The sequence below is a fragment of the Luteolibacter sp. genome, assembly GCF_039920825.1.
GTDB lineage: Bacteria > Verrucomicrobiota > Verrucomicrobiia > Verrucomicrobiales > Akkermansiaceae > Luteolibacter.
The window spans coordinates 1-57,671 of the sequence record NZ_JBDSCX010000035.1 but is presented as its reverse complement, the minus strand read 5'-3'; the positions used below and the strand labels follow the sequence as shown (position 1 = coordinate 57,671).

Genomic DNA, 57,671 nt, shown 5'->3' with positions numbered 1-57,671 from the left:
ACAATTTCCAAGATCATGTCGGCAGCGACGGCTCCACGATCAGCAGCCGGGTGGCGGATGCCGATTATGCGGCGAGTTCGGCGAGCGAGAACATTTATTCGAACCTGGTCTCCACCACATTGTTCGCCCACGCCGGATTCAATATCGATTGGGGAAACGACACCGACGGCGTGCAGGCGGATCTCGGGCACCGAATGTCTATCATGGGTTTCGGTCCGACAGACTACCGCGAGATCGGCATCAGCATCGTTTCCCGACGGGGGGCTGATGCGGAGGAATTCGGCAAGCTTTCCGTCACCCAGGATTTTGGAAACCGTTCTCCGTCTCCTGATTTTCTCCTCGGCGTGGCTTACTACGATGTGAACGAAAATGGCATCTGCGAACCGGGCGAGGGGCTTTCCGGCATCAAAGTGAAACCGGCCACCGGCTCCTGGCACGCGGTCACCTCCACTTCGGGCGGTTACTCCATTCCGTTTTCTACAGATCCCGGCGCGAGCGACGTCACCTTCAGCGGAGGTGGGTTGAAAACTCCGTTAACCAAGGATTTCACCATCGACGGCGAGAACAAGAAGGTCGATCTGCGCATCACTTCCGGAACTCCCTTTGTGTCGCTGGTTCCCTTGGACAAAATCGCCGGCGAAACCACCGATGGAGACGCGAGTTTCCGGATCGTCCGCGTCGGCCCGGACGACGGAGCGCTTACGATCATTGTCGGAGGCCCAACCAAGGGCGGTTCGGGGATCGCTTCCCCGGGAGACTACAAGCTGTCGGCCGTCGCTCCCGCGCGTGTCAAAAAGAGCCCTGTTGCTCCGGGGCAATTCTTCGTCACCATTCCCGCCAACAAGTCGTTTGCCGAAATCAAACTCACGGCGGCGAAGGATAAAAAAACCGAGCCGGTCGAAAATGCCGTCTTCAGCATGATCGGATCGAGCGCCTACCGAACCGGTGATCCGAACTCGGTTAGGATTCTGATCAAACCGTGACGTTGGGCTCAAAGGTCCGCGTCCCGGTGGCTGCCGCCTGCCGGATTTTCGGAGAAAACGATGCAGCGATCCAACACCGCGCTACTCGTGACCCGTCCCCCGGGCCACACCACCGAGTCGCGAACCACCGCGCCAGTTTCGATCACCGCGCCGGGGCCTATGGCAGTTCGCTCGACGCATGCGCCGGGTTCGACCGTCGCTTCCGGATGGATGGCTGGGGCGAGATCGAGTTCGCGATGGGCTTGCAGATAGGAATCGCGGTCGCCGAGATCGAGCCATACGCCTTCGTCGAGCACGACGGCAGCGAGTTGTCCAGCTTTCGCCAATTCGAGGAATGCGGGGATGACTGAGATTTTCTCACCCGGTGGAATGAGATCGAGGAATTCGGGATTCACGCAGTAAATCCCGCTGAAAACGTGGGTGCCGTCCGCAATGCCAAGGTTGTTGCGGATGTCGGTGATGCGGCTGCCGGAGGGATCGATCGCGATGTGTCTGGCAGTTCCCTCCGAGCGCAGGGCCAGCGTCACCGGCAGGCCGGACGCTTTGTGGGCGGCGATGAGTTTTTCCAAGGGCAGCGTCGAGAAGATGTCGCCGTTGTGGACTAACAGCGGGTCGCCGCCCATCCATGAGCCGATGTTTTTCAGTCCGCCGCCGGTTTCCAGCAGGACCGGTTCGTGAAACAACGTCACGTCGGTTCCCACGCCGAAACCGTTCCATGCTTCCGGCAGGTGGTGCGTGTTGATGGCGAATCGCGTGATCCCCGCCCGGCGGCAAGCCTCCATCGCCCACTCCGCCAGCGGACGGTGGAACAACGGCACCAGCGGCTTGGGCAACCGGCCTGTTAGCGGGCGCAGGCGGTTTCCGAGTCCGGCACCGAGGATGAAAGCTTGATTCACGCCGCGTGCTTTGACCGCAGCGGGGCGGGATTTCAAGTCGCGCGTTAGTCTTTCGCTTCCCGCTCTTCCTTCGACCATGCGAAAACCGGCAGTTTTTCCCGGTCCAGATTCGTGAGATGAGGCTCGTCCTTGCGGGCCGGATCGTCGGCACGGCGGTATTGCCAGGTGTTTTTCCCAAAGACTTCCTCACAGAGTTTCGCCACGCCGGGATCGTAGTCGATGAGTTCCTGGCGCGTGTTCACGTGGTTGTGCAGCGCGTCGTTCTCGCGGTTGGTGCCGAACCACGATTGCACGGCTTCGCCCCAATATTCCGCGTGATTTTCCGCGGCATAGAGACCCTTCCATTTTCCGGAAGCCATCGCCGCATCGTAACATTCCTTCAAGCGGTGATCGAAGGTCGGATCGGTTTGCTCAAGGCCGATGAGATGAATCGCGTGGGCGAACTCATGGACGAGGATGTTTTCCGTCGAATACGGATCGCCCTTGCAGCACAGCACGTTTTCCTCGGCACAGCTCACGGCCGGACGCTCATGGCTGGCCCCGAGCCCGCGCGCGCGGCGGTTCCAGTAGGCCTTGGGTGTTAGGTCGGAATGCTCCGGGATGTCGCAGGTCCGTTCGGAGCAGGACATCACGGCGAGGCGGACGTGGGCCTTGGCCATCGCTTTGAAAATGTCGTCCCGTCCATCCAGCATGCCCCGGACAATCACCGCGGACTCGATCACCGCCGCGTCGTTGACCTTGTCCGAAGCAACGACCGGAAAACCCTCGATCAGGATTTGCTTCTGATAGAACGGCGACAGTTTGAACTCCTGCCGCACGCTGTCGGAAACGGGCGAGACCTTGTCTCCCGCGCGGAGCGGGCCAACCAGCAGGGCGGCGAGAATCATCAAACGCATGGCAGGAATCTGACTCCCCTTAGAAAATCCGCAAGCCATCCGCAAAAGCCGCCACTCGAACAAATCCAGCGCTTCCGGGCGGGCTGGCTGGACAAAAGTCGATACCTGCGCCAATGAGAGGCGCGCAGGATGCAATTGGAACTTCGTCACCGCTCGCCGTTGTGCGATTCCCACCGTGAGGAGGTGGCGAGTCTGCTAACCCATGCGGCGGGCGTCATCTTCAGCGTGGTGGCCCTGGTCATGATGATTTTGTTGTCGGGCGGAGAGACTTTGAAAATTGTTTCCTCGGTCGTGTTCGGTACCTCGCTGATCCTGCTTTATTCGTCATCCACGCTTTACCATTTCTTCACCTCGCCGCGGTGGAAGGCGCATTTCCAATCGCTCGACCACGCCTGCATCTATCTGCTCATCGCCGGATCCTACACGCCGGTGACCCTGATCACATTGAAAGGGGCGTCAGGCTGGTGGTTGTTCGGAACAGTCTGGAGCCTCGCCATCGCCGGAGTTCTGATCAAAACTTTCCGCAAGGGGAAAAAGGACCATTGGATTTCCACCTCTCTCTATCTGGCGATGGGGTGGCTGATTCTTTTCGCGTTCGGTCCACTCGTCCGCGAGCTGCCCATTGCCGGGGTGTGGTGGCTCGTAGCCGGCGGCTTTACCTACTCCTTCGGCATTGTTTTCTACGCTTGGAAAAAACTCCCGTTCAATCACGCGATCTGGCATCTGTTCGTGTTAGGAGGAAGCGCCTGCCACGTTCTGGCCGTGATGTTCTACGTGCTCGCATGATACATGTCGGTGAGCTCGCGTGACGGAAAGTTCTTGAAATTTCTTTTGCAATCTAGCAAAAGCGTAGGATAAGTCGCCTTGAATCCGTTTGTCTATCCGGACGCTTCAATCAGCCTCTTCCTGTTGGGCGGGTCCGCTGGAATCCGACGAATCCAGCGCCACGGTGAGTCTGACAGTCGCACCCTTTTGGACTTTTTTACATCTTGCCATCCTTCATGAAAATAAAACTCCTATCAATCGTCGCAGTGGCCAATGCTGCCTTTCTGCCCATCGTCTTGAATGCGGCTGTCATTCCGAACGCCACCTCCGGAGAGGATTTTTCCGGTAGTGGCGCAGTAGCCATGCTCAAGGCCCGCGGTCATCTCAATTCGCTTCAGTCGGCATATTCCACAGCCCGCTATCAGGTCCATCAGTCCCCCAATGGAACACGGGTTGCGGAAAATCCCGCGCAGGGGTTGAAAATGGATTTTACCACTGCGGGTCCGTCCGTTTCATCCGGCGGACAGGACGTCCGTTGGCAGTCGGCTCTCACCCTGACCGGCTGCGGGTATGGCGACAACGTCACCGGGTTTCCGCTTGCGGAAGTCAGCACGAGCGGCAACCGCTTGGAATACCGGCGGGGAATTCTCACCGAATGGTATGTCAACGAACGTGCCGGTCTGGAGCAGGGTTTCACCCTGCAGACTCCGCCGGCGGGTCATGTGGAGAACGCGCCGCTGGTCATCTCCATGGCGATTGGCGGTAATCTGACTGCCTCCGTTGACGACGGCGAAGTTGTTTTCTCCGACGCCGCGGGAAAGCGGATGTTGCGCTACAGCGGCTTGGTGAGTTGGGATGCGAACGGGCGGAAGCTTGAGTCTCACATGCGGGTTAGGGGAAGCCAGCTGTTGCTCGAAGTTGACGACCGTTCGGCGGTTTACCCGGTGACGGTCGATCCGGTTTTTTCCAACGGTGCGACGCTTGTCGCGAGCGACGCTACGGAAGGCGACCAGTTCGGTTACTCACTTTCGATCAGCGGCGATGTCGCGGTGATCGGGGCTCCTTATGATGACGGTGCGGGAGTCGATTCCGGCTCTGCTTATGTATTTGTGCGTGACGGCGACACCTGGACCCAGCAACAAAAGCTGATCGCCGGCGATTCCGCTGCAGGAGACCAGTTCGCGTCGTCGGTCGCCATCAGCGGAGATACGCTGGTTGTGGGAGCTTGGGGAACCGATGATGCGGGCGGTAATTCCGGATCTGCATATGTGTTCGTGCACGAGGGCAACTCTTGGATACAGAAGCAAAAGCTGACTGCCAGTGATGGTTCTGCCGACGATTTTTTCGGAGAATCAGTGGCCATCAGCGACAACACAATCGTCGTCGGGGCCGTTTATGATAGCGCGGTTGCGGCGCAATCGGGGTCGGCCTACGTCTTTGTCCGCAACGGAGCGAGTTGGACCCAGCAGCAGAAGCTTACTGCGTTTGACGGCGCGGAGGGCGACTGGTTCGGGTATTCGGTGGCCATCGACGGTGAAACCATCGTGGTCGGTGTGTATTCGGACGATGATGCCGGCGCGGAATCCGGTGCCGCCTACGTGTTCGTGCGTGCTGGCACGGTTTGGAGCACCCAACAAAAACTCTCGGCCAGCGATGCGGAGGCGGATGACTGGTTCGGCTACTCGGTCGCCATCAGTGGCGAAACCGTGGTGATCGGAGCGCCATTCGATCAGGACACGGCGGTTGTCGATTCCGGCTCGGCCTATGTCTTTACGCGTGATGGCGGCATTTGGAGCGAACAACAGAAGCTAACAGCTGAATATCCCTCGGCGGATGATCACTTCGGCTTTTCCGTCGCCGTGGATGGCGATACGGCGGTGATCGGAGCCCCACTCAAGGATCTGATTTTCGCGGGCTATCGTTCCGGTATCGCCTACGTCTTTGCCCGCAACGGAAGCGGTTGGAGCCAACAGCAGCAGAACGTCGCAGGCCCCGGCGCATTGGGTGGAATGTTCGGATATGCGGTCGCGATCAGCGGCGACACGGCCTTGGCCGGCGCACCTTATAAATACATCGCAGACGTCGGGTATTCCGTCGGTTCGGTATCTGCATTCAACACCCAGTTGGACACCGTGGCTCCGGTCATCAGCAGCGCGACCGCCAGTCCCGGCAACCTTGGAGCGCCGAACCACAAGATGGTGCCGGTGACGGTGGATGTTACAGCGACCGATAACTTTGGAGGGCAGGTCGGATACTGGATCGTCTCGGTCTCCAGCAACGAGCCCGTCGGCAATGGCGCTCCTGATTGGGAAATCGTAGATGCTTCCACAGTCAATCTGCGTGCGGAACGCAATGCCCAAGGGAACGGAAGGGTTTATACGATCACCGTGGAATGTCAGGATGAGACTGGCAATGCCTCCTTCGTCAACATCGAGGTCAAGGTTTCGAAGGGGCACAAATAAGTCTCGAATCGCGGAGCTCGCATGCCTGTAAGGCATTGATCGGACTTTCTATATCGAGCGAGTTCAGGCATGGTTGGAGCAGTTCCCACGCGGATTTGACCATGCCCGAACTCCCCGAAGTAGAAACCACCCGCCGCGGCATCGAACCGCATGTCGCGGGGGTGCGGATTTCTGAGATCATCGTCAGGCGGCACGACTTGCGGCAGCCGGTTTCCGGAACGATCCAAGTCATCGAAGGACGGTTGATTTCAAACGTCAGCCGCCGCTCCAAGTATCTGTTGTTAGCGATTGATGACGGCTCGACGCTTCTCATCCACTTGGGCATGTCCGGCAGCCTGCGCGTCATCGATCCGACGGATGTTTGGAAAACGCACGACCACGTCGGCATCACTCTGGGAAACGGCAAACAACTCCGCTATCACGATCCGCGGCGTTTCGGGCTGGTACTGCGGCTGACGGAAACCGATCCGATGTCCCATGCTTTGTTGAAAAGCCTTGGCCCGGAGCCGTTGGAAAGCGCCTTCACGGTCGAACATCTCAAAGCCGCCTGCGCGAAACGTTCCGCCGCGATCAAGCTCGTCATCATGGATGCCAAGGTCGTCGTCGGTGTCGGAAATATCTATGCCTCCGAGGCGTTGTTTCGCGCCGGGATCCGGCCCGGAACTCCCGCTAACAAAATCTCGAAACCGCGACTGGAAAAGCTGGTCGCCTCCATCCGTGAGGTTCTATCAGCCGCGATTCTCGAAGGCGGCACCACCTTGCGGGATTTCCTCAACTCCGACGGCCAGCCCGGTTATTTCAAACAGCGCCTTTTCGTTTACGAGCGGAAAGGGGAGCCCTGCCGGGTGTGCGGAACGCCGATCCTCCACGCGGTGACCGGCCAGCGTTCGACGTATTGGTGTCCGAGCTGCCAGAAGTGATAGGGGGAAGGGACGTCTCGTCCCTTCGCATGGACGAGACGTCCATGCCCCTTACTTTGCGGCCTTGATCAGATCCTCGAGATGCCCGCCATGCGCAGTCACCCACTTGCCCTTCTTGATCACTTTGGTGAATCCAAGCCCGCTGGCGGCGGCGGCTTTGAAAACCTCCCAAGCCTGGCTTGCGAGGATGCCGGAGACGATCAGATCGCCACCGGATCCCAAGGACTTCGCAATCACCGGCCACGCTTCGATCAGCACGGTGGAAAACAGATTGGCCATGACGACGTCGTAGCCTTTTTTGCGTGGTTTCCATTTCAGGACGTCCTGTTCCTTCATCTGGATTTCAGGCGTGCCGTTGCGCTCGATGTTCCGAACTCCAACAGCGACCGCAAACGGATCAAAGTCACACGCGTAAGTTTCACCCGAGCCCATTTTCCGCGCGGCGATGGCCAGCACGCCAGTGCCGGTGCCAAGATCGGCGACGGTCCAGTTCGTCCCTTTGCGCGCGCGGGCGACGTCGACTAACAATCTCAAACAGGTCGAAGTCGTCGCATGATCGCCGGTGCCGAACGCCATTTCCGGTGGGATCACGATGATCTCGCGTTTCGGATTCGCCTTCTTCAGCGCGGCGAGTTCCTTGGGCCGATTTTCAGGAGTGAGCAGGAAAACATCCCGCACCTTGAGCGGACGGGGTGGGGCGACAGGCTTGTTCCATTCCGCGTTGGCCATTTCACGGACGCTGCCGCCGAATTGCCTGACAACGGCGTCGGCCGCCTTCTTCGTCTCACAGAAAAGTTGGATGCGGATGGATTTGCCGCCCTTGATGATCTCAAGGACGAGATTCGGATTTCCGGCGAACCGTTCCTCCCATGCGTCCATCCATCTTACCGCGGAGAGTTTCGACCAGACGAACATGAAGAATTGCGTTGGGAAAAATCGCGCTCCGGAAAAATGGAGCGGGCGATGAGATTCGAACTCACGACATCCACCTTGGCAAGGTGGCGCTCTACCACTGAGCTACGCCCGCGTCGGGAAACGCGTCGGGGGCTTTCTACATGCGCCCCGATGACGGGCAAGCCAAATTTTGCAAATTTTCCATGTTCATTTTCCCAGCTCCGGGTTTCTTTTCCCGCGCCCATGTCCGACAAGCTCGCTGAAATCATCGCCACCAAACACCTTGAGGTCGAAGCCCTGCTGCCCCGCGCCGCTCTCTTGCGGGCCGCAGCCATCCAGCGCAACGATTTCGGCGGCTTCCGTGCCGCCATCGATCGCGGTCCCGGCCGGCTCGGGGTCATCGCCGAGGTGAAGAAGGCGTCGCCGTCCGTGGGCTTGATCGATCCGAACTTCGATCCCGTCCGCCAGGCGAGACGCTATCTCGATGGCGGCGCGTCCTGCCTTTCGATCCTCACCGATGAGAAATATTTCCAAGGATCTCTCAGCTATCTGACGCAGATCTCGAAATTTTCCGACGCCCCGCTGCTGCGCAAGGACTTCATGGTCCACGAGGTGCAGATCCACGAAGCGGTCGTGACCGGAGCGGATGCCATCCTGCTCATCGTCGCCGCGCTGGATGACGAAACGATGCGCCGCCTCTACGACGAGGCGAAATCTTTCTCACTCGATGTCCTCGTCGAAGTCCACGACCTGCGGGAAATGGAACGCGCCCTCGAACTCGGCGCCGATCTCATCGGCATCAACAACCGCAACCTCAAAACGTTCGCCGTCGATCTCGCCACCACCGAGCTGCTCGCCGAGGAAGTCCCCGATGACGTCCTGCTCGTTTCCGAAAGCGGCATCAAGTCCCTCGAAGACGCCCGCCGTGTCTTGGAAGCCGGCGCGAATGCCGTTCTCATTGGCGAGGCGCTCATGCGCGCCCACGATCCTTCGCGCGAGATCGAGGCTTATCTGGCGCTGGAGATGATCTAACCGCTCAGACCGTCAGATCTTTCACCGTTGGCGTCGGGCAATTGTTGATGACGGAACGGATTCCATCGTCGCGGGACGCCTCAGAGCCATACATCTCGCTGGCGCCGATCAGTTGGCCGTTTTGCGCCTTGAGCGAGAAATACGGTTCTCCCTTGGCCGAGAGCTTGCGCTCGTAACGGGCATCGTGCGTGCCGTTGGTGCGGATCGAATCGATGCCGTTCTCTGCATTACTTTTTTCCGCATAGAGCTGGCTGCTGAGGATCACCTCGTGGTTGCCGGCTTTGAGGGTGACATGGAATTTTCCACCGTCGGTTTTCTTGAGTTCGTAGTATCCTTTCATGGTTCCGGGGTTTTGGGGACAGTTCGTGGCTTCATTGGAAAACACGAGCACACAGTTGCGAGGAAATCCCTTTCCCCTGTGGATTGTCGATGAAAAATGCGGGTACCCGTCTGCTCCGGATTCGCCCTTCGCAGCCCACAAGAATCTTCCTTTCAAGTTCCTTGAAATTATGGAAGGTTGCGCCGTCACGCATCCGCGGGAAACTTTTCCTCGGATCGTGGGTTTGTCTTTAAATTGTCTCTCCAGCCCGGGAGCGGATATACATGAAACCTTACTTCCGTCACCTCCTTGCGGCATTGATTGTCGTGATCTGCGGCCTCTTTGGCTGGTGGATCGTGCGGGATTTGAGGGAATCCGTCAGCAGGCGCGTGGTCGTCAGGCCGTCCGCCGAGCCTCAAGCCCGCATCGCGCCGCACACTGTGGCTCGTTCAAAACCGTCCGTAAGAGATGAATTCCATGACGGAACGACCGTAGAAATCTTCGGCAGCCGCCAGCCTGACGAGGTGATTCTGCGGTTTCCTTCGGATGAATCATTCAGCGCGTTCCTGTTTGCGGCCGGCCAGAGCAACATTGAGGTGGTCGATCAACTCGACCGCCTGCGCGCCGTCCGCCTCCGCTATGACGATCGCGAGGATCTAACTCTTTTGTTGATGGGTGAAAACATCACCACCTACGATTCCGTTCCATCCGCGCCGTCGCCAGGGCCTGTCAACGGTTCCGCGCAGGACGGTCTCGTCGGTTTCGGCAACGGTCTCCTTCCATGGCTCGGCATCACCTCCGATCATTCGAAATGGGGAGCCGGAGTGAAGATCGCGGTGCTCGATTCGGGGATCGTCCCGCATCCGGATTTGCCAGGCTTGGTCAAATCCATCGAAATCGTTCCTTTCCCGCAGGACATCAACAAAACCCACGGCCACGGCACGGCCGTCGCATCGCTCATCGCCGGGGTGGATGCCTCCGCACCCGGAGTCGCCCCGGCAGCGCAGTTGATTTCCATCCGCATCAGCGACGAGTCGGGCCAGGCGGATTCCTTTGCCATGGCGGCCGGAATTCTTGCTGCTGTCGATTCCGGAGCGGACCTGATCAACATTTCCATGGGCACCAGTGTGGACAATCCGCTGATCGCGGAAGCCGTAATCTACGCGCAGAATCACCACGCGCTGATCGTCGCTTCCTCCGGAAATTCGGAACAGTCCGACTCCACTTATCCGGCTGCCTATCCCAGCGTCATCAGTGTCGGTTCCGTCGATGCGCGCGGCGAGCATCTGGATTTCTCCAACTACGGCACTTTTCTATCAGTCACGGCTCCCGGTTACGCCGTGAATGCCGCCTGGCCTGGAAACCGTTACACTCGGATCAGCGGAACCTCGGCCAGCGCTCCCATCGTCACCGGCGCGATCGCCGCCACCATGTCGAACGGCACCGGAGTGAAAATGAGTGCCAGCCAAGCGGCGGAGATCGTCATGAAATACTCGGATGAAGCCGGTATCTCCGGTCCGGATTCGGAATACGGCGCGGGCATCCTCAACGTCGGCCGCATCATGACTAGGGCGATTTCCGGGATCGTCGATGCCGCCATCACCGACCAGCGCATCGTCGCGACTGGCGCTGGCGACCAAATTCAAATCACCATCCAGAACCGGGGAACCGCGATTCTGGTCAACACCTTGTTGGAAATTTCGACCCCGTTCGGCAACCGTCAGTTCAACGCGACGACCCTCGCACCCGGAGCCGTGCAAACATTCACGATGCCGGTTCTCCTGAACGGCATCCCGAAAGACAGTCCGATCGAGGTCAATTCCAAGCTCACGCTCGGCACCATCGGCCGCGACATCACGCCTTATAACAACCAGCGGAGCGACTCGCTTTACCTGCGTTGAACCGGGAGCGCGGAATTCATTCCGCGAGTTTGCCTCTATCTAGCAATTCGGGACGAAAGGAAATCATTCCCCTTTCATTTTTTCCAACTGCTCTGGCGATATGGGTGTCCCGGATAAAGCAACTCGATTGATCGGCTGGTCGCCTGTAGCATGCGGAGGGACTATTCCAGTTGTCCGATCCGCCGTTGTGTTCTGACAAGCCGCCGCTGACAAGGCAACCGCGACCGCCGCCACCCGGATCGATCCGCAGATCGAACCATGTTTTCGCTGAAGCGCGATCACCTCATCGATCAAGCAATTCGTTAGGTCGAAAACTTCCTTCCGGCACTTGCCACAAAAGCGTCCGTTGGCTGAGACATCCATTTCATCCCAATTCATCGGGCATTTGAACGAGAAGTGATTTTGCGTAAGCTTGTCCATGATTCGGAGCAAATAACCCGGCTGGTATTGAAAGTCGATGGAACAATTCCCAGCGGGCTGTTTCGGTAAGGTTGATCGGCCGGAACAACCTATGGAATTTCCTAGCAAGTTGAGGTCAGCTCGACCCAATATCTTCCATCTTCCTCAAAGCCCGGCGACGAAATACTCTACCCGAATGAAACTACCCGCGATCACAGGAATCATCCGCCGGCGGATTTTGCTGAACTATCGGGTCGCCCCGGAAGTGGTCGAAGCCATTCTCCCGGCCAATTTTCGACCCAAGTTTGTCAATGGATATGCCATCGCGGGGATTTGTTTGATCCGATTGGAACAACTTCGGCCGAAGGGATTCCCTGGCGTCGTCGGTTTTTCCAGTGAGAACTCCGCACATCGGATCGCGGTGGAGTGGGAGGACGCCGCCGGTAACTTGCGCGAAGGTGTTTTCGTTCCACGGCGGGATACGGATTCCTACCTGACAGCATTGGGCGGCGGGCGGATTTTTCCCGGAGTGCACCATCACTCGGACTTCACGGTGTCGGATTCGGCGGGGCGGATTTCCATCCACATCACCGAGGGAAAGGATCATATTTCGTTGGTTGGCATCCAGGCATCCGAAACACATCAGTTTCCCGAATCGTCCGTATTCGGATCCTTTGAGAATTCCTCACGCTTTTTTGAAGCGGGCTGCGTGGGATACTCATCCCGGCCGGAATCCTGCGTGTTGGATGGCCTTTTGCTCAAGGTCGGCAAGTGGGTGGTCACTCCGCTGGAGGTGGATGAGGTGAGTTCCGCCTACTTCGACGATCATTCGATATTTCCTCCCGACAGCATCGATTTCGACCATGCGTTGCTCATGAGGGATATTCCGCATGAATGGCATTCCGAACCCGAAATGACCGCGGAAAGGTCGCTCTAACCGTAATACGGCTTCAGCATCCAGTAGCAGATCGGCCCGGTGATGGCGACGTAGAGCCATAGCGGGAACACCCAGCGGGCGAGCTTGCGGTGGGCGGCGAAGCGGTTGGTCCAGCCGGCGATGAAAGTGAAGAGGATGAACGGCAGGCTGACAGCGGCGAAGAGGATGTGCGTCCCTAGCAGAATGAAATAAACCGTTCTCATGGCACCGACTCCGCCATACCTGGTGGGCTCGTTGGTCATGTGATAGGCCACGTAGGAAAGCAGGAACAGCACGGACAGGATCATCGCCAGCACCATCGTGGCGCGGTGCATTTTCACGTTTCCGAGTTTGATGAAGATCAGCGAAATCAACAACACCACGGCGGCCACCGCATTGAGACCGGCATGGATCGGCGGCAGGAACGAGGTGGTCCAGCCCTCCGGCAGCGGTAGGTGGATCTTCTGCATCGCCACGACCAGCAGGAGCACCACGGTGGAGAGGATCCACGCGGCGACGCCGAGTTTTTTCGAGAGAGCTTCCTGCGGCTCGCGGATGAGCCATTGCCTGCGTTCGGAGTCCATCAGATGCCGGGTGTTTCGTTCTTCTCAAGCTCCGCGCGGATGCGCGCATAGAGCTCGTCCTTGAGTTTTTGATAGAGTTCCGGGTCGCGTTTCTTCGCATCCTCGGAGCGTGCGTCGGCAAGCGGCCACTTTCCGATGACCTTGAAATCGCGGTCCACCACGATGAATCCGAGGTCGTGGGCATATTTGCCGTTCGCCTCGATATCCAACGGATCGGTGCGCTGGCGGATGCCGAAGAACTTCAGTTCGTGTTCGAGATAATCATGCGTGGACGCCGCGTCACCGGCGTTGAGGAACCACCAGTTTTTGGAATCCGCGCCGAGGGCTGACGAATATTCAGCGAGTCGCTCGGGGTTGTCGTTCTCGGGATCGACGGAGATGCAGGTGATGTGGAAATCCGGATGGCTCTTGAACTCGTCGTAAATTTTCCGCAGTTCCTCGCCGTTTCTAACCGCGCAGTGCGGACAGATGGCGAAGAACTCGGCGACGACCCAGACCTTGCCGCGCAGATCGGAGAGTTTCACCGGCTTGTTGTCCTGATTGGTGGCGGAAAGATCCTTCGCGATGGGGAACCACTGCGGCGCGGTTTCCTTGCCCATATCGACGGCGGGTGCCTGATAGGGAGCGTTCAGGCCCTTGCTCAGGTACATGGAAATACTGATGACGCCGATGCAGATGGCGGCGACTCCGGTGTAGAAAAGGGCGATGGTGGTGTTGCGTTTCATCAGTTCTTGAATTCCTCGGCGAGGAGCTTGTCGATGGTGTGGTTCAGCAGGATTTCGAGCTGCTCCACGTTGGTGTTAATGTCGGCGGGGCTGGTCTTGACGCCCTTGGCATCCCAGCCGGCGGCTTGTTCGAAATCAAACGTGGCGATGTAGGGCGAGCCACCTTGTTTTTGTGGAACGACGGCGCGGCGAATGTGGCCGTTCTTGTCGATGAGGACAATGGACGCGTCATACTGCCATTTTCCGTCTTTCTCGAAGGGAGAAACGCTCGCCTTGAGTTGATTGTAGATGAACTTTTGCAAGGTGTTCGGCTCGTTGGCACCGACCCACCATTGGGGCAATGTCGCGCCAAGCGAGTTGGCGGTGGTGGCGAGGGTGGCAAGCAGCTTCTCGGCCGGCTCGGGATCCAAAACCAGGGAAACGAGATTGAAGTTCTTTTCCCCGGCGCGGGATTGGGCGAGGCGTTGCATGACTTCCAGCCCCAGTTTGGCAGTTTGCGGGTCCCGGTTGCTCATCACTTGGACGGCGATGACGTGGCCCCGGAGATTAACGAGATCAACCGTTTTTCCATCCTGCCGGAGCATCCGCAAATCGCGCTCCGGAGTGATGCGGTAAATGACAGCGGGCCGATCGTCCAAAGCCTGGGTTTTCGACCACTGCTTGTAGGAAAGCATGATCAGCCAGCCACCAAGCAACATCATGGCCACGAGAACGAACGCGGTGTTGCGGAGTTTCTTCGGATCGCGGATCGCGGGTTCGAGACTGGGGTCGGGCAGGGGCATCGGCGGCGGAAGTTAAACGGCTGGGCCCGGCAGGCAAGCCGGGCGGCTACTTTTTGCTGATTTTGATTTCGAACATCTGCGGCCAATATTTGCCGGTGACGAGGAGATTGCCGGTGGATTTGTCGTAAGCGATTCCGTTGAGAACTTCGGCGTGGCCTGGTGGGTTGAGTTGGTGCTTCAATCCCTTGAGGTCGAGCCAGCCGGTGACTTGGCCGGTTTCCGGAGAAATCCGGGCGATCCGGTCGGTCATGTAAATGTTGGCGAAGACCTGGCCATCGATCATTTCCAATTCATTCAAATTTTTCACCGAGGAATTGCCGTCCTTGACGGCCAGTGTTTTGATCACGGAGAAATCCTTGGGATTGATGAACTTCAGATCGCTGCTGCCATCGCTCATGATGAGCTGCTTGCCATCGTTGGTGAGGCCCCAGCCTTCGCCCTGATAGGTGTGGGAGCGGATGGGCTTGAAGGTTTCCGGATCGAAGACATAGACGGTGTTTTCCTTCCAGGTCAGGACAAACATTTCCTTGTCGAGGATGGTCAAGCCCTCGCCGAAAACGGTTTTCGCGAGCGCTCGTTTGCGCAGGACTTCACCAGTGGTGGGGTTGGTCTCGCGCAACGCGGACTCGCCGTATTGGCCGGCACTTTCATACAGGCGGCCGTCCAGCAGTTGGAAGCCCTGGGTGTAGGCGGAGCCGTCGTGGGGACGGGTGGAAACGATCTGATAGGTGAGCGTGTCGGGCAGCGATTTCTGGCAGGATGCCAAGCTTACGATGGCGACGACGAGTGAAGCCAGGGATTTCAATTTCATGAGATCAGTTCGGGTTTGAATTTTTCCAGCACTCTAGGAATCCCGGAGCAAAATCGGAAGGGTTGGCCGCGATCCACGCAGCGATTTCCGTGAGCGGGAACCACATCGCCGCCTCGACCTCGGCGGCAGGGTAGCGCAGGTTTCCGTCGTGGCGGGCGCGGTAGAGACGGACATGTTCCCAGCCGGTTTGCTCGCGCGGAGTGATACGGGCGATCTCCTCCGGCGGGGATTCCACGGTGATGCCCATTTCCTCTTCAAGTTCTCTAACGGCGGCGGCTTCGTAGTCTTCGCCGGAGTCGAGATGGCCGGAAACGCTGGAATCCCAGAGGCCGGGGCAGAGGTCCTTGAGCGGCGAGCGCTTTTGCAACAGCAGGTCGCCGCGTTTGTTGAAAACGAAAACGTGGACGGCGCGATGGATGAGTTTTTGCGCATGGACCTCGGCGCGTGTGGCCGTGCCGGTGACCTGATCGTCCGCATCCACCACGTCGAAAATTTCCCCCGCCTTCTGTGGCAGATCCTTGAGCGGATGTGGGTCGAACGCGCGGGTGAGATCGACCCACTGGGAAAGCGTCAGCTCCTCGCCTCTAACTGTTGATGAAACTCCGAGCTGGGTGGTGATGTCTTCCCAAGCAGGACCGTCGTCAGGAAGCTGCTTCTTGAGCTGCTTGCGGCGTTGGGCGAATCCGCGGCGGATGAGTTCGTCGAAAAGACGATAATCGAAAACCGGCAGCCCGCTCGTTCGCGGGCGCAGGACCGCCACGCTGGAGTCGATTTTCGGCTGCGGATAGAATGCTTCGGGCGGAACGGTACGCAGCGGTTGCACTTCCCAATTCGCCTGCGTTCTGAGCGAGAGAATGCCGTAGTCCTTGGTGCCCGGTTTCGCGGCGAGCCGGTCGATGACTTCCTTCTGCAACATGATCACCGCGCGCTCGAAAGGATGCGGGCGGCTGAGCAGGTTTTTCATGATGGCCCCACCGCAGGAGTAGGGGAGATTTCCGAGAAACTTCACCGGGCGGTGTTTGAACAAGGTGCGGCCGTCGAATTTCACCCCGTCGGCGTGATGGACTTCCACGCTGGGATCATCGCGAAATTTCTCTTTCAAAGCGGCGGCAAGGCGTGCGTCGAACTCGATGAGAATCAAACGTCTAACCTTGCCGACCAAATGCGTGCTCAGTGACGCGGTTCCCGGCCCGACTTCCACCACCGCGTCGTTCTCCGTGATTTCCAACTGCGACACGATCCAACGGGCCATGTTCGGATCGATCAGAAAATTCTGCCCGAGTTGCTTGCTTGGCAGCACCCCGGCGTGATCCAGCACTTCTCGAATTTCCCGACCCGTCATGGCCGCCGTTCATGAGGCATTCCCGGCCGACGCGCAACCTCAAGGATTCACGGAAAAGACCTCCAACAACTCTCCGGGATTTTCGACGGTCCGACCGGGTTTGGCGTCGAGGAGGCGTTCCCGGTCGTGGAATCCCCACATCACGGCGATGGATTTCATTCCAGCGTTGTGAGCGGTTTCGATGTCAAGGGTCGAATCGCCGATCACGGTGCAGTCGCTTGCTGCGAATCCGAACTCCGCGGAAATTTCAAGCGCCCCGGCCGGGTCCGGCTTGTGATGAATCCCTGGGCGTTGGCCGAGAACCGCAGTGAAATGGATTCCCGGAAAGAGCTGCGAAACCATCGCCACGGTGAACGGGTGGGGTTTGTTGGACAACACGGCAAGCGGGTAGCCTTGGTTTTGCAAGGACTCAAGCAGCGTCGAGATCCCATCGTAGAGGATGGTTCCATCGGGCCAAGTGACGTCGTAGTCCTCCTTGAACGCTTGCTCCAACGAGTGAATGAGGCCGTCATCCGAGCCCGCCGGGGCCGCACGCTGGACGAGAACCCGCGCGCCATTTCCGATGAATCCGCGCACGGCGGTCAGCGGGTGGGTTGGCAGTCCGGCTGCGGCGAGTGCCCGATTGAGCGATGCTCCAATTCCTTCGAGAGAATCCACCAATGTGCCGTCAAGATCGAAAATCAAACCATGTTTCACGCCGGGAAACTGGGCGGTCGCCCCTCGATGGGAAAGCGCTTAAAATCCAATCAGACTGACCAACTCGTTGTCGCTGAATTGATCCAGCTGATCGGCCGCCGCGATGAGCGTTTCCGTTTCCGCAATATCCTGGATCGCAACGGCTTGCTGGGAGTCCACCGTGACCGTGGTGCGCGTCGATTCTTGTGAAGGACCGACGAATGTGAGCACCAAGGCCGCAGTGGCTCCAGCCATTCCTGCGAGGGGTACAGGGGAAAGCAAGCGGCTCCACCACGGTTTCACGTCCGCAGCCAGCTTGGCCGCGCGGAGCGTGTCATCGACAAATCTCGCACTCGCTTTTGGCGCGGGTGCTTGGTCCAGAAGCTTCCAAACAGCATCGGATTCCCAAGAGTCGTCGGTAGTGAGCGGATCGCGATTCATAATTCAAGAACGTTTTACGCCCTACAAACCCAATGCCGATCGGAAAGTTGCGTTTCTTCATCAAAAATTAAGGTTGGCCCGATTTGGGATGCTACGGGTGGGAAAATTTCAGGGATTCACTTGGGTAACCGCGGGCGGCATGATGGGTGGCGGAGTCACCAGATAAAGCGGTGGAAGGTCGAGTGGATTTGCGGATACCTGCCCGCGCGCGATTTGCTCCACGGCCCCGGTCATGCTCTTGGCGCTTTTGGAACTGGATTTTGACGATGATGTTTCGCCGCTGTTCGGATCGAGTTTCGCCAACAGCGCCTGAACTCCGGCTAGCGAGTCGGGAGAGGTCGCGATGGCACATTGTGAAATGAGCCGCATGTTTTCAGGCGATGAATGAATCGCCGTTTCCACGATGGCGACAACGAGGTCGGGCTCCGCAAACGAGGCTTCAATCGCGGATTTCACGATCTCACAGGAATACGCGGGATTTGCGGCGACTTCGCTTTCCACGGTTTCCAAAACCAGCGAGGAGTCTTTCATGATCCGCTGTCTAACAGTCAATGCGACGGCATGGCAATCGGACGTGCCGGTGACCTTGGCAGGTTCCCGGTAGGTGGCGGAAATCATTTCCAGATCATTCCTGAGGGTTGTTTCCGCGGAATCGAAGCTGGTGTTGGCATCTCCTTTAGAAATATTCTGATAGATCGACGCCTGCTTGAGGACATCAAGATCCACGACCGACCCGACACGCCGGGTTTCGGTCTCTCTGGAATCCAATGACCTTGAATCCTGGATGATGATTTCCGGACGGGTTTCGGGAAGACGTCCCTCGGCTTTGAAGGAAACCAGATGCAAGGACGGATCTGACGGGATTGCTTGTCGGCTGAACTCTTCGGGCGGTGATACGCTGGAAAAGCTTTGCGCGGACAGGCACGTGATCGAGCACGCTGACAGGGCAAAAATGGCCCTTATGGAGGATGGCGGTTTCATGGCATTTTGAAATGGTTGGGGGCTGTTTCATGGGTGATTCCGTTTGCGACGCAGTGTGATCAGGCCGATGCAGATTCCGGACAACGCGAGGCTGCTCGGTTCGGGGATCGCGTTGACTTGGAAACCCGAAAACGTAAGGACGTTCTGATTTGCCGCTGTCCCGCCCAACAGGCTCACGCCAGCCACCGTCGATGCGTCGAAAGTGAAATCCAGCGCGCTGAGGCTCTGGCTGGATTTGAAAGTAAAGCTGAAGTTCCCCGTGGATGAGTTGTTTCCAAGGGTGACGACATCGAGCAGATTGAGGAGCGAAGCGCTCTCGTTGGAGGCCCCGGTCACGCCTGCGGTAGTGATTCCGAATGTTGCGGACTGGAGCAAATTCACGGGAAGGCCATTTCCGGAAGTCACCGTGAAATCCACCTGATAGAGCTGGTTGGGTGCGATGGCCAGGCCGGAAACGGAGGCCTCCGACTGCCAGTTATAGATGACGCTGGCTCCGGCCACCTGATTGACCAGGCCTTGCAGCGCGGGGCCCACGTTCACCACGCCGAGAATTTCGGCGTCCGTGGTGATTTCCCTTCCGAAGATCAACGAGTCGTTGACCGTCTGGGTGAATGCCGCGAGTTGCGCGTCGAGATTCGCCAGCGGAACCACCACGACGATCTGGGAACGAACCTGGGCGTGGCCTCCCGCCGTGTGATTCCACGTGACGGTGCCGTTGGACTGCGAGTCATTTACCAGGGTGTTGTCCACGCTGAGCGTGAGGGTTCCGGAAGTAGCTCCTTCCTGCCGGACTTTGAATTCCGGATCGTAGAACGTTCCGGAATCAATGAGGGTTTGTGCGACCATTGTTCCCGGGATGAGGACAGTGAGGGCAAACAGGATGAGGGTTTTCTTAAACTGACGGTGTGGGTGTTCGATTTTCATGCGGTCCCGGTTATAGGAGAATCCTTCGGAGACATCGATATTCGGTGGGGACAGAATGCTAATGGTTTCAAAAGTCCGGTTGCTTGGCGACCGTACTCGATTTCGGGGGAATTCGGGTCCGAATCGATCAAAAATGGCCTTTTGGCAGGTCCCAAAATCAGCCACATGGTCCCAAAATCGGACAAGTAGTCCCAAAAACGGACATAGCGCGCATTTGGCACCCTCCGGAGAAGCTTTTGGAGTGCGCGGGCGTTTATGGGCTGATAAGACCGTTAGGACTTCAAAAATCTCGAATGCAGGAAAAACCGACAGAAAGATCCGCACGCCACGGGCGCCTTCCGTGGCATTCTTCCCCCCTGAACCCAATTCTTTCCGTAGCGGATTTCAGCGGGAAACCATGAACGATTCGGCAAAGCAAATCGGACCGTTGGCGGGGGATCCCAAATTGGATTCCATCGATTTTCGCCACCTGACGGCGTTCCAGGAAGTTTACCAGGAGAAAAACTACGCGAGTGCGGGACACGGGATTTTCGGCAACCGCAAAAGCATTGTCAGGATGATGCAGAATCTCGAACGGAGTTTCGATTGCATCCTGTTTACCGAGGGACTGCGCGGTGAGCTGGTTCCCAGTGCTTTCGCCGAGCGGCTCTTCAATGATCTCCGTTTCCTGAACGCCGCGAGGCACCGCATGAAGGATCATATCGGAGGGATCCATGAAAACGGGCGCGTGTTGCACGTCGGGAGTTCCGCCGCGGTGTTCAGGACTTTGGAATTCCGGACCTTGTTCCGGCAGCTTCAGTCTTTGGACGGCATCCGCGCCTGCTATACCCCCATCGATTCCGCAGATGCTGGGAAGGCGCTGGTGTCCGGGCATTGCGACCTCTTCGTGGGTTGTTGGAGCGGCAAGGGAAGCCGGTTTGTAACCCGGGAGGCGGGCGAGGTATCCTACCGGCTCTATCAGCGCGGAGCGAAAATAACCGCGAACGAGACCGGAGAGAATATCACTGTAAAAGCTTGCGTGGTATCACTTTACAACAAATTGCCGGTGCTTCCTCCCGTTCCGGGCGGTCATCGTTCTTGGGAGACTCTCGGTGAATCTCAGTGGCTGTATTGGCTCAATCATCCTGAAGAGTGCCTTGAAGGAACTCTGATCCTGGGACCCGAGGTGCAGATCGATCCAGAATGGTGGCATGCCGTGGAGAGTCAGCCGGTCACGCCGGTGTCGCAGACACTGCATGTTAGTTTCCTGCGCCAGCACGCCTACGAGTTTCTGCCGGCCTTGGTGGAAAAAATCCGGAACAAGACGCTGCTCTGATGATCACACCGGAAATTCGCGAGCTTCAGGTTTTCCTCTCTCTGGTTAGGGCGGGGAGTTTTTCCGCGGCGGCCCAGCAGCTCGGGGTGACCCAGCCGGCGGTCAGTGCCCAGATCGTGAAGCTGGAGCAGGTCGTCGGTTTTCCGCTTTTTTATCGTTGTCCGGACGGCACGATGATCACCGATCAGGGCAGGGATCTGGTTCCGTTAGTCGAGGAGATCGTGAAGGAGCACACGGACTTGTTGCGGCGGGCCGCCTATTGGAAGCGATCTCAAACCAAGCAGGTGAAAATCCGGACCGACGGCAGCAAGGCGGGGCAGGAAGCCCGCATGCTGGACTACGAGGCGGGCCAGACGGCGGTGGCCGAGCTGTGGCAGGATCTCGAACCGGACAACGATTGGTCAGGCGGGTTGCGGAATCTGGAGGTCGATATCGTGTTGGCGGGTTCGTTCCTCAAGGTGGGTGATGTTTCCGGGATCAAAACGCTGGTGGTCAGGCAGCAACGGGGAATTACCATTGCCTGGAGCCCAACTTATTATGTGTTCAACCGGGATTCGTTCAGTCTTGCGGACGCCATTTCCTCCACGCCGATCCTGCCAGCGCGCTCGTTGGCGATTGGCTTCCGCGAATTCCTGACCCACTGGTGCAAATCACTGTATGGGCTCGGTCTCGACGAGGCGATCGAATGCCAGAGCGAGATGGAAGCGGTGAATGCCTGCAAACACGGACTTGGCGTGATGATTTTCCCAGGGGATGCCGAGGAGCGGATGAAGCTTAAAGAGGCGGGATTGGAAGCCCTGCATGCCTTCGAATTTGTCCTGCCGAAAGCGTTCACCTTCGGAATCCGCTATCGGGCGGAAGAGCAGAATCCACAGATCCTCGCCACCGTCGCGAGGTTGTCGGCGATACTGAAACCGCCGGCCTAACGAAAATTCAAACTCCGCGCTTGTCTCCCCAGATGCGGATGTGGAGCCGGTCGCAAAAGCGGTATCCATGCTCGCGGCAGATGTCCGCCAGCCACGCCGCGCTTTTGTCCAGCTCCGCGGACGTCCGGCCTTCGGGCATCAGCAGGATGCGGGAAACGGGAATGTCATGAGTTTCGCGGAGCTGTTGGATTTCCGATAGATCCTGAGGTTCCGCCACAACGAATTTGAACCACGCTTTCGGTGAACGGGCGAAAAATCCCAGCGCCTCAGCGTTCCATCTCAGTGATTCCGGCATGCCCGCATTCGAGAGCTTCGGCGAAACGTTGAACTGGTTCACCGCATCATGAAATGCGGGCGAGGGGATGCGGGTTCCGTTCGTTTCGACTTCGAATAAATGGCCCGGCTCGCGCCCCCGGATGAAATCGATCATTTCCTGAAAATCCTTTTCCTGAAGCAAAGGCTCTCCGCCGGTAATCACCGTCCGTCCGCAACCGAACGCCATCACCCGTTCCGCCGCTTCCACGGGATCGATCTCAAAAGTCACCGCCGCCTTGCGATGCTTCACGTATCCCGGAACGGAGTCCTTCTCATGCGGCCACGGCGTCCCTTCGAAATTCCACGTGTGGTCCGTGTCGCACCAGACGCAGTGGAGATTGCAGCGCGAAGCACGGATGAAAACGGCAGGCGCGCCGACACTCACCCCTTCGCCTTGGATGGTGTGGAAAATTTCCGGGCCGTCGCCGAGTTTCGCCAGTTTCATGGACGCCCCTAGGAATCACGGATGAACGCGGATGGACATCGATTTTTCTCCGCCCTAGAACTTTCCCATGAGCATCATCACCGGCCGCGGAGATTCAGGCGACACCGACCTCTTGTTCGGCAAGCGCATCGCAAAAACCTCCCTGCGCATCGAGGCTCTCGGAAATGTCGATGAACTCAACGCCGCCCTCGGCCTCGCCCGCGCTGCCGCCCATGACGCGGCGTGGATCGCCCTGATCGACGGCCTTCAGGAACGCCTCATCGGTCTGATGGGGCAGCTCGCCTACCTCCCGGAAGACGAGGCCCGCTACGTTGAGAAAAAATACGCCGCACTCACCCAGTCCGATCTCGATTGGGTCACCGGCGAAGCACACCAATACGAAGCCAAGGGCATTAAATTCACAGGTTGGGCCCGACCCGGTGCTGAAGGTTCTCTTGCCCGCGCCGGCCTGGATTATTCAAGGGCCGTCGCCCGCCGTGCCGAGCGCAGCGTGCTCGCCCTTCACGAATCCGGCGAGCCTGTTCCCGAAGTCGTCCGGCTCTTCTTCAACCGTCTTTCCGACCTCCTCTGGATCCTCGCCCGCGTCGCAACCGATTGAACCCCGGAAACATTTTTAAAAAGGGGTTGCCAAGCCGCGGGCGACTTCCTAGCGTCCCGCCCTCCAAGGGCAGGTGTCAGAGTGGTCGAATGAGCACGCTTGGAAAGCGTGTGTAGCAGCAATGTTACCGAGGGTTCGAATCCCTCCCTGTCCGCCATTCTTCGCTTCCTGGGAGGAAGCTACGAATGGCAAGCCATCGTCCGGAAAAAGGAATGGTCGGCTGCCCCTCCAGTTGAATGGAGCCGAAAGATTTGCACGGGTTTTTCCGCTTGTTGCGCAGCACTGAGCACCGCGTCTTCTTCCGACTCAATAAACGAGAATTGCCAAATGAGCAGTTTCCTTTGATTCGAATTTGGGAAGTGGAATTGCTTCGACACGAAGGCGAGCCCATTTCCCCCGGATATACCAATTCTCAAGGCTCGAACCAATCGGTAGCTGCTGCGCGTAGGCCCTGTTGGCGACCGATTTTGAATTGATTCTTAAGTTAGGATGAATTGAATGTGCAAACTCTGGATGCGCCACTGCATATTGGACACTCAGCGATGTTACAGCCTTACCCTTCGGTTCATTGTAAACAGCAAATATCACGCAGGCCGGTAATCTTGAGAGATGCACTACCCGCCTAGCAGTTGCGTCAATTGAAGCTCCGAATCGAGCAGCGATATTTGCAATCTGATTGGCTCCGAGGGGGCTACTCCCAATTTCGAAGGAAAACTCCTCCTCGGGAAAAAGGAATTCCGATGCCGCAATATTGCACAAATTCTCGAATTCCCACTCAGCTTTTTCCGCGGGGGTTCGGCGGCGCTCCCTCTTGTAGCAATCCGGAAAGAGCGTATGAGCGAGCTCATGGCAAATGGTAAAATTGATCCGTTCCTTAGATTGGTCTGCATTGTATTGGATATAGACATCCTTTCCTTTGGGGAAAATTCGCCCATCACTTCGGATGTCACAAGGAGCGGGCTCTACGATCACCCCCTCCAAGTCCGCAAGCGCGAAGGGGCAAAATGGTGGCCCTTTCCACAAATGGCGGTGCTTGTTGATTACCTCCTTAGCCTTCCTCCGAATTACGTCGGAAGGTGTCTCTCCATGGTGCGCCTCTTGCATCAAGGCGATGATGGATTCATGAGCCGGCGCGGCTTCTTGTTTCATTGGGTGCGTGCAGGCAGAGTAACAGAACTCTGTTACCTATTGAAACTTCTTTCGAAAGTTTGATAGATATAAAGCCAGTCCTCTTCGGCGGCTTTGGCCTGCCCCTTTCGATTTTGAAGGACATATAGTGCTTCCAAAAAGTCCTTGTCCGGCTCCTTTCCGTCTTGTTTGAGCCGCGCTGTTAACTTGGTAAGCCATTCGGGACGATTTTCGGGCAATTGTCGCGCATTCTGAACGACCTCGTTTCCGATGAGCTCACCCACCGTGATTTTCAGCGCTTTCGCAATCTTTCGAAGAGTTTCAAGCTCAGGATTTGCACCTTCGTTGTTCTCAATCCGGTGGAGCAGACTCTTCGAGATGTTGCTTTCCCGAGACAACTCCGAAAGGGAGATTCTCCTTTCTTCACGCAGGGCGACGATGCGCGGGCCTAAATTCATGCTCCCTGACAGTAATGTACGGTTGTTCGAAAACCAGCAACATTATTCTTGACCGTTCTACTAGTAGAACGCTATGGTCCGCCCCGAGAACAGATTGAACGCATCATTCCGGTGCCGGTGTCCGACCGCATCGGCTACATTGTAACTACAAATGAACACGAATAAAGAATCCGCCCCACGATGGGCAGCAGTTGTTGATGAGCGCGTTATTCCAATGCCTCGGCAGATCATTCCCGCTCTTCTTATCAAGGAGCAAGCGGGGATTGATCCCAAATCGCACATCATCCGTGACCTCCAGTCCCCCAATGACTCCGTCATCGAAAACGATGAGAACGTCGATCTGGGTGCGGGCAATGTCTTTCGCTCTGCGCAACATGCGCCCCCCTCGCAAGCTGGCTGCGATCCTAACGCTCCTGCGAAACTGGCCTTTATCCTGAATGATGCGTTTGTTTTCGCCGTGGAACCTACGCAAACGGAGGGGGCTTTGCGGCGACAGTTCGGGCTGAATCCGAAAGTCCAACTCCTCCGAGACCTTGTGGGTCCCAATGATAAACCCATTGCTGACGACGAAAAGGTTCACTTCAAAGACGGACCTGTCTTTGTTACGGTGTTTGACATCGAAGAACACTGCAAGGATGGCGATGCCCTGTCACCCTGCGACGGGTATCTGATTCGGGTCGATGATACAAAAATCGTCATGCGCGAGTCGCACCCAACGGGCCGCGAGATTCTTCTTCGAGCCGGAAAGGACCCAAAATTGACGATGCTCAATCAAAAAATCGGCAAGCGATTTGAGCCGGTGCCTTTGGACAAGAAGGTAGATCTCACCGCATGCGGTGTCGAACGCTTCACCACTTTGCCCAACGAGCAATCGGAAGGTCGTGGCTCTGCCAGTCGGGATTTCGCGCTTCCCGAACTTGACCAAGAACTCCTGGAAGATTCGAACTTGAATTGGGAGACCGTGCAGGAAGGGGAAAGCAAATGGCTGATTATTCACGACATTGCGGTCCCGCAAAAATTTCTCCAGCGGCCCACCTCTGTAGCCATCCAGATCCTGCCAGGGTATCCGAGTACGCCACTTGATATGGCTTATTTCAACCCGCCCGTGCATCGGATCGACAACAAGACGATTCCTTGTACGGAGGCAGTTCAAATCGTCAGGGGCTTAGGCTGGCAACGCTGGTCGCGGCATTACACGCCGGAGAACCCTTGGAAGCTAGGCGAGTATAACACGCTCACGCACTATCTGCTGTCTCAATCTTGGCTTGATAGGGAGGCTCAAAAGCCGTGAGCGTGAGTAATTCACTGCGCCTAACCGGCGCACAGCATGAAAAGCTTATGGCTCATCTCTTCCCGGGCGACGGAAATGAGGCGGTTGCCCTGGCTCTCTGCGGGCGACTGGAGACCGATGCAGCGCGAATTCTGTGCGTTCATGACCTCCTTCTGGTCGACCATTCCGCCTGCCGAGAGCGAACACCGCTTCGCGTGACCTGGCCAACCGAGATTGGGCGACGCACCTATGAGAAAGCGGCGGAGAAGTCGATGGCCGTCTTGAAAATACATAGCCACCCCGGATATTATCCCCAGTTCTCTGAAGTGGACGATGAATCCGACCTTGAGCTGTTCAAAGCACTCCACAGTTGGTGCGACGACGGACTCCCTCATGGCAGCGCCGTCATGCTTCCGGGAGGGGCGATGTTCGGAAGGCTAATTTCAGGGTCGGGTGACTTCACTCCGCTCGACCGAATTTCAGTTGTCGGGGACGACATTCTTATTTTTGAGCACTTGGAAGGCCACCAGGCCGAACTCGATGAAGTTCAGTTGAGGACGCGGCAAACTTTTGGAGATCGGACCAGTTTGCTTCTGGCTGGTCTCACCGTAGCCATCATCGGTTGTTCGGGGACAGGGAGTTGGGTAATAGAGCAACTCGCGAGGTTGGGCGTCGGTCGTCTGATTTTAATCGATCCCAAAATTGCCGAGGCCAGAAATCTCAATCGAATAATTGGGATCGATGGCGAGGATGTGAAACACAATGAACCCAAGGTGTTCGCTCTAAAGAAGCACATCGAAGCCATGGGTACCGGAACTCAAGTGATCGCACATCATGGAGATATCTTTGATGAAGTGATCGCACGCCAACTCGCGGGGGCAGACGTGATCTTCGGCTGCATGGACTCCGTTGAAGGGAGGGCATGGCTCAATCGGATTGCCGCATTCTACCTTGTTCCCTACTTCGACTTGGGTGTGAGACTTGATGCTGACGGTGACGGCGGAATCTCCACGGTCTGCGGAAATGTGAACTACATCCTACCAGATGGATCGAGTCTGATGTCCAGAGGTTGCATTTCGTCCGATGCCTTGAGAGCTGAAACGCTTCGGAGGAAACATCCGGAGCAATATGAGCTGGAGCTCCAAGATGGCTATATCAAAGGCGTGAAAGTCGAGAGTCCTGCTGTCGTCTCAATCAACGGATTCTGTGCCGCGATGGCGGTGAACGAACTCCTGGCGAGACTCCATCCCTACCGTAGTAGCAGCAACCGCGAACATCGGCGGCAGCAGTTTGACCTCAAAAACGGCTTTTGGAATCAACTCGACGATTCCGAGCCGTGCCCGCTGCTTTCCCGGTTGGCGGGTCGGGGTGACATGAAACCCTTCCTTGACGCTGTGAGCGATGCTTAAGAAGGCACTACTGTTGATCAAAGATATCTTCCGCTGGATTCGAGGCCAGCGGAAGTACGATTTCACAGTTCAAAGGTTAGAGGATGTGCCAACGTCACCACGAGCGGACATTGTTTATCTCGTCGGCGAAAAGGACTTTGAATGGGTGGCGATTCTTCTTTGCCCGTGTGGATGTGGTGAGCTGATTCAACTGAATCTCCTTGAATGCTCGTCTCGGCCGCAATGGGACGTCGTCTTTAGTAATGATGGAGCTGCCACAATCACTCCGTCGATATGGAAGAATAAAGGCTGTCATAGTCACTTTATCATTCGTGATGGAAATATCCACTGGTGTTGCTAGAGGCGAGAGTAAGTTGGATTCACACGCCGCCAGAAACTCCGGGCAGGAAGAAGTAGCGGTGTGTAGCAGCAATGTCACCGAGGGTTCGATTCCCTACCTGTCCAAGAACTCGATTTGAGTGCCTGAAATTGAGTGCTCTTTTTCGGAGCGATTTTCATGATCAATCGATTTTCTGTGGGTTGCCGTATCGTCTTTCCGTCATTTCATTGTTGCGATTTCTGTGAAGCTGTGAAACTGTGATTTCGTCATGAAAAACATCACCATTTCCGTGGACGATGAGCTCTACCGCCAGGCACGGATCAAGGCGGCCGAGGAATCCACCTCGCTCTCCGCGATGTTCAAAGCCTACCTTGTCCAGATCACCGGGAGTGAAGGAAAGGAAACCGAGTTTCAACGTCTCCAGCGCGAGGAGCAGGAACTGCGGGCGGAACTGGTGGCTCGCCGACTCAGTCTCAATCCCGCCCACAACCTGAGCCGCGACGAGTTGCACGACCGCCATGCGCTTCATTGATACCAACATCCTGCTTTACTCGCTCGATCTCGCACCGATCCAGCCTGCCAAAGCCGCCATCGCCACGGAAATCCTTACCGGCGGCGATCTGGTTCTCTCGGTGCAAGTGCTCCAGGAGTTTTACGTGCAAGCGACCCACGCTCGCCGTCCGGATGCCCTGCCTCACGACATCGCAGCCCGCTTGATTCAGAAATGGCTGCGTTTCCGCATTCAGGAAAACACGGTCGCCGTCTTGCAAGCCGCCTTGGTCATCAAAGATCGTTACCAAACTTCCTATTGGGATGCCGCCATCCTTGCTGCGGCAAAAGCCGCCGGCTGCCGGGAGCTCCTCAGCGAGGACCTCGGCCACGGGCAGGACTATGACGGGGTGACCGTGGTAAATCCATTTTCAAGCCAATGATCCATACTTTTCCTGCCCGCTGTGGTCTCGCCGTATTGTCGGGAGCGGCGTATTCTCTGGCCTATCCTCCATTGGGCTGGGGGTGGATGGTGGTGCCCGGACTGATGGGATTGCTGCTGGCATTGCGGGGAGAAAGCGGCACCCGGGCGCGGGCCATCGGATTTCTTCACGGGATGGCGGCCTATGCGATTGGCCTGTCGTGGTTGTTCCGGATTTTCGGCGGAGTGGTCGTCGTGTTGTGGGTCATCCTTGCTGCGTTCACCGCACTGTTTGCGCATATGCAGGGCCGCGCCGGCTTGCGCGGAATCAGCGGATGGAAATTCGCGGCATTCACCGCGATCAACTGGTGCGGTTGGGAATTCATCCGCGCCGAACTGTTTCCTCTCAAGTTCCCGTGGATGTCCGCCGGCCTCGCCATGGGTCCTAATATTCTTCTGCCTTGGATTGGGGTTTATGGTGTTGGCGTTCTCGTCGCATTTGCCGCAGCATTGATGTTTGTTAGAAGGGTCAAATTCGCGGCCGCCGTCATCGCCATTTTGCTCGCCGCCATGATTTTTCTGCCGCGGTGTCCGGAACCGGCGGCGGCGGATCCGCTTGCCGTGAAAGTCGCCGGGTTGCAGTTGGAGGGCGTTTCTCTCAACGAATATCTGGCAGGTTCCCGGCAGATGCTTGTCGGAATCGATCATCTCGTCTGGCCCGAATATTCCGTGCCTTTCGACATCCGGACGAACAAGCGCGATTGGGAAATCGTGAACAATCTCTGCCACGAACGTGACATCACCCTGACTTTCGGCAGCAAGGCCGGACCTGGTGCTGATAACAAGTGGCGCAACATCGCGCTCACCCTCGACCCCACTGGTCTTCTGGGCGAACACACGAAGGTTCATCCCGTGCATTTCTTCGACGACGGCACACCCGGCACTACCGCGTTACCGGTGCCAACGACCCATGGAAAAGTCGGCACGCCGATTTGTTTCGACTGCGACTATGAAGGCGTCGTCCGCGGGATGACATCCGCAGGGGCGGAAATGTTCGTGGTCCCGACGATGGATGCCGAGACGTGGACGGCCCGCCAGCACGATCAACACGCGGAGTTGTTCCGCATCCGCGCCTGTGAGAACGGCCGCTGGCTCTTTGTGGTCGCCACATCCGGAGTGTCGCAGATCATCGATTCCAACGGCCAGATCCACACCCGGCTCGACGCGCTCAAGCAAGGTCCCATTTCCGGAATCTTGAAACGTGAGACCGTGCTCACATTCTATACCCGATTCGGCTGGCTTACGCCGTGGTGCGTGCTCGTCGTGGCGACTGTTAGCTGGTGTTTTCTCCTTCTGCCGTTCAAGCGCGGGACGCTTTCGTAACCTTCATTCCTTTTCCGCACTCGGGTTCAATTTCGCCGGGTAAATCGGCCGCAGCGACATGTGGCTGACGACAAACGAGGTGCCGTTGGCGTGGAGGAGGAAGGCCAGTTCCCCGACCTTCGGATCGATGGGAATATGCAGGACCGGATGGCGGTCCAGCAGGATTTCAACTTCATCACCGAGGCGGATGATGGTTACGGTGACGAAGTGTGGATCCGATACGGCCAAGGGAACTTGGCCGGACTTCGCGCGGTTCTCGGCACCGCGGAGTTCGTCGGCGTTCAACAGCGGGATGTCCTGATAGGTTTCGACATCGCCGGAGGCGGGGCCGCCGGTGAACCGGACATAGCGCTCGCCGGAGGAATCGTGGTAGTAATCGAAACTGGCCACGGTCCGCCCGTCGCGATCCGGAGATTCCCGCGCGAAGTCCGATTTGCCGGCGCGGTCGATCAGTGACAGCGAGAAGTTGTTGAAGGAAATCCGCTGGGTGGATTTGAAATCTCCGCCGTCACCCACGGCCACGCGGGTCTCCCAAATGGCATCATGAAACGGGACGGGCGGAGCGAACGGACGGTGATCGTAGTAAGTGGGCGGAAGCCACGCCGTGTGGTTGTCCCGGCGCAGCGGGTCGGGGTCCATCATCTGATATTCCTCGTGCCAATTGTCGCTAACAGGGATCACGCGTTGCATGACGTTGTCGCCGGCATTGGCGATGGCGCGTTTCAGAAGCGACTCGTGCGGTCCGCTTTTCGCCCAAGCCTTCCAAGATTGGATAGAGTCCGGCTGGAGCTCGTTTTCCATCCCCTCGCGGTCGGCCAGCACCGGTTCGAGAAGATCGAAATTCTGAAATGCGAATGTGAGCGTCGCCAGGCCGGGAAAGAAGAACCGGGAAATCTTTTTCCGATCCGAGGGCAACTGTTTCAGCAGATCCTCCATCATTTTTCGCGACAACGCGGCCTCTCCGTGATCCAGCGCCAGCAACGCTCCGAAGTAGGTCGTGAAAATCGAAGGCGGCATTCCTGCTGCACCCGCCCGTTGGAGCGCGGCTTCGGCGAGAGCGTGATCGGATTGTTGAAATGCGAGGGCTGCGACGAGCATGTCCCGGTCCCATTTGCCGCGGGGAATGTTCTGGAAGAGATATTGTTCGGATAGATACCCTTTGCCCGATGACGTTCCGATGATGCCCGGCTTGAAGTTGAAATCGTGGTGGACGCCATCCGGCGTGACGGCGGACACCACGCGCTTGCCGTTGGCATCCGGGTCCAGTCCCTGCTTGTGATAATGGTATTCGGCTCCGTTCAAACCATCGATGATGGTTCCGGCAGTCAGCCCGGCACGCGAGGCTTGGGAATTCGGGGTGACGCGGCTGACCAGAACCCCCCATGTGGGAAATGGCGAATCCTTGACGACTTCGGGATCGATCCGCCGTTGGGGAAGACCGGCGACCGCCTTTTCGTAAGCCGCGGCGTCCAGTCGGGAAACGAAGATGTAGGCCGCTTGTTGTTCCGCGGCCACGGCACTGTGGAGCGCGAACAAAAGACACGCCGATCCGGCAAGCAGACTTTTCATCCCCGGATGACAGGGAAAACAACGATCGAGAGCAAGGCATGAGTTCCCGGTCGCCCCCTTCAGTCCTCGCTGCTGGCAAACTTCCGGTAGAGAACGAAAACGATCCAACCCGCAAGAAGGACCCAGATGATCCAGTGGGGGATCCCCATTTTATCAAGTAGTTTGCCGAAAGCGCTGCCACGGGAGGCGAGGATGAAAAATGAGTCGGATAACATGGATTTTTGAGTCGGGTTCTAACTCCACGCTGCCAGCTTGAGGGCGTGCGGCAAGCCGAAACGTTTTGCGCAATTCAAAACCGTTGGATGGGCCGCGCGGATCAGGTTGGGCGGTTGGAGGAAGAACTGGCTTGATCGCGTAGGGTTGCTTGAGATTCGGCCTATCGGCCTCGAAATGAATTCATGGGTCGAGGCCGAGTTCTTTTCGATGGGTGGCGATCGAAGGGGCGATGGTGAGCGAACCACACCGGGTGCAATAAAGTCCCTTTGAGCTTCGGTTGGGTCTCATGAACGTCATCCAGCCCTTGTTCTTCAGCCGGATTTGAAGCTCCGAGCTGCCAAACGATGTGAGGAGAACGTTCGGGAACGCCCGATTCAAACCCGCCTCAACTTCAACTAGAAGGTCGTTGCAGATCGGGCATGTGTGATGGATTTCGTTCAAGGTGGCGTTTTCAAGAGTTTCAAGATCCTCCGATTCTTTTCCGCCAATAGTCCGCGCGCTTTTTCTCGTGCATCACCGCATAAATGCAGACGAATTGGCTGTCTTCATCAAACAGGTAATAAATCCTGAACGGATATTTTTTCAGCCTGAACACCCGCACTCCATTTTCCATGGGTTGATAGCGTGTCGGATCGGACATGATCGCGTCGGTGGCGGCACGAACCTCCCTGACGAATCGATCCGCGGCCATCGTGCTCCGGTCTTCATACCAGTGAACCGCATCGTGAAATTCTTCACGGGCTTCTGAATGAAAGTCGAACGTCATGCGGACCGCCGGGAAGCGAGAGATTTCTCAATTTCCCGAAACACCTCCTCACCCGGCACGGTCTCCACCGATCCGGAACGGACCTCGTTGATGCGGCGTCGCACCTCCTCCAATTGCTCCGCTTCGAGTGAAGGCTCGCCATGAATGGTCGGGATCAGGCGTTCGACCAGTTGCAGCCGCGTCTCGTCTGATAGAGTCAGCGCTTCGGCAAAAACCGTATCCAGCGTTACATTCATGCGGCACGCTACATCAGGTCGGAATCGAAGACAAGGCCGCGGATTCGGCCCCTTGGACCTTGCGGGATCAATGCCTGAAGTGGCGGTGACCGGTGAAGATCATGGCCATGCCCGCGGCGTCGGCGGCGGCGATGACTTCCGCGTCACGGATCGATCCGCCGGGCTGGATGCAGGCGGTGGCTCCGGCGTCGATGGCGGATTGGAGTCCGTCAGCGAAGGGGAACATGGCGTCGGAGGCGACGATGCTGCCCTTGAGATCGAGGCCGGCTTCCTTGGCTTTCCAAATCGCGATGCGCGAGGAATCCACGCGGCTCATTTGGCCGGCACCGATGCCTAACGTACGGTCGGCGCTGGAGTAAACGATGGCGTTCGACTTCACGTGTTTCACGATCCGCCAGCCGAAACGCATGGCGCGCATTTCCGCTTCGGTCGGCGGGCGTTTGGTGACGACTTTGGATTCGAGGTTGTCGAGGCCCAGCGTGGTGTGGTCGCGGTCCATGACCATGATGCCACCGGGGCACGAGCGGATGACGGGGGATTTTTTCTCCGCCAGATAGCCGTCGTTCATCTTCATGAGTCGCAGGTTTTTCTTCTTCTGGAGCAGCGCGCGGGCGTCGCTTTCGAATTCGGGAGCGATGATGACATCGGTGAAAATTTCCGAAATCACGCGGGCGAGCTCCAGCGTGAGCGGACGGTTGCAGACGATCACGCCGCCGAACGGAGCCTGTCTATCAGTTTCGAACGCCTTCTGCCAGGCGATGCGCAGGTCCTCGTCGTCCTGACCGACGCCGCAGGGATTCGTGTGTTTCAAAATCGCCACGGTCGGGCGGACGAAATCGAGGATTAGGTCGGAAGCTGCCTCGATGTCGAGGATGTTGGTGTAGCTGAGTTCCTTGCCTTGGACCTGGGTGAAAAACTCGCGGAAATTTCCGTAGAGCGAGCACTTCTGATGGGGATTGTCGCCGTAGCGGAGTTCCTGTTCGAGCGGCAGGCTGAGGGTGAAATTGCAGCAGGTGCCGGTGCGGCATTGGCCGAGGTAGTCGGTGATGGCGGCATCATATTGCGAGGTGCGGAGGAAAACCTTTACCGCGAGTTGTTCGCGGAAACCTTTTGTGGTGTTTCCGTTGTTTTCCTTCATTTCCTCGATCACCCGCGAGTAATCCGCAGGATCGACGATGACGGTTACGCTCTGATGGTTCTTTGCCGCGCTGCGCAGCATCGACGGGCCGCCGATGTCGATTTTCTCGATGGCTTCTTCCAACGTGACGTCAGGCTTGGCGACGGTTTCCTCAAACGGATAGAGATTCACCACCACCAGATCGATCGGCGGAATGTCATTCGCCTTCGCCTGGGCGACGTGCTGGGCGTCGTCGCGGCGATGGAGCAGGCCGCCGTGGACTTTCGGGTGGAGCGTCTTGAGGCGGCCGTCGAAAAGCTCCGGCGCACCGGTGAATTCGGAAACGTCGATGACCGGTAATCCCGCGTCGCGGAGAGCCGCCGAGGTGCCGCCGGTGGAGAGCAATTCCACGCCCATGTCGTGGAGTTCCTTGGCGAAGGCGGCCAAGCCGGTTTTATCGGAGACGGACAGAAGAGCGCGGGTGATTGGCATAAATAAAGTCTTTCGCGGAGTTGGATGGGTGCGGACCGGATGCCGGACAGCGCCAACCCCGTAACCAACCCGCCGCCCCCCGGCAAGCGGAATAGGCGGCGGACGGAGGGAGTGGGGAAATCACCCCAAAGACGCGCAAAACTCTCGGAACGCCCGCGTTTCCTCATCGCTGGCAACCCCCGCCACGATGTGCCCGGCAAGGCTGCGGACGATCTGGTTTTGGTCGGACTTCAAATTCAAATTGATCACCACGTCGCGGATGATGGCGGTGAAAGTGTTGCCATTGTAAACGCAGAACGGAGCCAAACGGTGACACCTGCGGCAAAGATCGACGGCGTCATCCAAGCCCATGGAATCCTGATAGTGACTTTCCCACAAGGCCTTGGTCGCGTCATGCCCGTCGGAAGTCGGCTTGTGTAATGCATTTTTCGCAGCGCAGAGCACGGCGTTTTGCGCGGTCACGAAGTCCCACGAATAATCAGCCAACCATTGCCGCTGAGGACCGATCATTTCTCCTTTTTCTTCTCCAGCGACTTGATGCGTTGCAGTTCCGCCACGCCTTCGCTTTTCAGAAAGCCCTTTCCGGTCTTGGCGTAAACCGGCTCGGCAGCGAAGCGATCTTGGATTGCCAAAGCGTCTTCCATGACTCGCCGGAACACGGGATTTTCCAGCAACTTCGGATCAATCGCCGCATTGGTTTCCAATCTCATGCGTTCAACATATCCCTTCCGGGAAAATCCCGCAATCCGCTTTTCCCCCGCCGATTCAATCCCACTCCAGCACCAGCAGCGACACGCCCTGGCGGGGAAGCGGGAAATCGATCTCGGCGACGTGATCCTTGATTTCCGTGGTGGCTTCCTTCCCGAGTGTCGCCAGTTTCCCGGCGGCTTCGAGTTCGGCGTATTGCTCCGGCGTCGGATTTTGTGGCTCGCCCATGGCTTTCCACATCGTGAAGGAATTGCCGTGCGTTTCATCGACCCGATAGTGTGTGAGCTTGGCCTGGCCGCTGGCGAGGGGCAGGCCGGGGATTTTGAGGGAAATCGCGGCATCGGGGCCTTGCAGGTCGTCGTCGTGATAATGCCAGACGAGGACGCAGAGTTTTTTCGGACTGAGGCTGGCGAAGGCGGAAACGTCGGGTTTGTTCCGGACGCCGGAACGCAGCAAATCAGGCAGTGAAACGGCGGAATCGCTGGTGACGGGCAGGCGGTCGCCGTCCATTTTCGAAAACATCCGGAAAACATTCAGCACCGGCTTGTCCACGCCATTGGTGGCGAGCGTGCGGAACCCGGCGAAATACGGCTGGTCCTCGAACTCGAATGCCCAGGTGACCGCCCCTTCGAGATTCACTCCATGCTTGGCTGCTAGATCGAGCTTCCGAGGAAAGCTGGCGGCGGTGTAGCTGGAATACATCGTGCCATTCCGATAGGCGAGGTTCGGCCCCTGGCAGGCGGCGCAACCTTCCGGATCCGACTCGCCGATGACGATGGGTGTGTTCGCAAACTGCGGATAACGCGCGATGACGTTGAACGCGTTGTCGATGTCCACCAGTTGGTTGGAAATCCCCATCTGCACGCGACCGCCCACATCCTTCGGCTGGCCTTTGGCGTGGAAGGAAATGAAATCCGTCGGCGTGCCCGTTTCACCGGTGGCGGTGTTTTTCCCCTTCACGCAATGGTCAAGGAAGGCCTTGAGGAAATCTCCGCCCGCACCGCCTGCCAGATCCGGGCCGCCGACTTTCGCATCCGGGATCGCGCGGCGCACGGCTTTCACGGCGTGGTCGTGCAGTTTGAAAAACTCGTCACGCGAGCCGCGCCAGTAGCCGATGTTAGGCTCGTTCCAGGTTTCCCAATACCACCTGAGCACCTCGTCCTTGCCATACTTCTCCACCGAGTGCTTCGCCCACTGATAGACCAGTTTCTCCCACTTCGCCCAATCCTTCGGCGGATAGGCCCAGCCGGTGAAAATATCATCGTATTTCGCCGTCGGCGTCCAATGGTGGCGATACGGCTCCGGCTTCACCGACAGTGCCTGCGGCATGAAGCCGATCTGCACGTAGGGCCGGACGCCGTGCTTCTGATAGGTGTCGAAAATGCGGTCAACGATCGTCCAGTCGTAAACCGGATTTCCCTGCGCGTCCTCGGTGTAGGCGTTCGTCGATCCCCACTTCAGCCCATGCGTCCCCCCGCCGGTGACGAGCAAGCTGTGCGCGCGGAAAAACACATCCTTCGGTTTCATTTCTCCCAACTCGCCGATGAGCTTCTCGCCATTCTTCATGTAGGCGTAGTTCGGCTCGTCTGCGCCAAAGAACCGCCAGATCGGTTTCAACGGCCCCGTCGGCCGCGCGGCATCCACCGTGATGTGGACGGGAAACGGCTTCTCTTCCTCCGCAGAAGCGGTCGGGGAAATAGCAGCTAACGCAAACGCAGCGGATAGGGAAATCGGACGGATCATGGGTTCAATGGGTTCGGGTTTCTGGAAATCCCGCGGGTAACGGGCACCCGTCACGCTAACCTTTCACTCCCCCCGGATCTTGTGCCCGTGCGACACCCATGTGGATCATCCCGACACGATGCTCACCTCAATTTAGGCAGAGTGATCAACCGCAAACCCGGCGAATACCCTACTAGACCTGTGACCCTGGAAAGGTGAGAACGGGACAGATTTTTGGTGATGATCACTTCTAAAATTCGCACCACTGACGTGGTTGCTCGCCAACACCATTTCAGACTACGGTCAGACCATGGCTGCACCAAGTCCCGTCCTCTACGCTCTTCACCACTCGATTGAACCGCAGGGTTTCGAAAACCTGTGTGTGGACTTACTTGTTCGCGAAGGTCATTCTCGCATCATTCCGGGCGGAAAAAGCAGGGACCACGGTAGGGATGCCGAGGTTCGATACTGGACGGATTCGAAGCGGGACGTTCCTCAGACCGCGTTTCAGTTCAGCATGGAGGTCAAATGGGAAGCCAAGCTTCGCAAAGATATCGCAAAAATCACCCGGCACAGCGCCTCGATAGAGCGAGTCGTGTTTGTCAGCAGCCGCCCGATCACCATCGAAAAGCAAGACAAGCTTCGTGATGAATTTAAGGCCAGCCATCAACTCACACTACAAATTCTTGATGAGGCTTGGTTTCGCATTCGGTTGGAGGAAGAGCATGCAGATCTCGCCCTAAAGCATCTCGGTATCACTGTCCCACCTACGCCTGGTTTTAACGCGACCCAGATCAAGCTCCAAGGACTGAGTGACGAGAACCAGCAGGAGATGCTACGGCACACATCCCCGGAAAAGCTGCGTGCCACCTTCACCGCCCAAACTCAGGCAGACCCGGAAAACTCAGGCGCATGGAAAGGTCTAGCGGACGTGTGCTATTTCCTGCGCGATTACGATAGCGCGCTTCTCGCCACTTCAAAATCCCTCAAACTCTCGCAGGACGAAATCGAAAAATTGAATCTCACGGCTCTGAAGGCAAACATTATTGCCGAGCAGGGTATCGCGTCGGAATCTCGTCTGCTTCTTAATAAAGCCAAGGAACTTTTCTTGGCGATCATCGCTCGGCTAGGAAGATCGATCGACTATTACAATCTGGCCAATGTCCTGGGTGCTCTTGGACAGCAAGAAGCATCGGAACTTCACTACCGTCGCTCTCTTGAAATTGATCCAAGCTACGCTCAATCTTGGAAGAATCTCGGATCCTTGCTCATCAATATGAACAGGCGAGAAGAAGGCATGGCGTGTATTGATCGCGCCCTTGAACTTAAGCCCGATTTGCTAGAAGCCCTCTGTACAAAGGCCAGTGTAATGGTTATCTCTTCGGGCAATTCTACCGAAGCTATCCAGCTCATGGAGCAAGCCTTTTCCCTTGATCCCGATCTTGAATTGCGCTGGCCCCACGCCCACTACTGGCACGCCAGAGCCCTATGCGTGGAAGGAAGGTTTAGAGAGGCTCTTGTGATAGTGGAGGATCGGCTCGAAAGAAAACTCGATTGCGTATACCTTGGAGCGCTCGCGAAAGGAATTCTGGCAAAGCTCTGGAGGAGCGATCCCGCCTATATCCCAAAGGCGGAAAAATTCTTCACCCTGAGAATTGATTCGAAAGAGAGAGACTACCCGGCTCTCATCGAGTTACTGGATCTACTCATCGCGACTGAACGCGAGGATGAAGCGTGGTTGGTGCTAGAAGACTTTTTAGGATTAAAGGAACTTTCGATCCGATTGATATTGGAGCGGATCCCGCTTTCTATTTCCGATCTCACGGAATCATTTGTGTCAGTCGAGTATTATCTTCGTTTTAGAGAATTGGCCCCCCTCATCTACTACGCGCAAATTCTCAATGATTGCGAGCTGCTGCCTCACGATGAAGTTCCGGAAATTCTTTTTCACCTGCTCTTGCCGGCGTATTTCAAGCTTGCAGCCAAATTCCAAGAGGTGGATACGAATGACGGATCGAGTGAAACACTTGAGGTTCTTCTCGAAACCTATCGTCTGATAAGCCAAATATTTGTAGCTTTCGGCGGGTCACTGCTTTTCCCGGTTCGCCCTGAAACGTTGGAAAAGCAAAGCCATCTCATCACCAATGCAATTTTTATTGGACGTGATATTCCATTGATAGAAGTGTCTCGTCTTCTTGGGTTTCTAATCGGATCTGCCAACAAGGAGATTCCAGCTCTCTATATAAAATCCTTACCGGAACAGACCGCTGTCATTCATGAAGCGTGGCTCACGGGAATACTGACAAATGTCGGCGAAGATTGGGATATGAAATCGTGGAGCAAATAGATTCGCCCCTAGACATGACAAAGGGACATGCCTTCTGTTACGGTGGGAGGTATTCCCCGGACAAGATCAATGCCCTGACCGATTCAACCGGGGAATTCGATGGCCTGACTCCATTCACGGGCGAGGCCGTGGTTTTGGATCATTGTCTTTAGCTCGTCTGATTTCCAGTCGTCTCCGAATGATGCGAGCATGCGATGGATGTCCCGGAGATGTTTTTGTGAGCCTCCCTCGCGAAAGAACTGGAGCTTGCGGATGATGACGTATTCTGGTGGGGCGAGCGTGAGGGAATCGCCTTCGAAATCGACGGTTCGGGAGTGAGCCAGGCCCCATTGGTGGAGCGCGTCGCAGCAAGGATAGATGTCCGCCTTGAAGCCGGTGTCGTGGTGGATGATATTGAAGTGTCCCCGCTGGCTGCGGGCGATTTCCACTTTCATGACACTTTCCGGAGGGCAGTAGAATTCATCCAGCGGGAAGGTGGCGGCGATGTTCGGCAAATCGCTGTCACGGAGGAGGACGATGATATCCACATCGTTGGTCATGCGGGGTTCGCCATAGAAAATGGCGGCGACGCTGCCGCTGATCATGTGGGGGATCGCAAGCGCGTTGAGCTTGCGGGTGAATATCAGAAAGGGCTCAGGTGCTGGCATGGAGGAAGATCTCTTTCACTTTTTCCTGAACGAGGGCTTCATTCCATTCCGGGTGCTGTGAGCGGAGCCCGCAGGCCTTGAGCTTTCTGGCAGAATGATAGAGCGAGAATGCCGTGCGCAATTTCTGCTGGCCGGTCATGCGCCGCAGGGTCGCGATGTATTCAGGTGTCATCTCGGAATCCATGTGGGGAGGGTATCACGCCTCGGCGGCTTTGGCGATTTGCAACATCTTGGCCTCTCCGAGATGGGGCGCGAGGATCTGGAGACCGGTGGGGAGGTTTTTCCCGCCATCGAAATCCGCGGTGCCGCAGGGGATGGAGATGCCGGGGATGCCGGCGAGGTTGGCGGCGATGGTGAAGATGTCGGAGAGGTATTCCTGGAGCGGATCGGCGGAGATGCCGCCGATTTTCCGAGCAGGCGCGGGGGCGACGGGCGAGAGGATGGCGTCCACTTTCTGGAAGGCGTTCTCGAAATCGCGGCGGATCAGGGTGCGGACTTTCTGGGCGCGGCCATAGTAGGCGTCGTAGTAACCGGACGAAAGAACGTAGGTGCCGAGGATGATGCGGCGTTTCACTTCCGGGCCGAATCCTTCCTCTCGGGATTTTTGATAGAGATCGAGGATGTCAGCCGGATTCGCGGCGCGGTGGCCGTAGCGGATGCCGTCGAAACGCGAGAGATTGGACGACGCTTCCGCCGGGGCGATGACGTAGTAGGTGGCGACGGCGTGCTCGGTGTGGGGCAGGGAGATATCGATGATTTCCGCACCTTGGGCGGCGAGTTTCTGAATGGCGGCTTCGACGTTTTTCCTAACGCCGGGGTCGATGCCATCGCCGAAGTATTCCTTGGGGATGCCGAGTTTGAGGCCTTTCACTCCATCGTTGAGACCGGATAGATAATCGGGAACCGGGACGTCGAGGCTGGTGGAATCATGGGGATCGACACCGGCGATGGCTTGGAGGATGAGCGCGGCATCCTCGACGCTTTGAGTGAGCGGGCCGATCTGGTCGAGCGACGAGGCGAAGGCGACAAGGCCGTAGCGGGAAACACGGCCGTATGAAGGTTTCAATCCGACGACGCCGCAATGCGATGCGGGTTGGCGGATGGAACCGCCGGTGTCGGAGCCGAGCGTGGCGATGGCCGTTCCATCAGCGACGGCGGCGGCGGATCCGCCGGACGAGCCGCCGGGAATGCGGGTCGGGTCGTGGGGATTGCGGGTGACTTGCAGCGCGGAGTTTTCGGTGGAGGAACCCATCGCGAATTCGTCCTGGTTCATCCGGCCGAAGGGAATGGCCCCGGCGGCCCGGAGCTTGCGGATGACGGTGGCGTCGTAGGGCGAGATGAAATTTTCCAGAAACTTCGAGCCGCAGGTGCAGGGCTGGCCGAGGACGTTCATGTTGTCCTTGATGCCGATGGGAATGCCGCCGAGCGGAAGGGAAAGATCGACCTGCGCGGCCTCGGCGAGTGCGGCTTCGAGATTGTGGGATAGGTAGGCACCGGTCTGGCCGTCGCGGGCGGAGATTTCCCCGGCGAGTTTTCCGAGAATGGCGGCGGGGGTGGTTTCTCCGGCGGTGAGCTGCTGGCGGAGTTGGGTGATGGTCATGGGAAGCGAAAAGATGAGAGGAAGGTTTTTTAACCGCAGATGGACACGGATGAACGCGGATTTGGAATTGGGATCAGGCGTCGGTGACGACTTTCGGGACGCGGATCTGGCCTTGGGCTTGGTCTGGCGCGTTTTGGAGCACTGCTTCCGGCGTGAGGCTGGTGTGGGGAACATCATCACGCATCCGGCCGAAAACGTGGGTGGCGTGGGCCGTGGAATCGATGCCGGAAACGTCGAGCGCCGAAAGGGCCTCGGCGTAACCGAGAATGGCTTCGAGCTGGGGCTGGAATTCGGCGACTTCCTCGTCGCTGAGTTCGAGGCGGGCGAGTTTGGCGACGTAGCTGACGTCGATGTGGCTGTGCGACATGGCCGGGAATGTCTGGAAACACCGTGACTTTTCCAAGTGCCAAGTGAGGCCGATGAAAAAGATGCGGAAGTTTTTAAAATACTTTGAACGTTTGGAGAGGTTGAAGGTCTATTACCCATGAAAGCCGCGAGCAATCGCACTTTCATGTAAGGGTGTAACAGCACAGTTGTCTGCCAATTTCACGGGTGTGGGTGGGCAGGACAATTTAGGCCGCCGGGGAAGGGACTCCCCGGCGGCTTTTTGCTGTTCAGGGAAGCGGAGGCTTCCGGTATCTAAAGTTTGCGGCTTTGAGCGGCCGGTGACTAAGGGGCAGAAAAGAGGATTCTTCACCAGCCCCCGGGCCCCTGAATCCCAGCCCCTCCATCGTGTCACATGGATTTCAAGAAGCAGAATCAGGCGGAAATGCCCTTGGTCGAATCCGACCTAACGAGCTATCAGAAGAATTTTTAAAAATGTTTGAACGGATTGAATATCAGGAGGTCTATTACCTATGAAAGCAGCGAGCAATCGCACTTTCATGTAAGGGTGTAACAGCACAGTTGTCTGCCAATTCCACGGGTGTGGGTGGGCAGCACAATTTAGGCCGCCGGGGAAGGGACTCCCCGGCGGCTTTTTTGTGAACCGGAGAGAGGGCGCGTCCGATGCCTGGTTATTCGGGCGGTTGGTTTGCGATCATGGGAACGCGTTATCAAAAGCCGTATCCGGTGATGTGTGTCCCATTCGGGATTTTCATGCGATTCTGTTGGATTGTTCCAATGTGATCCAATTCGAAGGCTCCGGTCATCGATTGTGACAATTTAATATGCTCTAGCGAAAAATCAGTGGAATGGGATTGGTGAAAAAACGGCCTTGGCGGATGAATGAGATTCAGGGTGGGGCGCTTGTGGAGATCAATGAGTTGTGACGGGAGTTGCAGGAATTTGCTCGTTTGCCTTGCAAGCGGCGTGAAATTCTGTTTGACGGTTAGTTTCGAGTTTTGTTAGTCTGATAGGAATGAGCGAAAGATGCATGCGCCTGATTTGTGAAGGGGTATCGAGGATTGGGGTTTTGTTATTTGTAGCGCTGCCTTTTGCACAAGCCGGGGTTACGGATGCGGTGGTTACGAAAAATCCACCGAATCTCAACCAGGGGTGGGTCAAGGGCAGCGTCCGTGTGATGACGGGAGGGCAAATGAATTTGAACTCGGGTCTGACCATCGATGGCAAGCTCATCCTGTCGGGGACGCCCGATATCCGCGTCAATGGCGGGGCGGTTTCGCCCGTGATCCAGAATCGCACCGGCTCGGCTTTGCCGGCGGGGTACCGTGTGACCATCAACAACAGCGTTATTTTCGGAAGTGGCATCCGCCAGAAAGTCGATCCTGAAATCCTGCCTGCGGCGGTCGCTCCTGCTGTTGGCAGCGGGACCCGCCTAGTCCATATCAATCAGCTAGCTGATAGTCCTGGAAACTTTGCCACCATCCGCACGCTGACCATCAACGCCCAAGGCGGCAACGTCAACCTGCCGCCCGGTCGTTATGAGCGCATCACCCTCAACGGCGCCAGCACGCTCAATCTCCAGGCCGGAACGACGTCTGCTCCCGCGCTCTTTGAGATTCAGCAAATCGACGTCAATGGTGGGTCCCATGTCATCGTGCAAGGTCCCGTAACCCTTCGGTTGAAAAACTCGCTGAACCTCAATGGCTACTTGGGTGCTTCCGCCCACCCCGAGTGGCTCGATATGAGCATTTCCAACGGGAGTCTCACCTTGAACAGCCAAAGCGCCTTCCATGGCAAGGCGGTGGTGCCTGCCGGGACATTGACGGTGAATGGCAACTCGCTCCTGCATGGTCTCGCGTTCACCGATCGACTCACACTCAATGGCAACGGTATCATCGAATGCGAGGGCAGCGGCGGGACACCAAATCTCCCGCCCGTGGCCACTGCGGGAGAAACCTCCACCGCCATCGCCACGGCCGTGGGTATCCCGCTGGTCGCTTCCGATCCGGAAAATTCGCCGCTCACCTATCAGATCACCACACCTCCAACCAATGGCAGCGTCACCCTTGCCGGAGCGGTCGCCACCTACACGCCGAATGCGGGTTTCACCGGTAATGACACCTTCTTCTTCAAAGCCTCCGACGGGACCCTGGATTCCGCACCCGCCGCCTTCGTCATCCACGTTTTCCAACCCAACCGTGCCCCTTTGGCGACGAGTCCGGTCTTCGTCGTCAATCAGGGCGAGGCTAACGCTCCCGTTGTCCTCAGCGCCAGCGATCCGGACGACGACGCCATTACCTATCAAATCGCCACCCAGCCTGCACTTGGCACCATTTCGGGAAATCCACCGACGCTCACGTATTCCCACACCGGCCCCCGTTCCACCGCGGTCGTCGAGGACACCTTCACCTATACCGCTACCGATTCGAAAGGCGCGGTCTCGGCGATTGCCTCGGTGAAGTTCCAACTCCAGCCGGTGAACCGTCCGCCTACCGCCTCGCCCCTAACTCCGAATGGCAATGAGGACTCCGTTATCACCATTTCCCTCACCGGAGAAGACCCGGATGGCGATGTTCTCGCTTACGAGATCGTTACCGATCCTGCCAACCCATCGGCCACTCCGGGGCCGCTCCACGGCACTCTATCAGGAGTTGCACCCCAGCTCACCTACCAACCCGCTGCGAATTTCCATGGCATGGATCGCTTCCACTTCTGTGTCAAGGACGCGGTTCTCTCATCCGCTGTCGCAGAAGTCTCGATCACGGTGCTGCCGGTCAATGACGGGCCCGTGGCCGTGGCGAAATCCCTCACCGGTCCCGAAGATGGAGCCATTAACATCGCTTTCGATGCCTCTGATGTGGATGGCGATGCCTTGATTTATACCACCACTCTGCCTGATGGGTTTCCCGGCACCGTGATCGTGACCGGTGCCAGCGCGCTCTTCACACCCGATACGGATTTCAACGGCGCGGCTGGTTTCTCCTACACCGCCACGGATTCCTCCGGCGGGTCTGCCACTGCGGTAGTCAGCCTGCAAGTTACGCCTGTCAATGACGCGCCTGTCGTTACGGCAAATCCTGCGCCGCTCACGCTAGCCGAGGATGGCTCGCTGACATTCATCCCTGTCGGTTCGGACAGCGATGGGGATGCATTGACCTTTGAAATCACCGCCCATCCCGGGCACGGCACATTGACAGCGAATCCCGATGGCAGCTATCTCTACACTCCTGCGGAAAATTTCAATGGAACGGACTCCTTCGCCTACATCGCCAGGGACGCCGATAGCTCCTCCGCTCCCGTAACGGTCGGCATTTCCGTCACCTCCCGGGATGATGCGCCGCTGGCTTATGCCGCCAGCCACACTCTCGCGGAAGATGGCTCCATCGAGGTTACCCTCACCGGTTTGGATGTTGATGGCGATCCGCTGGTTTTCGAAATCGTCAGCCAGCCGCAGCACGGCTTGATCACGGGGAATCTCCCGAATCTAACCTACACTCCCACCGGGAATTTCAATGGTGAGGACTCGCTCGAGTTCACAATCAGGGCAGGTGAGGCGGAGTCCGCCATCGCGACCATCTTCTTCATCACTACCCCGGTCAACGACGCTCCGGTCGCCGTTGCTGCGAGCCTTGCCACGGATGAGGATTCGATTCTCCCGGTTGTTCTCGCCGCGACGGATATTGAAAATGATGCCATCGCTTACGAAGTTACCGTTCAGCCACAGCATGGCAGCCTCTCCGGCGTCGCACCCAACTTCACCTATATGCCTGTTGCGAATTACAACGGCCCGGACAGTTTCAGTTACGTTGCGAAGGATGCCACCGCCACTTCCTTTCCGGCGGTTGTTTCTCTAACGATCCGTCCGATCAATGACTTGCCATTGGCTCAAAACCTCACCACCACCACTGACGAGGACACCGCGGTTCCTATCCATCTCGCCACCACTGATGCCGATGACGCGGAGCATGCCTACTCGGTCATCATGCCGCCAACCCATGGCACGTTGACCGGGACCGCTCCACACTTTGTCTATACGCCGGCTCCGAACTTCCATGGCAGCGATACCTTCACCTACACCGCCAGCGATGCGGCCGCCACTTCTGCTCCAGCCATTGTCACGATCAGCGTCGTTCCGCAGAATGATGAGCCTGTCGCGGTTGCCGCGAACTACTCGCTCAACGAGGATACCACCATTTCCATCAACCTGTCCGGCCTGGACCCAGACGGCGATGCCATCACTTTTCAAATCGTCACCCAGACTTCCCATGGCGCCCTCACCGGCATCGCGCCGACTCTGACCTACACTCCGTTAGCAAATTTCAATGGCGCAGAAAGCTTCAGCTTCATCGTGAAAGATGCGTTCACTTCTTCTTCCGCAGCCACCATTTCACTCGCCGTCAATCCAGTCGATGACGCCCCGCTGGCAGGAAATGTGGAGACTTCCGTGCTGGAAGACTCTTCAGTCACGGTGAATCTCCTCGGCACCGTTCCTAACGGTGCCTCCATCACCTACGCGGTCCTCACCCAGCCGGCTCACGGAACCCTTGCCGGCACCGCCCCAGCTCTCACTTACACGCCTGAGCCAAACTATAATGGCAGTGACTCATTCACCTACAAGGTGCATGACGGTACCACCGACTCTCCCCCGGCCACTGCCAGCATCACGGTGACTCCGGTAAATGATCAACCGGTCGCCGGCTCCGCCAGCTATACCGTTCGTCAGCGGGAAAACCTGAGCTTTACCCTCACAGGCTCCAGCGTGGATGGCGATGAACTGTATTATGAGGTCACGGATCAACCGGACAACTCAGGCACTCTCAGTGGAAGTTCCCCCACTTTTGTTTACACGCCGGATTTATATTTCACGGGTACGGAAACGATCAGGGTTACTGCTATATCCCTTCGCAGCGGGCTGGCGTCCGCTCCGGCGGATATCACCTTCGAGGTTACTTCCAACAATCTTCCGCCGATTGCGGAAGAACTGAATGTCACCATCGACACCTTGCCGGTGGATATTGTGCTGCCAGCCTCGGACCCGGAAAACCTGCCACTCCATTATTATGTCGATTTCAACGAAAGTCCCGACCTCACCATCACCGGAACTCCACCGAATCTCAGGCTCACGCGGCAGGCCCCCGGTGCCAGGACCACATCATTCGAATATTATGTGGAGGACGATCTCGGCCTTTATACGACTGCAAGAGTCAGTGTGAAGCTGTTGGGACCCAACCGGAATCCAAGCATCAACAGCTCGTTGTTTTTCTTCAAGGAGGATGACACGGCAGCTTTCACGTTGGTTGCCAGCGATCCGGATCAAGATCGTCTCACCTATTCATGGGACCTGCCTGCGGGATCACCCTGCATGATTGAAGGAGCCGGTCCAGATTTCATACTGCGCTTCAGCCCGAACTTCTCCGGGACCACTGTCGCCACCGCTCGCGTCACGGATGGCCGGGGCGGCGTCGCCAACCGTGATATGACCTTCCTGGTCAGCGAAGTGAACGATGCGCCGGTGACCACGCTTGGAAACAACACAACAGGGGAAGACACGCCCCTGAATCTATCCATTTCTGTCATGGATCCCGAAGATTCACCTGTTACCTACACGCTCGTCTCTCCGCCGCTCCATGGTTCGCTCGCGGGCACTTTGCCCAATCTCAGTTACATCCCGCAGGAAAATTTCAATGGCGTGGATTCGTTCGTCTTCTCGGTGGGTGATGGCTCCCTCTTAGCTTCGGTCACTGTCCCAATCACCGTGACCACCGTGAATGACCCGCCCGCCGCAGAGCGAGTGACGGAGAAATTTACCGGACTCACCACCGCATTTGTCTTGCGAGGTGCCGATGCCGATGGGGACACGCTGACCTATCGACTGCTCATTCCGCCATCCATCGGCAGCGCGAGCGTTTCCGGAAATCTGCTGACGTTTGCCGCCACCGGGCCATTCCTCGGGAACCTGCATTTCAGTTATGTGGCCAATGACGGCTTAGTGGATTCCGCACCCGCTCCGATCGTTTTGACCGGTGGCGTTGCTCCGGAAGCTCGGATTCTTTCACCCATGGCGGGAGCCCGTTTGCCCATGGGCGAAAGCATCCCGGTGAAGGTGGATGCCAGTGACGCTGACGGCGGCATCATCCGCTACGAGCTATTTGCGAACGGTGCATCCGTTGCCACCTCGACCACGGCTGACATCGCGTGGACCCCTTCGCAAAACGGTCCGGTCGCCCTCACCATCAAGGTCACCGATGATGCGGGACTCACATTCAACTCGGCTCCACTCCACCTTACCATCACCGGTGAAAATCAGGCTCCTGTCGTTTTCGCGGGTTCGGATCGCGACGTCTTCCCGCTGACCTTCGGCCCGAACCTGGTCACCAACGGCAGTTGCGAACTCCCGCTGGATGGGAATGGCAACGTGCCGTTTTGGAGCAAAGTGGATGGCTTTCAGGATCTCACCAAGGACGATGCGACGACTAACACCGGGGCGGCTGCTGGTTTCTCAGCATTCCCCATGGCGGCGGATGGATCTTCCTACTTCGGCCCCCGCAATCCGAACAACTACAGCTTCGAACAAAAAACCGCGAAGCTGACCCAAGTTGTCGATCTGGATTCCGCGAATTCATCAGATCAAAGCCAGTATGTTTTCAAGGCCCGGTTTTATTGCTACCGCGGGCAGTTTAACTATTACGACATCAACGATGAACTCCGCGAACCACGGGTGGAGCTTCAGTTTCTGAATGCCGGAGGAGACGTGATTGCGACTCGGACCGTAAGGAGCAAGACTCCTGTTGGCATGTGGTATCCTGTCTGCGTCTTGTTGGATAAGCCGCAACAGGCAGCGTCCCTGAGAATCACTTTGACCGGTCATCGTGAACCCAATGCGGTGTATTATTATCATTCTTTGATAGATGATGTTTCGGTCCGTGCCACTCTTTCTTCCGAACCGCTCACTCTTCACGCCACTGTATCGGATGATGGATTGCCCGCGACAGGTTCACGGTCCCAAAGCTGGACCCAGATCGAAGGGCCTCCCGCAAGCCTGACCGCTCCGGAATCGGCGGATACTCAGGTCGGGTTCACCGGCATTGGAAAACATGTCTTCAAACTCACGGCGACCGACGGGGAGTTATCGTCGTCGGATACCATTGAGATCAATGTGGGTTCCGCAAGTGATGGGAACGCTCCACCACGCATCAGCCTGGCTTCACAAATGACAGTAACAGTGGGAACAGCGGCTCAGCCGCTGGTTGCCACGGTCACGGATGATGGGAATCCCGGCGACACGATTTACCATTACTGGGAGCAGGTTTCAGGGCCATCGGAGGCCTCGTTTGCCGATCCCAGGGCGGCGGCCACGACCTTCAACGTTTCGGTTCCTGGAGCTTATACTTTCCGGCTCACTTCCCATGATGGCAGCATCGCCGCGACTGCGGAAATCGCCATTCAAGCCAACTGCGAACTGACCCGGCAGCCCATCGATCTCTACATCATCACCGACCATTCGGGATCCATGTTCGGCCCGGAGGCTGGCATTATCACGGACTACGATCCGCGCACCCCGGTTTATCAGGCGAGGAAACTGGTCAACACGCTTTTGGGATCCCTGGATCCGGCTTTGGACAGGGTTTCGATCAACAAGAACGACAGTGCTTCCTACAACCAAGCCATGCCATACACTTCGGATTTTGAGGCTGCCAGACAGCACATCATCAGGCCACAAGGTGAGTTTATATTCGAAGGATATGATTCCTATGTTTTGCCGGCAATCGCACGGTGTGTGAATTTTGTCCGAACCAATGCCCGGGCGGATGCCAAAAAAATCATTCTTCATTTGAATGACGGCGTCGCGGGTCCTTCTGAAATCAATCCCCAGACACTCGCTGGATACGGAATTACGGCGATCTCGGTGTCGATGCCGAACATGAAGAACGACCCGATCAACCGGCAGGAAATTTCAAGAAATGTCTCGACCCCGGCCCACGCGTTTTTCGTCACCTCTCTCTCGGATCCCGCCGTTGTGGATGGTTTCTTCAAGATCGCGTTTTCTTCCCTGTGCCGCGGGTTCAACACTCCGCCGATGGTCCATGCCGGTGATGCTGTCTATCTTCCTGCGGTCGCTTCGGTATTCCAGCCGGCGGCAACCGTGAGTGATGAACAGGGGATTGAGATGCTGTCCCTGGCTTGGGAGCAGGTATCCGGACCGGCGTCCGCACAGATCGAGACTCCCAACCTGCTGCGGCCGTTGATTCGTTTCACCCAACCGGGATCCTACCTGTTCAAGCTTTCCGCCATGGATGGAAGTTCGACTTCATCGGATACGGTGTTGGTAAAGGTCGGAACCACTTCCTCCAAACCCACTCCCGCAGGAATGATCGCCTACTGGCCATTTGACGGCTCGATGCGTGATATCATCGGCAGCCGGACGTTGGCTCCCCGGTTTCCTCACATGCCACCGGCTTTCGTGAATGACTCGAAGGCGGAGCAGGCGCTGAATCTCGCAGGGCGGACTTTTCCATTCAATCAAACCGACGGCCCGCTGTTCGATCTCAAAGGCGCGGCCAGCGGTATGGCGGTTAGTCTGTGGTTCAAGACTCCTGCCGCCGCCGGCAGTGGCACCCTGCTCCAGTTCGCGGGCTACAGCACGAGTGCCGACGGTCGGCCTTACTGGCCGTCGCCGGGACTGGGCCTGACCTACGATGCGCTGTGGAAACGGATCAATGTCAGCTACGAGTTGGCAAATGGAAACAGCACCTCCGACCCTTCAATACCGGTCTTTGGAACTCTTGTCCCGGATGTGTGGAATCATCTGGTGGTCAACTATGACAACGTTGCGAATCAACTTCTCATCTATACGAATGGAATCCTGACCAATACACGGACCTTGCAGGCAGGCATGGCTCCGGTATTCGCCCGCAACGGACAAGGGTTGACCATTGGCTCCGCGCAATACGACAGTGGCAAGATCGACTGGTCCAATGCGCCATCGTCGCCGGGATATGGTGGAGTTGTGGACGAGCTCGCCATTTTCAACCGCACGCTGACCCTGGCGGACATCGACAATCTGGCGAACCGGAATTCCGGATTGACTCCTCCCGCGCTGAATCCACCTCCGATCGTCAATGCCGGTCGCGATCAATTGGTATTCCTTGCCCAACCGGTGTCGCTGTTGGAAGGGCTGGTCACTGACGACGATCCGGAACTGAACTCGCTCTGGAGCTTGCAAGCCGGTCCTGCGGATGGTTGCCAGTTCAGCAATCCCGAACTTACTAACAGTCTGGTGACGTTCTCAAAGGCCGGGGTCTATACGTTTGAACTCAAGGCGGATGATGGATACCAGATCGTGACCGACACGATGGAAATCCGCGTGGATCAGGCGTGCCAGAGTCCGCTGCCGGCCAACGCGCTTTTGTGGTTGAAAGCAGATGGCGATCCAAGGGATGCCATCGCGAAAAACGATCTGAAATGGTTCAATCAACCCGGCTATGTCGATGGCAAGGCCGGGAAAGCCTTCGAGTTCAACGGATCCAATGGAATCCTGGAAAGCGGCGCGCTGGATTTCGGGGGGGCAACGGAACTCACCTTCGAGGGGTGGTTCCGGGACAACGCGGGAAGCCAGTCGTCGAAAAGCTTGTTTGAAATTTCAGCGGGCGGGCAGGTTCAGGATCCCCTGGCATTGCAGGCGGTTTCAACCATCAGCAGCAATGGGATCCGGTATATCTCGTTCAACGGGGCCTTCCGGGATGCCGGAGGAGTTCCCAGGCAGAACAGTTTCTTGGGAACGGCTTCCTTCGCCACGAGTTCCTATCCGTTGGGTGAGTTCTATCACCTGGCGATTTCGATCTCCCGCGCCAACGGGGTGTCGTTCTATGTGAACGGGATCCGGACGGCCAATGCGGCCGTTCCTTCCAATCTGGTCAGTCTCTATATTCCGCCTGCCCCTATACTGCGTTTGGGCGGAAGAAACAACGGTCAGGACCGCCCGAAGGTGGCGATTGACGAGTTTTCGATGTATTCCCGGATACTCGACGCATCGGAAGTGCTTTCGATCTATCAGGCGGGTTCTGCCGGGAAATGTCCGCCATGGGCGCAGTCACCGTTGAATTCAGGTTACGTGGATGCCGGGCAATCCGTGACCTTGCCGGAGCATGCATCACTGGCATTTGCCGGAACCTACGAGGCGGATGACTTCGCGGCGAATCCCGCGTTTTCCTGGTCGCTCGTCGAGGGCCCTGCTCCGGTGGCTCTATCAGGTGAGGATACGCTCACGCCGGGCGCGGCATTCACCGTGGCAGGGCGTTACCTGTTCGAGCTGGCGGTGACCGATGGAGTGAAATCCGGCTCGGATACGGTGATCGTCGATTTGTTGCGGACTCAAAACACCGCGCCGGTCATTACCTGGACGCCACCTGCCTCGTTGCAACTTCCGCAGGACACTCTCATTCTTGCTCCGATGGTGACGGACGATGGTCTTCCTAACAATCTAACGAGAAGCAGTTGGCGCATGGTTTCAGGCCCCGCTTTGGTGAATTTTGCCGATCTCACGGACACCGCGAATGCCCATGATGTGGAGGCCCGCTTCACCGCACCGGGAAGCTATGAGCTGGAGTTCATCGCTTCCGATGATCTTCTAACTGCCACCCGGCGTTGCATTATTACCGTGCTGGCGGAAGCCGCTCCACCATCCTCTAACTTCGCGCCAATGTTCTCGCTGGGCACGGACATCGTTGCCGTGGCGAAAACGATTGTGCTTTTCCCGACGGTTCTGGACGATGGCAAACCCAGTGGCAGCATCACCGCCAATTGGGATTACGACCGCGGCCCGGGCGCTCCGCGTTTTGACCTTCCTGCGAATGCCACCGGACCGGAGGCATCCATCACTTTCCCGCTTCCCGGCATCTATGAAATCCGCCTCACCGTGTCGGATGGCGAGCTTTCCTCGTTCGACACCGTGAGCGTGGAGGTTCCCGCGTCGCTCTTCGGTCCTGGAGAGGGGCTGAATGCCGCACCGCTTCTCGCCAGCATGGCCCCGCAAGTGGTCATCCGTCCGGCCACGGAAATCACCCTCCAGCCCGCCTTCACGGATGCCGACGGCCCGGCTGCCAGCTATGGCTATGCTTGGGAACAGGTGTCCGGCCCTGCGCCATTGGGCTTGTCTAACACGACGAGCCTTTCCCAGACCATCGCCTTCGCGGAGTTGGGAACCTATGTCGTGAAGTTCACCCTGACGGACGGGCCTTACATTCGCTCGAATTATATCACGCTCCATCACTTGGCCGCGCCGAACGCGCCGCCGACCTTGAACCTCAGTCCTCCAGGCGGCACGGCATCGCCGATGTCCACCGTTACCCTCGCGGCAAATGCCAGTGATGATGGCATCCCCGGCGTGCTGATCTACGAATGGGATTGGCTTTCCTCGCCATCGGCCGGGGCACCGGTTTTCTCGGATGCCACGGCGTCCGAGACCCGGGTGACCTTCCCGGCGGCGGGAGACTATGTGCTGTATTGCCGCGTGAGTGACGGACAGCTTTCGAAACACCAGACGATTTCCTATCGGGTGTTGGGTGAGCCGTTTTTCGCGATCCTCTCGCCGCAGGATGGCGGCGTGGTGAGCGATCAGAACATTCCGGAAGTCCAGATCCGGGCGTTCCAGGAGGGTGGCTCCGTCAGCTCGGTGACACTCGCCCTCGACGGCACGAATCTCGGCCAAGCCCACCTTGAGAAGGATACGGTGGATTATTTCCTCGATCTTCCGTCGATGATCCGTGGCAACCATTCCCTCACCGCCACGGCCACGTTTGCCGATGGCACGGTCCTGACGCGGACCAGCAGTTTCCAACTCGCCGACTATGCTGAAGAAGCGCTGGTGTTGGAAATCGATTCTCCTCATGAAGCCACCGCCGATATCATCGCGCCGACTCCGGTCATCGGCACGGTGAAGAGTCCGCAACTCAAGGATTACAAATTGGAAATTGCGCCCCTCGACTCACCGTTGTCGAAAAAAGTCATCGCCACCGGTACCAGCCAGGTGACCTCCGCCACTCTGGGGACGATTGATCCGACTCTTCTGGAAAACGGCCTCTACACTCTAACACTCAGCGGGACCACCACCACCGGCCTCTATGCGTCGACCAGCGAGCAGGTCCTCATCGACGGTAACATGAAACTAGGACAGTTCTCGCTCGCATTCGAGGACCTGAGCATCGATCTGCCCGGCACGCCGCTCGCCATCACCCGCACTTACGATTCGCGGGATGTGAAGGGCGGGGACTTCGGCCCCGGCTGGTCCCTTGCGACGAGTTCGGTGAAAGTGCGGAAGACGCGCCCGCTCAACACCGGCTGGGAGCAAACCAGGCAGGGCGGGGGATTTGTGACGAGCTGGCTCTTCCAAGTACAGCCGACCCAGCGGAAACGGGTGATCGTTTCCTTCCCCGGCGGGCGCACTGAGATTTTCGAGACAGGCATCCGGGCGGCGGTCCCCTATACGGCGGACCAGTCGTTTGCTCAACGCTACACTCCGATCTATGGCGCGAGTTATACCTTCATGCCGGTGGGGGCCGCCCAGGGGAAACTTGAGGTGGATGGAGAAACGGAAATCCTGTGGGCCGGTGAAGGCAATGATTTCGCGAACATCCCGAGCATCGAAGGGCAATTCGCTTCGTATGATGAAACAGCCTCGAATCCCACCCGTTTCCGCTATACCGAGCCGGGCGGTGCTTCCTATATCATCGATGAAACACAGGGCCTGATGTCAATCGCCGACACGAACGGCAATATCGTGACCATCAGCCGCAGCGGCATCCACCACTCGGCGGGCGAGTCGGTGCTCTTCACCCGGAATGCGGCTGGCAGGATCACGGAAATCAATGACGGCACCGGCAAAAAATTGACCTATCTCTATGACGGCAACGGACGACTGAATACGTTCACCAACCGCGCCAACCAATCGAATCGGTATGCCTACGGTGTCGCCGCCTTCCCGCACTATCTAACTGACATTTATGACGGCACCAACGTGCGGGCCATCCGCACCGCCTACGATGCGGACGGGCGGATGATTTCCCAGACTGATGCCAACGGAAAAACCATCGGGTTCACTCATGAAGTCTCGCAGCGCCGGGAATCCATCACGGACCGGCTGGGCGACATCACGACCCACGAGTTCGATGAGAATGGCAATGTCACCCGTACCACCGACGCGCTCGGCGGGGTGACGAACCGCGGCTACGATGCGAACGACAACGAGACCAGCACCACCACTCCGCTGGGATTCACCACGTCCCGCGCCTTCGATGCGAAGAACAACCTGCTCAGCGAGGCCGATCCGCTAGGCCATGCCTCCCGCTACAGTTATGATGGGGAAAAGCGCCCGCTTTCCATCAGCGACGCGCTGGACCACTCCACCGTCATCACCTACAGCTCCAACGGAAATCTCACCCGGATGGTCGATCCCGGCGGCACGCCGACGGATTTCAGCTACTCCGGCAGCGGCGAGATCTCCACTCTCACTGATACCAATGGCACCACCACATCCTACACCCATGATGCGAAGGGGCATGAAAAAACCACCCGCGTCACCACGGCAGATGGCACGCTGCTTTCCTCCGAAGCCTACGATTACGACGATTCCGGAAACCGCATCCGCAGCATTTCCAGCGACGGTGCGCGCTATTTCACCACCACCTATACCTATGATGCGGAAAACCGCCTCACCCGGACGACCTACCCGGATGGCGCGAGCAGCGCGACGGTCTATAATGCGAATGGCAAGGTGGCCTACGAGAGTGACACCGCGGGCTACACCACTTATTATACCTACGACTCTCGCGGGAATCTGATCCAGACCGACCATCCCGGGATCAACCGCATCACCCGTTCCGGTTTCGATGCCGAGGGCCGCATGACCTCCAGCACCGACATGGCGGGGGCCACCACCTACACCCTTTACGATGCGCTGGGCCGCGCCACCGCCACCATCGAGCCGGACACCACCATGCCCGCCACCATCCTGACGGAAGTGGCGGACATCGCCGCCGCGCCCGCTCTGGCGGACAACCCCCGCACCGTCACCACCTACGATGCCGACGGCCGCGTTACCGCGTCCACCGATGCGTTAGGGAACAGCACCACCTTCGAATACGACGACGCGGGCCGCCGCACCGCCGTCATCGACGCCCTTGGCCACCGCATGAGCTACTCCTACGATGCCGCCGGCCGCCAGACCTCCAGCACCGATGCGAAGGGCAATGTCACCACCTTCACCTACGACGCAGCAGGCCGCCTCACCCGTACCGATCTCCCCGATGGAAATCACACCATCACCGGCTACGACACGTTGGGCCGCCGGATTTCCTCCACCGATGCCGAAGGAAACGTCACCCTCTTCGCCTACGATCCGCAAGGTCGTCTCATCGCCGTCACCGACGCGCTCGGTGCCGTGACCCGCTACGCTTACGACCAGCGCGGCCTCCAGATCGCCCAGACCGATGCCCTCAACCACGTCACCACCTACGAATACGACTCCATGGGCAGACGCTCCGCCCGCATCCTGCCCCAGGGCCAGCGCGAGGAAATGACCTATAACAGCCTAGGCCAGCTCACCGCCCACAAGGACTTCAACGGCCAGACGGTTACCCGGACTTACGAGCTTTACACACAGAACCTCCTCAGCATCGTCGCGCCGTACAATCACCCCTCGCTCACCCTCAGCCATGCGCCTGCGAGATATGATTTCGCCTACGACATCCTGGGCCGCCGCACCGGTTCCACCGTCAAGAATAGACTCGGCAGCGTCTTGAGCAGCGAGACTTTCAGCTACGACGTGCGTTCCCAGCTCACCGGCTACACCGGACCGAACGGCAGCATCGGCTACGGCTATGACGTCGCAGGAAACCTCGCCGGAGCGAAATCCGGCACTGCGGGCGGCTACGACGTTTCCTACGATTACGACGCCCAGAACCGCCTGACGATGGTCCATCGCGGCCAGCAAGGCATCGATCCGAACGCCACCCAACTCGCCGCCTACAACTACGACGCAAACGGCAACCTCAACGGAGTCGGCTACGCCAACGGCGTCCAGCACGCCTACACCTACAATGCCCTCAACCGCCTCACGGCGCTGAGTGTTTCTTCCGTCCCCCCATCCGCGATCCCCAATCCCCGAGCTCTCCAAGGCTATTCCTATCAGCTCAACAAGAACGGCCACCGCACGCAGATCAGTGAACTCTCCGGCCGCGCCGTCACCCACACCTTCGATGCCCTGAACCGCCTCACCGCGGAAAGTATCACAAGAAGCGCCGGCGTCTCGCCCACTTCGCCCGCCACCCCGACAGGCACCTTGTCTTATTCGTATGATAGCGTCGGCAACCGCACCAGTCGCTCCTCCACCGGTCCCATTGCCCAGATCCTCCCTTATCAGGGCGTTTCCTTCAATGCCAACGACCGCCTCACCAGCGAGGTCAGTTACGACGCGAACGGCAACACCCAGTTCAGCAAGGACAACACGTCCGCGCCGTCCTACGACACCTACAGCTTCGACAACCGCCTCATCCGCCGCACGCACGCCAACGGCATCTCCTCCTACAGCGACATCGTCGTTGACATCACCTACAACGCCGACGGCCACCGCCTCACCAAACTCATCTCCGAGAACGGCCTGACCCGAATGGCACTGACTTAAGCGAGATTTCGGCGAAAGGAGTGGTCGGAAATCCGGTGATCAGGTTGCTTCTCGTGTGACCTCAAACCAACCCTTCCTCACCGGATTTCCTACGCAGATTTGTGGC

At 57.6% G+C, this 57,671-nt stretch carries 46 protein-coding genes and 2 tRNA genes (1 of these 48 running past the window's edge); 18 read left to right on the top strand and 30 right to left on the bottom strand.

The window, feature by feature from the left end; genetic code table 11:
* Window positions 1–983 carry the 3' portion of a CAP domain-containing protein gene (locus tag ABIQ96_RS08715; protein WP_348214183.1) on the top strand. The gene continues 328 nt to the left of window position 1, outside the view, so the window shows 983 of its 1,311 coding nt (coding positions 329–1,311); its start codon lies beyond the left edge, outside the window; its stop codon occupies window positions 981–983.
* Window positions 984–991: 8 nt separating this feature from the next.
* Here ABIQ96_RS08715 and ABIQ96_RS08710 read toward each other — a convergent pair whose 3' ends face one another.
* Together ABIQ96_RS08710 and ABIQ96_RS08705 are read right to left on the bottom strand one after the other, a co-directional pair.
* A complete protein-coding gene (locus ABIQ96_RS08710; RefSeq protein ID WP_348214182.1) occupies window positions 992–1,915 on the bottom strand; it encodes a sugar phosphate nucleotidyltransferase in 924 nt (307 codons plus the stop codon).
* 8 nt (window positions 1,916–1,923) lie between these two features.
* Window positions 1,924–2,775 carry a hypothetical protein gene (locus tag ABIQ96_RS08705; protein WP_348214181.1) on the bottom strand — a complete coding sequence of 284 codons (852 nt, stop codon included), beginning with the start codon at window positions 2,773–2,775 and terminating at the stop codon, window positions 1,924–1,926.
* Window positions 2,776–2,904: 129 nt separating this feature from the next.
* Between ABIQ96_RS08705 and ABIQ96_RS08700 the strand changes: the two genes are divergently transcribed.
* From ABIQ96_RS08700 to mutM, 3 genes are all read left to right on the top strand, one after another.
* Window positions 2,905–3,561 (top strand): hemolysin III family protein, encoded by a 657-nt coding sequence (locus tag ABIQ96_RS08700; protein ID WP_348214180.1) that lies wholly within the window; start codon window positions 2,905–2,907, stop codon window positions 3,559–3,561.
* Between the two features lie 215 nt (window positions 3,562–3,776).
* Complete coding sequence (locus ABIQ96_RS08695) at window positions 3,777–6,002, top strand: FG-GAP repeat protein (protein ID WP_348214179.1); 2,226 nt, start codon at window positions 3,777–3,779, stop codon at window positions 6,000–6,002.
* Window positions 6,003–6,103: 101 nt separating this feature from the next.
* Window positions 6,104–6,922, top strand: coding sequence for a bifunctional DNA-formamidopyrimidine glycosylase/DNA-(apurinic or apyrimidinic site) lyase (gene mutM, locus ABIQ96_RS08690; protein WP_348214178.1), 819 nt, complete (start codon window positions 6,104–6,106; stop codon window positions 6,920–6,922).
* Between the two features lie 51 nt (window positions 6,923–6,973).
* Here mutM and ABIQ96_RS08685 read toward each other — a convergent pair whose 3' ends face one another.
* Together ABIQ96_RS08685 and ABIQ96_RS08680 are read right to left on the bottom strand one after the other, a co-directional pair.
* A complete protein-coding gene (locus tag ABIQ96_RS08685) occupies window positions 6,974–7,837 on the bottom strand; it encodes a 50S ribosomal protein L11 methyltransferase (RefSeq protein ID WP_348214177.1) in 864 nt (287 codons plus the stop codon).
* A gap of 37 nt (window positions 7,838–7,874) precedes the next feature.
* Window positions 7,875–7,949, bottom strand: a tRNA-Gly gene (locus tag ABIQ96_RS08680).
* Between the two features lie 110 nt (window positions 7,950–8,059).
* On the opposite strand from ABIQ96_RS08680, the gene trpC reads away from it, so the two are divergent.
* A complete protein-coding gene (trpC, locus tag ABIQ96_RS08675; RefSeq protein ID WP_348214176.1) occupies window positions 8,060–8,848 on the top strand; it encodes an indole-3-glycerol phosphate synthase TrpC in 789 nt (262 codons plus the stop codon).
* A gap of 4 nt (window positions 8,849–8,852) precedes the next feature.
* Here the strand turns inward: trpC and ABIQ96_RS08670 are convergent, their stop codons facing one another.
* Window positions 8,853–9,188 (bottom strand): YegP family protein, encoded by a 336-nt coding sequence (locus tag ABIQ96_RS08670; protein ID WP_348214175.1) that lies wholly within the window; start codon window positions 9,186–9,188, stop codon window positions 8,853–8,855.
* 263 nt (window positions 9,189–9,451) lie between these two features.
* On the opposite strand from ABIQ96_RS08670, the gene ABIQ96_RS08665 reads away from it, so the two are divergent.
* The gene (locus tag ABIQ96_RS08665) at window positions 9,452–11,068 is read left to right on the top strand and encodes a S8 family serine peptidase (RefSeq protein ID WP_348214174.1); all 1,617 of its coding nucleotides are present in this window, start codon (window positions 9,452–9,454) and stop codon (window positions 11,066–11,068) included.
* A 63-nt stretch (window positions 11,069–11,131) separates the two neighbouring features.
* Here the strand turns inward: ABIQ96_RS08665 and ABIQ96_RS08660 are convergent, their stop codons facing one another.
* Entirely contained in the window at window positions 11,132–11,488 is a 357-nt protein-coding gene (locus ABIQ96_RS08660; RefSeq protein WP_348214173.1) for a hypothetical protein, read from the bottom strand.
* 175 nt (window positions 11,489–11,663) lie between these two features.
* Here ABIQ96_RS08660 and ABIQ96_RS08655 point away from each other — a divergent pair, with 175 nt between their 5' ends.
* Window positions 11,664–12,404: a DUF2071 domain-containing protein gene (locus tag ABIQ96_RS08655; RefSeq protein ID WP_348214172.1), complete on the top strand. Its 741-nt coding sequence runs from the start codon at window positions 11,664–11,666 to the stop codon at window positions 12,402–12,404.
* Here the strand turns inward: ABIQ96_RS08655 and ABIQ96_RS08650 are convergent.
* From ABIQ96_RS08650 to ABIQ96_RS08610, 9 genes are all read right to left on the bottom strand, one after another.
* Entirely contained in the window at window positions 12,401–12,967 is a 567-nt protein-coding gene (locus tag ABIQ96_RS08650) for a DUF420 domain-containing protein (protein WP_348214171.1), read from the bottom strand. The genes ABIQ96_RS08655 and ABIQ96_RS08650 overlap by 4 nt on opposite strands.
* Window positions 12,967–13,692, bottom strand: coding sequence for an SCO family protein (locus tag ABIQ96_RS08645; protein WP_348214170.1), 726 nt, complete (start codon window positions 13,690–13,692; stop codon window positions 12,967–12,969). Before ABIQ96_RS08645 ends, ABIQ96_RS08650 begins: the two co-directional genes overlap by 1 nt.
* Complete coding sequence (locus tag ABIQ96_RS08640; RefSeq protein WP_348214169.1) at window positions 13,692–14,474, bottom strand: hypothetical protein; 783 nt, start codon at window positions 14,472–14,474, stop codon at window positions 13,692–13,694. Before ABIQ96_RS08640 ends, ABIQ96_RS08645 begins: the two co-directional genes overlap by 1 nt.
* 46 nt (window positions 14,475–14,520) lie before the next feature.
* Window positions 14,521–15,285 carry a glutaminyl-peptide cyclotransferase gene (locus ABIQ96_RS08635; protein ID WP_348214168.1) on the bottom strand — a complete coding sequence of 255 codons (765 nt, stop codon included), beginning with the start codon at window positions 15,283–15,285 and terminating at the stop codon, window positions 14,521–14,523.
* A gap of 4 nt (window positions 15,286–15,289) precedes the next feature.
* Entirely contained in the window at window positions 15,290–16,603 is a 1,314-nt protein-coding gene (gene rsmA, locus ABIQ96_RS08630) for a 16S rRNA (adenine(1518)-N(6)/adenine(1519)-N(6))-dimethyltransferase RsmA (protein WP_348214167.1), read from the bottom strand.
* 63 nt (window positions 16,604–16,666) lie between these two features.
* Window positions 16,667–17,323, bottom strand: coding sequence for an HAD-IA family hydrolase (locus tag ABIQ96_RS08625; protein WP_348214166.1), 657 nt, complete (start codon window positions 17,321–17,323; stop codon window positions 16,667–16,669).
* A 39-nt stretch (window positions 17,324–17,362) separates the two neighbouring features.
* Window positions 17,363–17,743 (bottom strand): hypothetical protein, encoded by a 381-nt coding sequence (locus ABIQ96_RS08620; RefSeq protein ID WP_348214165.1) that lies wholly within the window; start codon window positions 17,741–17,743, stop codon window positions 17,363–17,365.
* A gap of 108 nt (window positions 17,744–17,851) precedes the next feature.
* Entirely contained in the window at window positions 17,852–18,589 is a 738-nt protein-coding gene (locus tag ABIQ96_RS08615) for a hypothetical protein (protein ID WP_348214164.1), read from the bottom strand.
* A gap of 162 nt (window positions 18,590–18,751) precedes the next feature.
* On the bottom strand, window positions 18,752–19,648 hold the full coding sequence (locus ABIQ96_RS08610; protein ID WP_348214163.1) for a PEP-CTERM sorting domain-containing protein: 897 nt from the start codon (window positions 19,646–19,648) through the stop codon (window positions 18,752–18,754).
* A 397-nt stretch (window positions 19,649–20,045) separates the two neighbouring features.
* Here ABIQ96_RS08610 and ABIQ96_RS08605 point away from each other — a divergent pair, with 397 nt between their 5' ends.
* Window positions 20,046–20,963 (top strand): hypothetical protein, encoded by a 918-nt coding sequence (locus ABIQ96_RS08605; RefSeq protein WP_348214162.1) that lies wholly within the window; start codon window positions 20,046–20,048, stop codon window positions 20,961–20,963.
* The gene (locus tag ABIQ96_RS08600) at window positions 20,963–21,889 is read left to right on the top strand and encodes a LysR family transcriptional regulator (RefSeq protein ID WP_348214161.1); all 927 of its coding nucleotides are present in this window, start codon (window positions 20,963–20,965) and stop codon (window positions 21,887–21,889) included. The genes ABIQ96_RS08605 and ABIQ96_RS08600 overlap by 1 nt, the downstream gene beginning before the upstream one ends.
* 7 nt (window positions 21,890–21,896) lie before the next feature.
* On the opposite strand, the gene ABIQ96_RS08595 is transcribed toward ABIQ96_RS08600, so the two are convergent.
* The gene (locus tag ABIQ96_RS08595; protein WP_348214160.1) at window positions 21,897–22,649 is read right to left on the bottom strand and encodes a 7-carboxy-7-deazaguanine synthase QueE; all 753 of its coding nucleotides are present in this window, start codon (window positions 22,647–22,649) and stop codon (window positions 21,897–21,899) included.
* A 67-nt stretch (window positions 22,650–22,716) separates the two neighbouring features.
* On the opposite strand from ABIQ96_RS08595, the gene ABIQ96_RS08590 reads away from it, so the two are divergent.
* Both ABIQ96_RS08590 and ABIQ96_RS08585 read left to right on the top strand, forming a co-directional pair.
* Window positions 22,717–23,247: a cob(I)yrinic acid a,c-diamide adenosyltransferase gene (locus tag ABIQ96_RS08590; RefSeq protein ID WP_348214159.1), complete on the top strand. Its 531-nt coding sequence runs from the start codon at window positions 22,717–22,719 to the stop codon at window positions 23,245–23,247.
* Window positions 23,248–23,314: 67 nt separating this feature from the next.
* Window positions 23,315–23,404, top strand: a tRNA-Ser gene (locus ABIQ96_RS08585).
* A 149-nt stretch (window positions 23,405–23,553) separates the two neighbouring features.
* On the opposite strand, the gene ABIQ96_RS08580 is transcribed toward ABIQ96_RS08585, so the two are convergent.
* Window positions 23,554–24,396 carry an ImmA/IrrE family metallo-endopeptidase gene (locus ABIQ96_RS08580; RefSeq protein WP_348214158.1) on the bottom strand — a complete coding sequence of 281 codons (843 nt, stop codon included), beginning with the start codon at window positions 24,394–24,396 and terminating at the stop codon, window positions 23,554–23,556.
* A gap of 32 nt (window positions 24,397–24,428) precedes the next feature.
* Window positions 24,429–24,833: a helix-turn-helix transcriptional regulator gene (locus tag ABIQ96_RS08575; RefSeq protein ID WP_348214157.1), complete on the bottom strand. Its 405-nt coding sequence runs from the start codon at window positions 24,831–24,833 to the stop codon at window positions 24,429–24,431.
* A 151-nt stretch (window positions 24,834–24,984) separates the two neighbouring features.
* Here ABIQ96_RS08575 and ABIQ96_RS08570 point away from each other — a divergent pair, with 151 nt between their 5' ends.
* The 5 genes from ABIQ96_RS08570 to ABIQ96_RS08550 all read left to right on the top strand — a co-directional run bounded on the left by ABIQ96_RS08570 (window position 24,985) and on the right by ABIQ96_RS08550 (window position 30,124).
* A complete protein-coding gene (locus ABIQ96_RS08570) occupies window positions 24,985–26,124 on the top strand; it encodes a multiubiquitin domain-containing protein (RefSeq protein ID WP_348214156.1) in 1,140 nt (379 codons plus the stop codon).
* A 2-nt stretch (window positions 26,125–26,126) separates the two neighbouring features.
* Window positions 26,127–27,512, top strand: coding sequence for a ThiF family adenylyltransferase (locus tag ABIQ96_RS08565; RefSeq protein WP_348214155.1), 1,386 nt, complete (start codon window positions 26,127–26,129; stop codon window positions 27,510–27,512).
* A gap of 587 nt (window positions 27,513–28,099) precedes the next feature.
* On the top strand, window positions 28,100–28,363 hold the full coding sequence (locus ABIQ96_RS08560; protein ID WP_348214154.1) for a hypothetical protein: 264 nt from the start codon (window positions 28,100–28,102) through the stop codon (window positions 28,361–28,363).
* On the top strand, window positions 28,350–28,763 hold the full coding sequence (locus tag ABIQ96_RS08555; RefSeq protein ID WP_348214153.1) for a PIN domain-containing protein: 414 nt from the start codon (window positions 28,350–28,352) through the stop codon (window positions 28,761–28,763). Before ABIQ96_RS08560 ends, ABIQ96_RS08555 begins: the two co-directional genes overlap by 14 nt.
* Entirely contained in the window at window positions 28,760–30,124 is a 1,365-nt protein-coding gene (locus tag ABIQ96_RS08550) for a nitrilase-related carbon-nitrogen hydrolase (protein ID WP_348214152.1), read from the top strand. Before ABIQ96_RS08555 ends, ABIQ96_RS08550 begins: the two co-directional genes overlap by 4 nt.
* 3 nt (window positions 30,125–30,127) lie before the next feature.
* Here ABIQ96_RS08550 and ABIQ96_RS08545 read toward each other — a convergent pair whose 3' ends face one another.
* The 8 genes from ABIQ96_RS08545 to ABIQ96_RS08510 all read right to left on the bottom strand — a co-directional run bounded on the left by ABIQ96_RS08545 (window position 30,128) and on the right by ABIQ96_RS08510 (window position 36,971).
* Window positions 30,128–31,693 (bottom strand): hypothetical protein, encoded by a 1,566-nt coding sequence (locus ABIQ96_RS08545; RefSeq protein WP_348214151.1) that lies wholly within the window; start codon window positions 31,691–31,693, stop codon window positions 30,128–30,130.
* Window positions 31,694–31,752: 59 nt separating this feature from the next.
* Window positions 31,753–31,908: a hypothetical protein gene (locus ABIQ96_RS08540; RefSeq protein WP_348214150.1), complete on the bottom strand. Its 156-nt coding sequence runs from the start codon at window positions 31,906–31,908 to the stop codon at window positions 31,753–31,755.
* Window positions 31,909–32,369: 461 nt separating this feature from the next.
* Window positions 32,370–32,675 carry a type II toxin-antitoxin system RelE/ParE family toxin gene (locus tag ABIQ96_RS08535; protein WP_348214149.1) on the bottom strand — a complete coding sequence of 102 codons (306 nt, stop codon included), beginning with the start codon at window positions 32,673–32,675 and terminating at the stop codon, window positions 32,370–32,372.
* Window positions 32,672–32,911, bottom strand: coding sequence for an addiction module protein (locus tag ABIQ96_RS08530; RefSeq protein WP_348214148.1), 240 nt, complete (start codon window positions 32,909–32,911; stop codon window positions 32,672–32,674). The genes ABIQ96_RS08535 and ABIQ96_RS08530 overlap by 4 nt, the downstream gene beginning before the upstream one ends.
* A 67-nt stretch (window positions 32,912–32,978) precedes the next feature.
* Window positions 32,979–34,520 (bottom strand): bifunctional phosphoribosylaminoimidazolecarboxamide formyltransferase/IMP cyclohydrolase, encoded by a 1,542-nt coding sequence (gene purH, locus ABIQ96_RS08525; RefSeq protein WP_348214147.1) that lies wholly within the window; start codon window positions 34,518–34,520, stop codon window positions 32,979–32,981.
* A gap of 120 nt (window positions 34,521–34,640) precedes the next feature.
* Window positions 34,641–34,982 carry a hypothetical protein gene (locus tag ABIQ96_RS08520; protein ID WP_348214146.1) on the bottom strand — a complete coding sequence of 114 codons (342 nt, stop codon included), beginning with the start codon at window positions 34,980–34,982 and terminating at the stop codon, window positions 34,641–34,643.
* Between the two features lie 44 nt (window positions 34,983–35,026).
* Window positions 35,027–35,230 (bottom strand): hypothetical protein, encoded by a 204-nt coding sequence (locus ABIQ96_RS08515; RefSeq protein ID WP_348214145.1) that lies wholly within the window; start codon window positions 35,228–35,230, stop codon window positions 35,027–35,029.
* Window positions 35,231–35,285: 55 nt separating this feature from the next.
* Entirely contained in the window at window positions 35,286–36,971 is a 1,686-nt protein-coding gene (locus ABIQ96_RS08510) for a beta-xylosidase (RefSeq protein ID WP_348214144.1), read from the bottom strand.
* A gap of 289 nt (window positions 36,972–37,260) precedes the next feature.
* Here ABIQ96_RS08510 and ABIQ96_RS08505 point away from each other — a divergent pair, with 289 nt between their 5' ends.
* Window positions 37,261–39,297 carry a hypothetical protein gene (locus ABIQ96_RS08505; protein ID WP_348214143.1) on the top strand — a complete coding sequence of 679 codons (2,037 nt, stop codon included), beginning with the start codon at window positions 37,261–37,263 and terminating at the stop codon, window positions 39,295–39,297.
* 83 nt (window positions 39,298–39,380) lie between these two features.
* Here the strand turns inward: ABIQ96_RS08505 and ABIQ96_RS08500 are convergent, their stop codons facing one another.
* The 4 genes from ABIQ96_RS08500 to gatC form a co-directional block, all read right to left on the bottom strand.
* A complete protein-coding gene (locus ABIQ96_RS08500; RefSeq protein WP_348214142.1) occupies window positions 39,381–39,944 on the bottom strand; it encodes a hypothetical protein in 564 nt (187 codons plus the stop codon).
* Window positions 39,931–40,128, bottom strand: coding sequence for a hypothetical protein (locus ABIQ96_RS08495; protein WP_348214141.1), 198 nt, complete (start codon window positions 40,126–40,128; stop codon window positions 39,931–39,933). Before ABIQ96_RS08495 ends, ABIQ96_RS08500 begins: the two co-directional genes overlap by 14 nt.
* Before the next feature lie 12 nt (window positions 40,129–40,140).
* Window positions 40,141–41,544, bottom strand: a complete 1,404-nt coding sequence (gene gatA, locus ABIQ96_RS08490) for an Asp-tRNA(Asn)/Glu-tRNA(Gln) amidotransferase subunit GatA (RefSeq protein ID WP_348214140.1) — start codon at window positions 41,542–41,544, stop codon at window positions 40,141–40,143.
* A 73-nt stretch (window positions 41,545–41,617) separates the two neighbouring features.
* A complete protein-coding gene (gatC, locus tag ABIQ96_RS08485) occupies window positions 41,618–41,911 on the bottom strand; it encodes an Asp-tRNA(Asn)/Glu-tRNA(Gln) amidotransferase subunit GatC (RefSeq protein ID WP_348214139.1) in 294 nt (97 codons plus the stop codon).
* Between the two features lie 1,170 nt (window positions 41,912–43,081).
* Here gatC and ABIQ96_RS08480 point away from each other — a divergent pair.
* Window positions 43,082–57,565 (top strand): Ig-like domain-containing protein, encoded by a 14,484-nt coding sequence (locus tag ABIQ96_RS08480; protein WP_348214138.1) that lies wholly within the window; start codon window positions 43,082–43,084, stop codon window positions 57,563–57,565.
* Window positions 57,566–57,671 lie beyond the last annotated feature (106 nt).

Excerpts from the sequence above, each read along its gene's own strand:
- ABIQ96_RS08705 (WP_348214181.1), bottom strand. The coding sequence starts at position 2,775 with ATGCGTTTGATGATTCTCGCCGCCCTGCTGGTTGGCCCGCTCCGCGCG.
- ABIQ96_RS08700 (WP_348214180.1), top strand. The coding sequence starts at position 2,905 with ATGCAATTGGAACTTCGTCACCGCTCGCCGTTGTGCGATTCCCACCGT.
- ABIQ96_RS08695 (WP_348214179.1), top strand. The coding sequence starts at position 3,777 with ATGAAAATAAAACTCCTATCAATCGTCGCAGTGGCCAATGCTGCCTTT.
- mutM (WP_348214178.1), top strand. The coding sequence starts at position 6,104 with ATGCCCGAACTCCCCGAAGTAGAAACCACCCGCCGCGGCATCGAACCG.
- ABIQ96_RS08685 (WP_348214177.1), bottom strand. The coding sequence starts at position 7,837 with ATGTTCGTCTGGTCGAAACTCTCCGCGGTAAGATGGATGGACGCATGG.
- trpC (WP_348214176.1), top strand. The coding sequence starts at position 8,060 with ATGTCCGACAAGCTCGCTGAAATCATCGCCACCAAACACCTTGAGGTC.
- ABIQ96_RS08670 (WP_348214175.1), bottom strand. The coding sequence starts at position 9,188 with ATGAAAGGATACTACGAACTCAAGAAAACCGACGGTGGAAAATTCCAT.
- ABIQ96_RS08665 (WP_348214174.1), top strand. The coding sequence starts at position 9,452 with ATGAAACCTTACTTCCGTCACCTCCTTGCGGCATTGATTGTCGTGATC.
- ABIQ96_RS08660 (WP_348214173.1), bottom strand. The coding sequence starts at position 11,488 with ATGGACAAGCTTACGCAAAATCACTTCTCGTTCAAATGCCCGATGAAT.
- ABIQ96_RS08655 (WP_348214172.1), top strand. The coding sequence starts at position 11,664 with ATGAAACTACCCGCGATCACAGGAATCATCCGCCGGCGGATTTTGCTG.
- ABIQ96_RS08650 (WP_348214171.1), bottom strand. The coding sequence starts at position 12,967 with ATGGACTCCGAACGCAGGCAATGGCTCATCCGCGAGCCGCAGGAAGCT.
- ABIQ96_RS08645 (WP_348214170.1), bottom strand. The coding sequence starts at position 13,692 with ATGAAACGCAACACCACCATCGCCCTTTTCTACACCGGAGTCGCCGCC.
- ABIQ96_RS08640 (WP_348214169.1), bottom strand. The coding sequence starts at position 14,474 with ATGCCCCTGCCCGACCCCAGTCTCGAACCCGCGATCCGCGATCCGAAG.
- ABIQ96_RS08635 (WP_348214168.1), bottom strand. The coding sequence starts at position 15,285 with ATGAAATTGAAATCCCTGGCTTCACTCGTCGTCGCCATCGTAAGCTTG.
- ABIQ96_RS08620 (WP_348214165.1), bottom strand. The coding sequence starts at position 17,743 with ATGAATCGCGATCCGCTCACTACCGACGACTCTTGGGAATCCGATGCT.
- ABIQ96_RS08610 (WP_348214163.1), bottom strand. The coding sequence starts at position 19,648 with ATGAAAATCGAACACCCACACCGTCAGTTTAAGAAAACCCTCATCCTG.
- ABIQ96_RS08605 (WP_348214162.1), top strand. The coding sequence starts at position 20,046 with ATGAACGATTCGGCAAAGCAAATCGGACCGTTGGCGGGGGATCCCAAA.
- ABIQ96_RS08600 (WP_348214161.1), top strand. The coding sequence starts at position 20,963 with ATGATCACACCGGAAATTCGCGAGCTTCAGGTTTTCCTCTCTCTGGTT.
- ABIQ96_RS08595 (WP_348214160.1), bottom strand. The coding sequence starts at position 22,649 with ATGAAACTGGCGAAACTCGGCGACGGCCCGGAAATTTTCCACACCATC.
- ABIQ96_RS08590 (WP_348214159.1), top strand. The coding sequence starts at position 22,717 with ATGAGCATCATCACCGGCCGCGGAGATTCAGGCGACACCGACCTCTTG.
- ABIQ96_RS08580 (WP_348214158.1), bottom strand. The coding sequence starts at position 24,396 with ATGAAACAAGAAGCCGCGCCGGCTCATGAATCCATCATCGCCTTGATG.
- ABIQ96_RS08575 (WP_348214157.1), bottom strand. The coding sequence starts at position 24,833 with ATGAATTTAGGCCCGCGCATCGTCGCCCTGCGTGAAGAAAGGAGAATC.
- ABIQ96_RS08570 (WP_348214156.1), top strand. The coding sequence starts at position 24,985 with ATGAACACGAATAAAGAATCCGCCCCACGATGGGCAGCAGTTGTTGAT.
- ABIQ96_RS08560 (WP_348214154.1), top strand. The coding sequence starts at position 28,100 with ATGAAAAACATCACCATTTCCGTGGACGATGAGCTCTACCGCCAGGCA.
- ABIQ96_RS08555 (WP_348214153.1), top strand. The coding sequence starts at position 28,350 with ATGCGCTTCATTGATACCAACATCCTGCTTTACTCGCTCGATCTCGCA.
- ABIQ96_RS08550 (WP_348214152.1), top strand. The coding sequence starts at position 28,760 with ATGATCCATACTTTTCCTGCCCGCTGTGGTCTCGCCGTATTGTCGGGA.
- ABIQ96_RS08545 (WP_348214151.1), bottom strand. The coding sequence starts at position 31,693 with ATGAAAAGTCTGCTTGCCGGATCGGCGTGTCTTTTGTTCGCGCTCCAC.
- ABIQ96_RS08540 (WP_348214150.1), bottom strand. The coding sequence starts at position 31,908 with ATGTTATCCGACTCATTTTTCATCCTCGCCTCCCGTGGCAGCGCTTTC.
- ABIQ96_RS08535 (WP_348214149.1), bottom strand. The coding sequence starts at position 32,675 with ATGACGTTCGACTTTCATTCAGAAGCCCGTGAAGAATTTCACGATGCG.
- ABIQ96_RS08530 (WP_348214148.1), bottom strand. The coding sequence starts at position 32,911 with ATGAATGTAACGCTGGATACGGTTTTTGCCGAAGCGCTGACTCTATCA.
- purH (WP_348214147.1), bottom strand. The coding sequence starts at position 34,520 with ATGCCAATCACCCGCGCTCTTCTGTCCGTCTCCGATAAAACCGGCTTG.
- ABIQ96_RS08515 (WP_348214145.1), bottom strand. The coding sequence starts at position 35,230 with ATGAGATTGGAAACCAATGCGGCGATTGATCCGAAGTTGCTGGAAAAT.
- ABIQ96_RS08510 (WP_348214144.1), bottom strand. The coding sequence starts at position 36,971 with ATGATCCGTCCGATTTCCCTATCCGCTGCGTTTGCGTTAGCTGCTATT.
- ABIQ96_RS08505 (WP_348214143.1), top strand. The coding sequence starts at position 37,261 with ATGGCTGCACCAAGTCCCGTCCTCTACGCTCTTCACCACTCGATTGAA.
- ABIQ96_RS08500 (WP_348214142.1), bottom strand. The coding sequence starts at position 39,944 with ATGCCAGCACCTGAGCCCTTTCTGATATTCACCCGCAAGCTCAACGCG.
- ABIQ96_RS08495 (WP_348214141.1), bottom strand. The coding sequence starts at position 40,128 with ATGGATTCCGAGATGACACCTGAATACATCGCGACCCTGCGGCGCATG.
- gatA (WP_348214140.1), bottom strand. The coding sequence starts at position 41,544 with ATGACCATCACCCAACTCCGCCAGCAGCTCACCGCCGGAGAAACCACC.
- gatC (WP_348214139.1), bottom strand. The coding sequence starts at position 41,911 with ATGTCGCACAGCCACATCGACGTCAGCTACGTCGCCAAACTCGCCCGC.
- ABIQ96_RS08480 (WP_348214138.1), top strand. The coding sequence starts at position 43,082 with ATGAATTTGAACTCGGGTCTGACCATCGATGGCAAGCTCATCCTGTCG.